51 protein-coding genes (2 of these 51 only partly in view) are annotated in these 56,283 nt (G+C 68.6%); 34 read left to right on the top strand and 17 right to left on the bottom strand.

The window, feature by feature from the left end:
* Positions 1-344, bottom strand: partial view of a DNA polymerase I gene (polA, locus tag MKD38_RS08410; protein ID WP_252675782.1) — the 5' portion only. It extends 2,476 nt beyond the left edge of the window; only the first 344 of its 2,820 coding nucleotides appear in the window; it begins with the start codon at positions 342-344; its stop codon lies beyond the left edge, outside the window.
* Between the two features lie 4 nt (positions 345-348).
* Here polA and MKD38_RS08405 point away from each other — a divergent pair, with 4 nt between their 5' ends.
* The 4 genes from MKD38_RS08405 to MKD38_RS08390 all read left to right on the top strand — a co-directional run bounded on the left by MKD38_RS08405 (position 349) and on the right by MKD38_RS08390 (position 3,907).
* The gene (locus tag MKD38_RS08405) at positions 349-1,296 is read left to right on the top strand and encodes an LOG family protein (RefSeq protein ID WP_252675780.1); all 948 of its coding nucleotides are present in this window, start codon (positions 349-351) and stop codon (positions 1,294-1,296) included.
* Between the two features lie 230 nt (positions 1,297-1,526).
* Entirely contained in the window at positions 1,527-1,961 is a 435-nt protein-coding gene (locus MKD38_RS08400) for a hypothetical protein (protein ID WP_252675778.1), read from the top strand.
* 129 nt (positions 1,962-2,090) lie between these two features.
* Entirely contained in the window at positions 2,091-3,095 is a 1,005-nt protein-coding gene (locus tag MKD38_RS08395) for a homoserine kinase (RefSeq protein ID WP_252675776.1), read from the top strand.
* Between the two features lie 5 nt (positions 3,096-3,100).
* Entirely contained in the window at positions 3,101-3,907 is an 807-nt protein-coding gene (locus tag MKD38_RS08390; protein ID WP_252675774.1) for a BPSS1780 family membrane protein, read from the top strand.
* Between the two features lie 73 nt (positions 3,908-3,980).
* Here the strand turns inward: MKD38_RS08390 and MKD38_RS08385 are convergent, their stop codons facing one another.
* Positions 3,981-4,739, bottom strand: a complete 759-nt coding sequence (locus MKD38_RS08385; protein WP_252675772.1) for an IclR family transcriptional regulator — start codon at positions 4,737-4,739, stop codon at positions 3,981-3,983.
* Positions 4,740-4,918: 179 nt separating this feature from the next.
* Between MKD38_RS08385 and sauS the strand changes: the two genes are divergently transcribed.
* From sauS to MKD38_RS08370, 3 genes are all read left to right on the top strand, one after another.
* On the top strand, positions 4,919-6,364 hold the full coding sequence (sauS, locus tag MKD38_RS08380; RefSeq protein ID WP_252675770.1) for an acylating sulfoacetaldehyde dehydrogenase: 1,446 nt from the start codon (positions 4,919-4,921) through the stop codon (positions 6,362-6,364).
* Entirely contained in the window at positions 6,361-7,890 is a 1,530-nt protein-coding gene (locus MKD38_RS08375; protein WP_252675768.1) for an acyl--CoA ligase, read from the top strand. The genes sauS and MKD38_RS08375 overlap by 4 nt, the downstream gene beginning before the upstream one ends.
* Positions 7,891-8,108: 218 nt before the next feature.
* On the top strand, positions 8,109-9,401 hold the full coding sequence (locus MKD38_RS08370; protein WP_252675766.1) for an MFS transporter: 1,293 nt from the start codon (positions 8,109-8,111) through the stop codon (positions 9,399-9,401).
* Between the two features lie 42 nt (positions 9,402-9,443).
* On the opposite strand, the gene MKD38_RS08365 is transcribed toward MKD38_RS08370, so the two are convergent.
* A complete protein-coding gene (locus tag MKD38_RS08365) occupies positions 9,444-11,792 on the bottom strand; it encodes a UvrD-helicase domain-containing protein (RefSeq protein ID WP_252675764.1) in 2,349 nt (782 codons plus the stop codon).
* Between the two features lie 256 nt (positions 11,793-12,048).
* Here MKD38_RS08365 and MKD38_RS08360 point away from each other — a divergent pair, with 256 nt between their 5' ends.
* Complete coding sequence (locus tag MKD38_RS08360) at positions 12,049-14,916, top strand: valine--tRNA ligase (RefSeq protein ID WP_252675761.1); 2,868 nt, start codon at positions 12,049-12,051, stop codon at positions 14,914-14,916.
* A gap of 139 nt (positions 14,917-15,055) precedes the next feature.
* Complete coding sequence (gene galU, locus MKD38_RS08355) at positions 15,056-15,946, top strand: UTP--glucose-1-phosphate uridylyltransferase GalU (RefSeq protein ID WP_252675752.1); 891 nt, start codon at positions 15,056-15,058, stop codon at positions 15,944-15,946.
* 86 nt (positions 15,947-16,032) lie between these two features.
* Here galU and MKD38_RS08350 read toward each other — a convergent pair whose 3' ends face one another.
* The 6 genes from MKD38_RS08350 to MKD38_RS08325 form a co-directional block, all read right to left on the bottom strand.
* Positions 16,033-16,260 carry a sulfurtransferase TusA family protein gene (locus MKD38_RS08350; RefSeq protein ID WP_010813669.1) on the bottom strand — a complete coding sequence of 76 codons (228 nt, stop codon included), beginning with the start codon at positions 16,258-16,260 and terminating at the stop codon, positions 16,033-16,035.
* A 51-nt stretch (positions 16,261-16,311) separates the two neighbouring features.
* Complete coding sequence (locus tag MKD38_RS08345; RefSeq protein WP_252675750.1) at positions 16,312-16,896, bottom strand: NUDIX domain-containing protein; 585 nt, start codon at positions 16,894-16,896, stop codon at positions 16,312-16,314.
* 55 nt (positions 16,897-16,951) lie between these two features.
* Entirely contained in the window at positions 16,952-17,983 is a 1,032-nt protein-coding gene (locus tag MKD38_RS08340) for a threonine aldolase family protein (RefSeq protein WP_252675749.1), read from the bottom strand.
* A gap of 28 nt (positions 17,984-18,011) precedes the next feature.
* The gene (locus MKD38_RS08335; RefSeq protein WP_252675747.1) at positions 18,012-18,200 is read right to left on the bottom strand and encodes a 4-oxalocrotonate tautomerase; all 189 of its coding nucleotides are present in this window, start codon (positions 18,198-18,200) and stop codon (positions 18,012-18,014) included.
* Between the two features lie 55 nt (positions 18,201-18,255).
* Positions 18,256-19,029 (bottom strand): class II aldolase/adducin family protein, encoded by a 774-nt coding sequence (locus MKD38_RS08330; RefSeq protein WP_252675745.1) that lies wholly within the window; start codon positions 19,027-19,029, stop codon positions 18,256-18,258.
* Between the two features lie 132 nt (positions 19,030-19,161).
* Entirely contained in the window at positions 19,162-20,439 is a 1,278-nt protein-coding gene (locus tag MKD38_RS08325; protein WP_252675744.1) for a YbfB/YjiJ family MFS transporter, read from the bottom strand.
* A 130-nt stretch (positions 20,440-20,569) separates the two neighbouring features.
* On the opposite strand from MKD38_RS08325, the gene MKD38_RS08320 reads away from it, so the two are divergent.
* From MKD38_RS08320 to MKD38_RS08310, 3 genes are all read left to right on the top strand, one after another.
* Positions 20,570-21,469 carry a LysR substrate-binding domain-containing protein gene (locus MKD38_RS08320; protein WP_252675742.1) on the top strand — a complete coding sequence of 300 codons (900 nt, stop codon included), beginning with the start codon at positions 20,570-20,572 and terminating at the stop codon, positions 21,467-21,469.
* A gap of 93 nt (positions 21,470-21,562) precedes the next feature.
* Positions 21,563-23,011: an NfeD family protein gene (locus tag MKD38_RS08315; RefSeq protein ID WP_252675740.1), complete on the top strand. Its 1,449-nt coding sequence runs from the start codon at positions 21,563-21,565 to the stop codon at positions 23,009-23,011.
* A 2-nt stretch (positions 23,012-23,013) separates the two neighbouring features.
* On the top strand, positions 23,014-23,778 hold the full coding sequence (locus MKD38_RS08310; protein ID WP_252675738.1) for a slipin family protein: 765 nt from the start codon (positions 23,014-23,016) through the stop codon (positions 23,776-23,778).
* 59 nt (positions 23,779-23,837) lie between these two features.
* On the opposite strand, the gene alaS is transcribed toward MKD38_RS08310, so the two are convergent.
* Positions 23,838-26,462, bottom strand: a complete 2,625-nt coding sequence (alaS, locus tag MKD38_RS08305; RefSeq protein WP_252675736.1) for an alanine--tRNA ligase — start codon at positions 26,460-26,462, stop codon at positions 23,838-23,840.
* A gap of 295 nt (positions 26,463-26,757) precedes the next feature.
* On the opposite strand from alaS, the gene MKD38_RS08300 reads away from it, so the two are divergent.
* The 3 genes from MKD38_RS08300 to MKD38_RS08290 all read left to right on the top strand — a co-directional run bounded on the left by MKD38_RS08300 (position 26,758) and on the right by MKD38_RS08290 (position 29,582).
* A complete protein-coding gene (locus MKD38_RS08300; RefSeq protein WP_252675735.1) occupies positions 26,758-27,978 on the top strand; it encodes a CaiB/BaiF CoA transferase family protein in 1,221 nt (406 codons plus the stop codon).
* A gap of 123 nt (positions 27,979-28,101) precedes the next feature.
* Complete coding sequence (locus MKD38_RS08295; protein ID WP_252675733.1) at positions 28,102-28,557, top strand: DUF2214 family protein; 456 nt, start codon at positions 28,102-28,104, stop codon at positions 28,555-28,557.
* Between the two features lie 29 nt (positions 28,558-28,586).
* Complete coding sequence (locus tag MKD38_RS08290) at positions 28,587-29,582, top strand: tripartite tricarboxylate transporter substrate binding protein (protein ID WP_252675731.1); 996 nt, start codon at positions 28,587-28,589, stop codon at positions 29,580-29,582.
* A gap of 27 nt (positions 29,583-29,609) precedes the next feature.
* On the opposite strand, the gene MKD38_RS08285 is transcribed toward MKD38_RS08290, so the two are convergent.
* The gene (locus tag MKD38_RS08285) at positions 29,610-31,391 is read right to left on the bottom strand and encodes a potassium/proton antiporter (protein WP_252675729.1); all 1,782 of its coding nucleotides are present in this window, start codon (positions 31,389-31,391) and stop codon (positions 29,610-29,612) included.
* Positions 31,392-31,794: 403 nt separating this feature from the next.
* Here MKD38_RS08285 and MKD38_RS08280 point away from each other — a divergent pair, with 403 nt between their 5' ends.
* On the top strand, positions 31,795-32,256 hold the full coding sequence (locus MKD38_RS08280) for a tripartite tricarboxylate transporter TctB family protein (RefSeq protein ID WP_062801349.1): 462 nt from the start codon (positions 31,795-31,797) through the stop codon (positions 32,254-32,256).
* A 13-nt stretch (positions 32,257-32,269) separates the two neighbouring features.
* Entirely contained in the window at positions 32,270-33,772 is a 1,503-nt protein-coding gene (locus MKD38_RS08275; protein ID WP_062801350.1) for a tripartite tricarboxylate transporter permease, read from the top strand.
* A 95-nt stretch (positions 33,773-33,867) separates the two neighbouring features.
* Here the strand turns inward: MKD38_RS08275 and MKD38_RS08270 are convergent, their stop codons facing one another.
* A complete protein-coding gene (locus MKD38_RS08270) occupies positions 33,868-34,752 on the bottom strand; it encodes a LysR substrate-binding domain-containing protein (protein WP_062801351.1) in 885 nt (294 codons plus the stop codon).
* A 160-nt stretch (positions 34,753-34,912) separates the two neighbouring features.
* On the opposite strand from MKD38_RS08270, the gene MKD38_RS08265 reads away from it, so the two are divergent.
* The 3 genes from MKD38_RS08265 to MKD38_RS08255 all read left to right on the top strand — a co-directional run bounded on the left by MKD38_RS08265 (position 34,913) and on the right by MKD38_RS08255 (position 38,466).
* Entirely contained in the window at positions 34,913-35,890 is a 978-nt protein-coding gene (locus MKD38_RS08265) for a Bug family tripartite tricarboxylate transporter substrate binding protein (protein WP_252675727.1), read from the top strand.
* 47 nt (positions 35,891-35,937) lie between these two features.
* Entirely contained in the window at positions 35,938-37,563 is a 1,626-nt protein-coding gene (gene ggt, locus MKD38_RS08260; protein WP_252675725.1) for a gamma-glutamyltransferase, read from the top strand.
* Between the two features lie 285 nt (positions 37,564-37,848).
* Complete coding sequence (locus MKD38_RS08255) at positions 37,849-38,466, top strand: pyridoxamine 5'-phosphate oxidase family protein (protein WP_252675723.1); 618 nt, start codon at positions 37,849-37,851, stop codon at positions 38,464-38,466.
* Here MKD38_RS08255 and MKD38_RS08250 read toward each other — a convergent pair.
* Positions 38,463-39,899: a CoA transferase gene (locus MKD38_RS08250; protein WP_252675721.1), complete on the bottom strand. Its 1,437-nt coding sequence runs from the start codon at positions 39,897-39,899 to the stop codon at positions 38,463-38,465. The genes MKD38_RS08255 and MKD38_RS08250 overlap by 4 nt on opposite strands.
* A 259-nt stretch (positions 39,900-40,158) precedes the next feature.
* Here MKD38_RS08250 and MKD38_RS08245 point away from each other — a divergent pair, with 259 nt between their 5' ends.
* The 7 genes from MKD38_RS08245 (at position 40,159) to MKD38_RS08215 (ending at position 44,676) form a co-directional block, all read left to right on the top strand.
* The gene (locus MKD38_RS08245) at positions 40,159-41,916 is read left to right on the top strand and encodes a glutamine--tRNA ligase/YqeY domain fusion protein (protein ID WP_252675719.1); all 1,758 of its coding nucleotides are present in this window, start codon (positions 40,159-40,161) and stop codon (positions 41,914-41,916) included.
* On the top strand, positions 41,916-42,158 hold the full coding sequence (locus MKD38_RS08240) for an RNA-binding S4 domain-containing protein (RefSeq protein ID WP_018008200.1): 243 nt from the start codon (positions 41,916-41,918) through the stop codon (positions 42,156-42,158). Before MKD38_RS08245 ends, MKD38_RS08240 begins: the two co-directional genes overlap by 1 nt.
* Positions 42,159-42,224: 66 nt before the next feature.
* Positions 42,225-42,608: an MAPEG family protein gene (locus MKD38_RS08235; RefSeq protein ID WP_252675717.1), complete on the top strand. Its 384-nt coding sequence runs from the start codon at positions 42,225-42,227 to the stop codon at positions 42,606-42,608.
* Between the two features lie 5 nt (positions 42,609-42,613).
* Entirely contained in the window at positions 42,614-43,201 is a 588-nt protein-coding gene (locus tag MKD38_RS08230; protein ID WP_252675715.1) for a YceI family protein, read from the top strand.
* Positions 43,202-43,313: 112 nt separating this feature from the next.
* The gene (locus MKD38_RS08225; RefSeq protein WP_252675713.1) at positions 43,314-43,622 is read left to right on the top strand and encodes a hypothetical protein; all 309 of its coding nucleotides are present in this window, start codon (positions 43,314-43,316) and stop codon (positions 43,620-43,622) included.
* Positions 43,623-43,719: 97 nt separating this feature from the next.
* A complete protein-coding gene (locus tag MKD38_RS08220) occupies positions 43,720-44,268 on the top strand; it encodes a YaeQ family protein (RefSeq protein ID WP_012353517.1) in 549 nt (182 codons plus the stop codon).
* Between the two features lie 60 nt (positions 44,269-44,328).
* Entirely contained in the window at positions 44,329-44,676 is a 348-nt protein-coding gene (locus MKD38_RS08215; RefSeq protein WP_018008195.1) for an FKBP-type peptidyl-prolyl cis-trans isomerase, read from the top strand.
* A 94-nt stretch (positions 44,677-44,770) separates the two neighbouring features.
* On the opposite strand, the gene MKD38_RS08210 is transcribed toward MKD38_RS08215, so the two are convergent.
* A complete protein-coding gene (locus MKD38_RS08210; RefSeq protein WP_062801360.1) occupies positions 44,771-45,091 on the bottom strand; it encodes a hypothetical protein in 321 nt (106 codons plus the stop codon).
* 256 nt (positions 45,092-45,347) lie between these two features.
* Between MKD38_RS08210 and MKD38_RS08205 the strand changes: the two genes are divergently transcribed.
* Both MKD38_RS08205 and MKD38_RS08200 read left to right on the top strand, forming a co-directional pair.
* On the top strand, positions 45,348-46,100 hold the full coding sequence (locus MKD38_RS08205; RefSeq protein WP_252675711.1) for a gamma-glutamylcyclotransferase: 753 nt from the start codon (positions 45,348-45,350) through the stop codon (positions 46,098-46,100).
* Positions 46,101-46,117: 17 nt separating this feature from the next.
* The gene (locus tag MKD38_RS08200) at positions 46,118-46,918 is read left to right on the top strand and encodes an ankyrin repeat domain-containing protein (protein WP_252675709.1); all 801 of its coding nucleotides are present in this window, start codon (positions 46,118-46,120) and stop codon (positions 46,916-46,918) included.
* Between the two features lie 72 nt (positions 46,919-46,990).
* On the opposite strand, the gene MKD38_RS08195 is transcribed toward MKD38_RS08200, so the two are convergent.
* Positions 46,991-48,706 carry a long-chain fatty acid--CoA ligase gene (locus MKD38_RS08195; RefSeq protein WP_252675707.1) on the bottom strand — a complete coding sequence of 572 codons (1,716 nt, stop codon included), beginning with the start codon at positions 48,704-48,706 and terminating at the stop codon, positions 46,991-46,993.
* A gap of 195 nt (positions 48,707-48,901) precedes the next feature.
* Here MKD38_RS08195 and trxA point away from each other — a divergent pair, with 195 nt between their 5' ends.
* Together trxA and MKD38_RS08185 are read left to right on the top strand one after the other, a co-directional pair.
* The gene (gene trxA, locus MKD38_RS08190) at positions 48,902-49,747 is read left to right on the top strand and encodes a thioredoxin (protein ID WP_252675705.1); all 846 of its coding nucleotides are present in this window, start codon (positions 48,902-48,904) and stop codon (positions 49,745-49,747) included.
* Between the two features lie 71 nt (positions 49,748-49,818).
* Complete coding sequence (locus MKD38_RS08185; protein WP_252675703.1) at positions 49,819-50,196, top strand: cupin domain-containing protein; 378 nt, start codon at positions 49,819-49,821, stop codon at positions 50,194-50,196.
* 31 nt (positions 50,197-50,227) lie between these two features.
* On the opposite strand, the gene MKD38_RS08180 is transcribed toward MKD38_RS08185, so the two are convergent.
* On the bottom strand, positions 50,228-50,668 hold the full coding sequence (locus tag MKD38_RS08180) for a bacteriohemerythrin (RefSeq protein ID WP_252675701.1): 441 nt from the start codon (positions 50,666-50,668) through the stop codon (positions 50,228-50,230).
* 132 nt (positions 50,669-50,800) lie between these two features.
* On the opposite strand from MKD38_RS08180, the gene MKD38_RS08175 reads away from it, so the two are divergent.
* Positions 50,801-51,379 (top strand): P-loop nucleotide/nucleoside kinase family protein, encoded by a 579-nt coding sequence (locus MKD38_RS08175; RefSeq protein WP_252675700.1) that lies wholly within the window; start codon positions 50,801-50,803, stop codon positions 51,377-51,379.
* Positions 51,380-51,400: 21 nt separating this feature from the next.
* Here MKD38_RS08175 and tcdA read toward each other — a convergent pair whose 3' ends face one another.
* Positions 51,401-52,270 (bottom strand): tRNA cyclic N6-threonylcarbamoyladenosine(37) synthase TcdA, encoded by an 870-nt coding sequence (gene tcdA / locus MKD38_RS08170; RefSeq protein WP_252675698.1) that lies wholly within the window; start codon positions 52,268-52,270, stop codon positions 51,401-51,403.
* Between the two features lie 209 nt (positions 52,271-52,479).
* On the opposite strand from tcdA, the gene MKD38_RS08165 reads away from it, so the two are divergent.
* Both MKD38_RS08165 and MKD38_RS08160 read left to right on the top strand, forming a co-directional pair.
* The gene (locus MKD38_RS08165; RefSeq protein WP_252675695.1) at positions 52,480-54,870 is read left to right on the top strand and encodes an AsmA family protein; all 2,391 of its coding nucleotides are present in this window, start codon (positions 52,480-52,482) and stop codon (positions 54,868-54,870) included.
* 309 nt (positions 54,871-55,179) lie between these two features.
* Positions 55,180-56,283: the 5' portion of an MFS transporter gene (locus MKD38_RS08160; RefSeq protein WP_252675694.1), read on the top strand. The gene runs 108 nt beyond the window's last position; only the first 1,104 of its 1,212 coding nucleotides appear in the window; it begins with the start codon at positions 55,180-55,182; the stop codon falls past the right edge of the window.

The raw sequence follows: 56,283 nt of genomic DNA, 5'->3' as shown, positions 1-56,283 counted from the left end.
TCGTCGGCCTCGACGCCGTCGACCACCACGATCGGCCAGCCCAGCGCGCGCACGGCCTCGTGGATCGGCTCGATCTGGCGCGCCAGGTCTTCCGGCATCGACGGGCGGTGCTCCTTGTAGGCCGGGTACAGGTCGTCGCGGAAGGTCTTGCCCTTCGCGTCGAACACGCAAGCGGTATACTCTGCCGGGTAGTCGTTGCGCAACTTGCGCAGCATGTTGATCATGCCGTAGATTGCCCCTGTGGGCAGACCCTCCCCATTCCTCAGGTCCGGCAAAGCGTGATAAGCGCGATACAGATAGCTCGATCCATCGACGAGCAAGAGTGTTTTTGGACTATCCGACATTCCCATGGACTCAAAATTGACTGGTGCCGCTGCAGGCGGTGCCTCGACCGCCCCCCTTGCTGACCCGGATGTTGCTGATATCTCCGGCGATACCGTACAACCCCCGCCGGAGGCTGCCGCCGAGCACGCCGCGGCCATTGCCGCTGCGGCCGATGCGGCCGCCGCGGGCAATCCACCAGAAGTTGCTGCGGAAAAGGCTGCGGCGGCGGCGGCGCGCGCCAATCCGCGCAAGATGATCCCCAGCCTGCGTGCGCTGGCCGACGAAGACCGCGCGACCGCAAAGAAGGCGCGCGCCTCGTGGCAAATGTTCACGATTATGGCAGAGTTCATCGAGGCCACCGAGTACCTGTCCGAGATCCGCCCGGCGGTGTCGATCTACGGCAGCGCGCGCCTGCGCGAGGACTCCCCCTACTACCAGCGCACCATCGAGATCGCGCGGCTGTTCTCCGACGCGGGCTTTGCCGTGATCTCCGGCGGCGGCCCCGGCATCATGGAAGCGGCCAACAAGGGCGCGCACGCCGGCAAGTCCGCCAGCGTCGGCCTGAACATCGAACTGCCGCACGAGCAGCAGGGCAATCCGTACCAGGACATTGCCATGCGCTTCCGCCACTTCTTCACCCGCAAGGTCACCTTCGTCAAGAACTCGGACGCCTTTATCGTGATGCCGGGCGGCTTCGGCACGCTCGACGAACTGGCCGAGGTGCTGACGCTGGTGCAGACCGGCAAGTCGCGCTCGGTGCCGGTGATCATGTTCGGCAGCCGCTTCTGGAAGGGCCTGCTGGACTGGTTCCGCTTCACGCTGCTGCCGATGGGCCTGATCGCCGAGCACGACCTGGACCTGATGAAGATCGTCGACGAGCCGCACGAAGTGCTGGAAGCGGTCTACGACTATTACGAGCAGCGCGGCGGCGACAAGCCGATCCCGCCGAAGGAAGAAATGTTCTACCTGTAAGGCCGGGTTCTCCGCGGACGCGGGCTCGCCGGAGCGCCGCGGCCACGCATGCGCCACCCGGCGCCGTGGCGCAGGTGCCCCGCGGGGCACGGCGGCGGCCTCTGCGGGACAGGAATTGCTAGAATGGAACCTGTCCGTCTGCCAAGCCCGGCGCCGCCGGGTTGCAGTCCAACCGCCGCATGCCGCGGCGCTGCGTGCCGCTTGCGCCGCAGCCCGCACAGGAGCACCTGATGACCTCCCCTTGTCCCGTCCGCCCGGTCCGGTCCACGCGCGCAGCCGCCGCGGCCGGCGAGCCTGAATCGCCTGCCAGGCGGCCCGTGTCCGGCCGGGCCGCGGCAGTGGCCGCGGCACTGGCGCTGGCGTCCGGCTGGGCCGTGGCGCAGGAAAGCAATGCGCTGACCCAGCAGGAACTGAACCAGATCAACAACCAGCCGATCGCCCCGGCCGCCAGGTCGCAGCTGAACCAGCCGCGCGAGCCGAGCTTCCAGCTGAACGAACGCGATGGCACCCAGGTGCGCGAGTACCGCGACAAGGGACGCGCCACCGACATCCAGGTCCGGTCGGGCTTCGGCACCAGGTACGAGATGAGCAAGCCGGAAGACAGCTCGCCCAAGATCCGCGAGCACGACGTCAACCGCGTGCCTTCGGTCAACCTGAAGTTCTGAACCCGCTTGCCCACGGCCTGGCCTGAACGCCAGGCCGCGCCGGCCCTCCGGCAGTCATGCCGCGGCGGCGGGCCGGACTTTGTCCGGAACCGGCGCCCGCCACTTTCCGATTCGCATCACACAACGAGTATGGCCGTATTCACCACGGTCTCGCAGGACGAGATCGCACGCTGGCTGCTGGATTTCGACCTTGGCGAAGTGCGCGACCTGCGCGGCATCGCCTCGGGCATCGAGAACAGCAATTTCTTCCTCACCATGGAGCACGAGGGCCAGACGCGCCAGTACGTGCTGACCATCTTCGAGCGGCTGTCATTCGCGCAGCTGCCCTATTACCTGCACCTGATGGCGCATCTGGCCGAGCGCGGCATCCGCGTGCCCGCGCCGATCCCGGCGCGCGACGGCGAGATCCTGCGCCCGCTCAAGGGCAAGCCCGCCACCATCGTCACGCGCCTGCCCGGCGCGTCGCAACTGGCGCCCGACGCGCAGCACTGCGCCGAGGTCGGCGACATGCTGGCGCGCATGCACCTGGCCGGCGCCGACTACCCGCGCCGCCAGCCCAACCTGCGCAGCCTGCCGTGGTGGCAGCAGACCGAGCGCGAGATTTTGCCCTTCCTCGATGCCGGCCAGCGCACGCTGCTGCAGCGGGAAATCGCCCACCAGGCGGCGTTCTTCGCCAGCGCGGCGTACGCCAGCCTGGGCGAAGGCCCGTGCCACTGCGACCTGTTCCGCGACAACGCGCTGTTCGAGGAAGACGCCAGCGGCCGCCACCGGCTGGGCGGCTTCTTCGATTTCTACTTCGCCGGCAACGACAAGTGGCTGTTCGACCTGGCGGTCACCGTCAACGACTGGTGCATCGACCTGGCCACCGGCGAACTAGACCCCGCGCGCGCGCAGGCCCTGCTGCGGGCTTATCATTCGGTCAGGCCGCTGACCGAGACCGAGGCCGCGCACTGGCAGGACATGCTGCGCGCGGGCGCGCTGCGCTTCTGGGTGTCGCGACTGTGGGACTTCTACCTGCCGCGCGAGGCCGACATGCTCCAGCCGCACGATCCGACCCATTTCGAACGCATCCTGCGCCGGCGCCTGGACGCACAACCCGCGAACCCCGAGAGCGCCCCGCTCCCCTGGATCTGACCCGTATGCAACTACTGGAAGTCCCTGCCAAGGAAGGCTACACCTGGTTCCGCCAGGGCATCTGGCTGTTCCGCAAGAACCCGCTGACCTTCCTGATGCTGCTGTTCGTCTACCTGATCGCCGCGCAGCTGGCCATCGTGGTGCCGCTGATCGGCATCATCGCGCTGCTGGTGGTCACGCCCGGCCTGTCGGTCGGCGTGATGACCGCGTGCCGCGACGTGATCCAGAACAAGCGGGTGCTGCCCACCGTGCTGCTGGCGGGCTTCCGCGCCAACGGCAAGGAAGCCACGCGCAACCTGCTGGTGCTGGGCGGCATCTACGCCGGGCTGGTGTTCATACTCGGGCTGATCGCTGGCGCGGTGGTCGACATGAGCGCGCTGGTGCCGATCGTGCTGAAGGAAGAAGCGCCGACCGCCGAGGCGGTGCGCCAGCTGTACTACGCCATGCTGATCGGCGCGCTGCTGTACACGCCGATCGCAATGATGTTCTGGTTCGCGCCGCTGCTGGCGGCGTGGCACGGCGTGCCGCCGGTCAAGGCGCTGTTCTTCAGCTGGACCGCATGCTGGCGCAACCGCGGCGCGTTCTTCACCTACGCGGTGCTGTTCGCAATGCTGCTGGTGGCGATCCCGTTCTTCCTGGAGGCGGTGTTCAGCGTCTTCGGCGCCGAGACGGTGCTGTCGTTCCTGGTCACGCCGTATTCGCTGCTGATGCTGGCGATCCTGTATTGCTCGTTCTATGCGACGTACCGCGGCTGCTTCAACGTGACCCCGCCGGGGGTCGAGCCGGCGGCGCCGGCTGCGCCGGGCGCCTGATTACAGGCGTTTCGCTACCCGATGCTCCGCTCTCCCGCAAACGGGAGAGCGGAGCAAATGACCGAAGCCCAAACTACTCCCCGAACGTCTTCACCATCGCCTCCGCCGCCAGGCGCAGGTCGGGCACGAATCCCATCAGTCGGTCCATCGTCATCCGCGCCAGCGGTGCCTGTACCGCGATCGCAGCGCACGCACGGCTGCGATTGCGCATCACCGGCACCGCCACCGCAATCATCCCCTCAAGGTTTTCCTGGTTGTTGATGCCCAGGCGCCGCTGCCGCGTCTGGGCCAGCTCCGCATGCAGCGCCATGGCGTCGGTAATGGTGTTCGCCGAATGCGCGCGCAGCGGCAGGTTCGCGACCAGACGCTCGCGCTGCGCGCATGGCAGGAATGCCAGCAGCAGCTTGCCGCTGGCGGTGCAATGCAGCGGCACGCGCGAGCCCGGCTGCAGGTGCATGCGCAGCGGCCATTGGGTTTCCACCCGATCCAGATAGACCACGTCATCCCCCGACAGCATGGTCAGGTTGCAGGTTTCGCCAACCTTGTCGACCAGTTGCTGCAGGATCGCATGGCGCGCCGCGGCCGGCCCCGCCTGCATCAGCACATTGACCGCTAGCTGGCGCACGCGTGACGAACACTCATAGCCAGCACTGCCCACCGTGCGCGACACCAGCCAGGTGCTCTCCAGCTGCTTGAGGATGCGGTGCACGGTCTGCTTGGGCAGCCCGATCTGCTGCACGATGGCCGACAACGGCATGGGCCCGTCGGCTGCGGACAGGATCTCCAGGATGCGGAAGGCGCGCACCGCGGCGGCGTTGGAGTGATTGCTCATGGATGCAATTTAGCGGATTCCGGGACGCCTTTGCGTCCCGAAAACTGCATTACCGGTTGCAGCCCGCAACCGTGCCCGAGAATGCGCACAAATTGGGACGGCATGCCCTCCCGGGTTCACTAGATTCGATCCGGGGCCGCCGCAACGGACCCGCCTGAACCAAACCCCGGAGCCGATCCATGAGTGTGCAGATACTGCAGCGCCAGCAGTCCCATTCCACCGATGTCCCCGTGCAGGAAGACCAGGTCGCTACGATCGTGGCGCGCGCGCGGCAGGCGCAGGGCGCGTTCGCACGTGCCGGCCAGGCGACTGTCGACACGGCGGCCGCCGCGGCCGCGTGGGCGATCATGGAGCCTGCGCGCAACCGGGAACTGGCCGAGCGTGCCGTCGCCGATACCGGCCTGGGCAATGTCGACGACAAGATTCGCAAGAACCACCGCAAGACCCTGGGCCTGCTGCGCGACCTGCACGGCTGCAAGACGGTGGGCGTGATCGCGCAGGATGCGGCCTCAGGCATTACCGAGATCGCCCGGCCGGTGGGCGTGGTCGCGGCGATTACGCCGTCGACCAATCCCGCGGCGACGCCCGCCAACCAGATCATCAACGCCCTCAAGTGCGGCAACAGCGTGATCGTCGCGCCATCGCCGAAAGGCCACGACACGTGCGCGCTGCTGCTGTCGTTCATCCACGCCGAGTTCGCCCGCGCCGGACTGCCGACGGACCTGGTGCAGATGCTGCCCGCACCGGTCTCGAAAGCCGCCACCGCGGCACTGATGCAGCAGGCCGACCTGGTGGTCGCGACCGGTTCGCAAGCCAACGTGCGCATGGCCTATACCTGCGGCACGCCGGCCTTCGGCGTCGGCGCCGGCAACGTCGCCTCGATCATCGACACCAGCGCCGCGCTGGATGACGCGGCGGCAAAGGTGGCGCGCTCCAAGACCTTCGACAACGCCACCAGTTGCTCGTCGGAGAACAGCCTGGTGGTGCTGGATGCGGTCTACGCAGCCATGCTCGACGCCCTGGCCCGGGTTGGCGGCGTGTTGCTTACGGCTGCGGAGAAGGCGCGGCTGCAGGCACTGATGTGGCGCAACGGCAAGCTCGCCGGCACGTTCACGGGACAGAGCGCGACGCGCATCGCCGAACTCGCCGGGCTGGAACGCGTGCGCGCGCTACGCCCCGCCATGCTGCTGGTGGAGGAAACGGGCGTCGGCGGCGACTACCCGTTCTCCGGTGAAAAGCTCTCGCCCGTGCTGACGCTCTACCGCGAAGCCGACTTCGCCGCGGCGGTCGCGCGCGTGGCGCGCCTGTACGACTACATGGGCGCCGGGCATTCGGTAGGCCTGCACTCGTCCGATCCGCGCCATGCGCTGCAACTCGGGCTGGAACTGCCGGTGGCGCGCGTAATCGTGAACCAGGCGCACTGCTTCGCCACCGGTGGCAATTTCGACAACGGCCTGCCGTTCTCGCTTTCCATGGGTTGCGGCACCTGGGGCGGCAACAACTTCTCGGACAACCTCGGCTGGCGGCAATACCTGAACCTTACCCGCATTGCCCTGCCCATCGCCGAGCACGTGCCCGATGAAGCGGAGCTGCTGGGCGATTACTTCGGGAGGGTCGGAAAATGAACGCGCGCACGGAAGCCGAAATGTTCGACACCCTCGCCGCGCTGGTGGCCGTGCGCGCCGCGCAGTGGCCCGACCAACCCTACCTGGTGTCGCCGGACAGCGGCAATGCGCTGACCTTCGGTACGCTGGCGGCCGACGTCGCGACGCTGGCCTGCCGCTATGCGGCAGCCGGACTGGAGACCGGGCAAACCGTGTCGGTGTACCTGCCCAATGGAGAGCAGACCGCGCGGCTGCTGCTGGGCACCATGGCGTGCGGGCTGGTGGTCAACCCGATCAACCTGCTGTGCCAGCCCGCGCAGCTGCGCTACATCCTCGCGCATTCGGATACGCGGCTGGTCTTCACCTGGCCTGGCGGCGAAGCCGCCATCCGCGCGGCGCTGCGCGAGGCCGGCCTGGACCTGCCGGTGATCGTCACCGCGCCCGACGCCGGCAGCCTGCCGGCGCTGCCCGCGGCGCGCGGCGTCGCGCCGCCGCTGCCACCGCCGCAGGCGGGTGCGACCGCGCTGCTCATGTACACGTCCGGCACCACGGGCACCCCCAAGGGCGTGCTGTTGACGCAGCGCAACCTGATCGCCAACGGCGCCAACGTCAGTCGCGAGCACGGTCTCGGACCAGCGGACCGGGTGCTGGCAACGCTGCCGCTGTACCACATCAATGGCCTGGTCGTGACCGCCATCGCGCCGCTGGTGCACGGCGGCTCGGTGGTGATGCCGATGCGCTTTTCGGCAAGTTCATTCTGGCAGGACAGCGCGCGCCACGGCTGCACCTGGCTGAATGTGGTACCGACCATCATCGCCTACCTGCTGAACGACCCGCACGGCCAGGCGCCGGCAGGTGTGCGCTTCTGCCGCTCGGCATCGGCTGCGCTGCCGCCCGAACATCACCGCGCCTTCGAAGCACGCTTCGGCATCGGCGTGATCGAGACCATGGGCATGACCGAGACCGCCGCACCGGCGTTCAGCAATCCGCTCGACCCGGCCCGGCGGCGCATCGGCAGCATCGGCCTGCCTTCGGGCACGCGCGCCCGCGTGCTCGGGCGCGACGGCAGGCCGATGTCCGACGGCGAGATCGGCGAGATCGTGCTGCAGGGCGAGAACGTGATGGCGGGCTACTACAAGGCGCCCGACCTCACGCGTGAAGCCTTTACCCGCGACGGCTGGCTGCGCACCGGCGATCTCGGCTACCGCGACGCCGACGGCTACTTCTACATTACCGGGCGCGCCAAGGAATTGATCATCAAGGGCGGCGAAAACATTGCACCGCGCGAGATCGACGAGGCGCTGCTGCGCCATCCCGCCGTGCTGGAAGCCGCCGCGGTCGGCGTGCCCGACCCGGCCTACGGGCAGGACATCGTTGCCTACGTGGTCATGCGCGAGGCGGCGCGCTGCGATGACGCTGCACTGCGCGCCCATTGCCTGCGCGAACTGGGCCGCTACAAGACGCCAAGAGAGTTCCGCTTTATCGCCGAGCTGCCGCGCGGCCCGTCCGGCAAGGTGCAGCGGCTCAAGCTGCTCGACCACGCCTGAGCCTCCCTTCCCGGCCATCCACCAACCCTCGCCAAGGAGCCTGCCCGACCCCCATCCGCAAGACCAGGAGACACCCGCAACACCACAGACAGATTGCTCAAGGACGGGGCAGCGCGGCCGGCGCCGCGCCCCGGCGCGCCGCATGCGCATGGCTACGGACCATGCGCCGGCCGCCGCCCGGTCAACGCCACGCGCACTCGTCGCGCATAGGAGGTGGTATGAAGCAACGCATCAAGACCCGGCACATGATCCTGGGCGTCATGTGCCTGATGTATTTCATCGCCTATATCGACCGCGTCAACATCTCGGTCGCCGCTCCGCTGATCCGCGAGGAAATGGGGCTGACGTCGTCTCAGCTGGGGCTGGTGTTCTCGGCCTTCGCCTATCCCTATGCCGCCATGCAGATCCTCGGCGGCTGGATGGCCGACAAGTTCGGGCCCAAGAAAGTGCTGATCGTGCTGTCGCTGATCTGGGGCGTGGCCACCGTGCTCACCGGTTTCGCCGGCAGCGTGCTGATGCTGGTGGTGCTGCGCTTTGCGCTGGGGATCGGCGAAGGCGGCGCATTCCCGACCGCGACGCGCGCCTTCACTTACTGGATGCCGGTGGCGGAGCGCGGCTTCGCGCAGGGCATCACGCACAGCTTTGCGCGGCTCGGCGGCGCGATCACGCCGCCGATCGTGCTGGCCATTGTCGCAACCGCCGGCTGGCGCGAAGCCTTCGTCGTGCTGGGTGCGGTCAGCCTGGGGTGGACCGTGCTCTATGCCCTCTATTTCAAGGATTCTCCCGACCAGCACCGGCGCGTGACCGCACAGGAGCTGCAGGAGATCGGCTACCGGCGCGGCGAGCGCCAGCAGGCCGCCAGGTCGGCCACGCCGTGGCGGCGCCTGTTCCGGCGCATGTGGCTGGTGACCTTCGTCGACTTCTGCTACGGCTGGTCGCTGTGGGTCTATCTGACCTGGTTGCCGTCCTACCTGAAGGAAGCGCGCGGCTTCGACCTGAAGCAACTGGCGCTGTTCACCGCGCTGCCGCTGATGGCCGGCGTGGTCGGCGATACGCTCGGCGGGGTGCTGTCGGACCGCATCTACCGGCGCACCGGCAACCTGCGCCTGGCGCGCGGCGCGATCCTGTTCGTCGGGCTGGCCGGCTCGCTGCTGTTCATCGCGCCGATGACCTTCACGGCCGATGCCATCAACGCGGTGATCCTGTTGTCGCTATCGTTCTTCTTCCTGGAGCTGACCAATGCGGTGCTGTGGAGCCTGCCGCTGGACATCGCCGGCAAGTACGCCGGCACCGCCGGCGGCATGATGAACACCGGCTTCGGCGTGGCCGGCATGGTGTCGCCGGTGGTGTTCGGCTACCTGATCGAGCGGACCGGCAGCTATGACCTGCCGTTCATGATCTCGGGCGCGTTGCTCGGCGTCGGCGCACTGGCCTCGCTGTTCATCAATCCGCTGCTGACGGTCGAAAGCCCGGACCAGAAAGCCGGCGAGGTCCGCCACGCCTTGCCCTGAGCCTTGCCTGGCGGCACGGCGGCCGGCGCAGCCGGACCTGGTTCAATCGATCGTGTCCAGCTTCGCCACCGCCAGCGCCAGCCACTTGGCGCCATGCCGCTTGAAGTTGATATTGGCGCGCGCATCGGCGCCCTCGCCTTCCAGCGCGGTGATCACGCCTTCGCCGAACTTGTTGTGGAACACCGACTGGCCGACGCGGAAGCCGGTGCCGGCCTCGCGCTTGGCATCGGCATAGCCGTTGCCGTTGTCCATGCCGCCGGTCGGTTTGGTGCCGGTATAGGGTACGTCCTCGGGCTTGCGGAACCAGTCGCGGCCCCAGGCATTGTCGCGCTCCTGGCGGCGCACGCCGCCGTAGCTCTGCGCCGGCGGGGTCAGCCATTTGAGCGAGGTCTCGGGCAATTCCTCGAAGAAGCGCGAGCGTACGTGGTAGCGGGTCTGGCCGTGCAGCATGCGGCTTTGCGCGAACGACATGTAGAGCCGCTTGCGCGCGCGCGTGATCGCCACGTACATCAGCCGGCGCTCTTCCTCCAGGCCGTCGGGGTCCATCATGCTGTTCTCGTGCGGGAACAGCCCTTCCTCCAGCCCGCTGATAAAGACCACGTCGAACTCCAGCCCCTTGGCCGCGTGCACGGTCATCATCTGCACCGCGTCCTGGCCGGCCTGGGCCTGGTTGTCGCCGGCCTCGAGCGAGGCGTGGGTCAGGAACGCGACCAGCGGCGTCATCACCACCGGCAACGCCTCTGGGTCGAGCAGCTGCTGTGACTGGTCCCCGTCGGCCAGCACCGGCGTGGCGGGGCCGCGGTCGGCCGGGATCACCGCGGCCAGCGCTTCCAGGCCGTAGCCCTCCTCGACCACGAAGGCCTGCGCCGCGGTCACCAGTTCCTGCAAGTTCTCGATGCGGTCCTGGCCCTCTTTCTCGCCCTGGTAATGCGTGATCAGGCCGCTGTGGTTGATCACGTATTCGACGGTCTCGGCCAGCGTCATGCGGCGCGTTTCTTCGCGCATCCTGTCGATCAGCCGCGCGAACGCGGCCAGCTTGCTGCCGGCCGCGCCGGGCACGTAGGCCACCGCCTCGGCCAGCGCGCAGTCGTACTGGCGCGCCATGTCCTGCAGCACTTCGAGCGAGCGCGCGCCGATGCCGCGTGCCGGGAAGTTGACCACGCGGCCGAAGGCGGCGTCGTTGCGCGGGTTCTCCAGCAGCTGCATGTAGGCCAGCGCGTGCTTGATTTCGGCGCGCTCGAAAAAGCGCAGGCCGCCATACACGCGGTACGGAATGCCGGCCGAGAACAGCGCGTGCTCGATCACGCGCGACTGCGCGTTGCTGCGGTACAGGATGGCGATCTCGGCACGGCTGGCGCCCTGCGCAATCTGGTCGCGGATCTCCTCGATGATCCAGGCGGCTTCCTGCCCGTCGGAGCCGCCCTGGAACACGCGCACCGGCTCGCCGTGGCCGGCGTCGGTGCGCAGGTTCTTGCCGAGGCGGCGCGCGTTGTGCGAGATCAGATGGTTGGCCGAATCCAGGATGTGCCCGTGCGAGCGGTAGTTCTGCTCCAGCTTGATCATCCGGCGCACGCGGAACTCGTGCTCGAAGTCGCGCATGTTGCCGACATTGGCACCGCGGAAGGCGTAGATGCTCTGGTCGTCGTCGCCCACGGCAAAGACCGCCGCCGGGTTCTGCGTGCCGTGGCCGGCCAGCAGCTTGAGCCACTGGTACTGCAGCACGTTGGTGTCCTGGAACTCGTCGACCAGCACATGGCGGAAGCGGTGCTGGTAGTGCTGGCGGATGGCGTCGTTGTAGCGCAGCAGCTCGTAGCAGCGCAGCAGCAGCTCGGCGAAGTCGACCACGCCCTCGCGCTGGCACTGCTGGTCATAGGCGGCGTAGAGGTCGACGAAGCGCTTGTTGAAGTCGTCGTTGGCCTCGACGTCGGCCGGGCGCAGGCCCTGCTCCTTGGCATTGTTGATGAAATACTGCAGGTTCTTGGCCGGGTACTTCTCGTCGTCGACGTTGAGCGACTTGAGCAGCCGCTTGAGCGCCGAGAGCTGGTCCTGGCTGTCGAGGATGGCAAAGGTCTGGGGCAGGCCCGCGTCGCGGAAATGCGCGCGCAGCATGCGGTTGCACAGGCCGTGGAAGGTGCCGATCCACATGCCGCGGGTGTTGATCGGCAGCATCGACTGCAGCCGCGTCTGCATTTCCTTCGAGGCCTTGTTGGTGAAGGTCACCGCCAGGATGCCCGCCGGCGAGACCCGGCCGTTCTGCAGCAGCCACGCGATGCGCGTGGTCAGCACGCGGGTCTTGCCGCTGCCCGCGCCCGCCAGGATCAGCGCCGGTTCGTCGGGCAGGGTGACGGCGGCTAGTTGTTCGGCGTTCAAGTTGGCGAGCAGGGCGGACATCGGAAAGGCCTAGTGGAATCGCCAGCAATTATACCGGCGGGCCCTGTTCCATAAATCACATCCGGCCCGCCGACGATGGCGCGCGCACGGTCTGCGGGCCGGCCGCCTCCGGGCACCGAAATAGGCACCGGCGGCCCGCCCCCGTATAATTTGTGGTTTCACTGGCGCCAGGCCGGCCCCCGCAGGCCGCCAGCGACCGCCAGGCGCAGGGCAACGCACCTGCCACGCACCCAGACGCCAACCTCGACATCCCAGCATGACCGCCCAAGACCAATCGCTTGCCAAGAGCTTCGAACCCGCCGCCATCGAGGCGAAATGGGGCCCCGAGTGGGAGAAGCGCGGCATCGCCAAGCCCACCTTCGACCCCGCCCGCCCGGACTTCGCGATCCAGCTGCCGCCGCCCAATGTGACCGGCACGCTGCACATGGGCCACGCGTTCAACCAGACCATCATGGATGGCCTGGCACGCCATGCGCGCATGCTGGGCGCCAATACGCTGTGGGTGCCGGGCACCGACCACGCCGGCATCGCCACCCAGATCGTGGTGGAGCGCCAGCTCGAGGGCCAGGGCGTGTCGCGCCATGACCTCGGCCGCGAGAAGTTCACCGAGAAGGTGTGGGCCTGGAAGGAAGAGTCGGGCTCGACCATCACCCGCCAGGTGCGGCGCATGGGCGCGTCGATCGACTGGAGCCGCGAGTACTTCACGATGTCGCCGGAGATGTCGACGGCGGTCACCGAAGTCTTCGTGCGGCTGTACGAGCAGGGCCTGATCTACCGCGGCAAGCGCCTGGTCAACTGGGACCCGGTGCTGGGCACCGCGGTGTCGGACCTGGAAGTCGACAGCGTCGAGGAAGAAGGCTCGCTGTGGCATATCCGCTATCCGCTGGTCGAGGCTGACGCCCGCGGCGGCCTGAGCCACCTGACCGTGGCCACCACCCGTCCCGAAACCATGCTCGGCGACGTCGCCGTGATGGTGCATCCGGAAGACGAGCGCTACGCGCACCTGATCGGCAAGTCGGTGCACCTGCCGCTGACCGGCCGCCAGATCCCGGTGATCGCCGACGAATACGTCGACCGCGAGTTCGGCACCGGCGTGGTCAAGGTCACGCCGGGCCACGACTTCAACGACTATGCGGTGGGCCTGCGCCACAACCTGCCGCAGCTGTCGATCCTGACGCTGGACGCGAAGATCGTTGCCGACGCCCCCGCCGCCTACGCGGGCCTGGACCGCTTCGACGCGCGCAAGGCCATCGTCGACGACCTCGACAAGCAGGGCCTGCTGGAAGACGTCAAGAAGCACAGGCTGATGACCCCGCGCAGCGAGCGCACCGGCAGCGCGATCGAGCCGATGCTGACCGACCAGTGGTTCGTCGCCATGAGCAAGCCGGCGCCGGAAGGCACTTTCTACCCCGGCCGCTCGATCGCCGAAGTCGCGCTCGAGGCGGTGCAGAGCGGCGAGATCAAGCTGGTGCCGGAAAACTGGATCAGCACCTACAACCAGTGGCTGGGCAATATCCAGGACTGGTGCATCTCGCGCCAGCTGTGGTGGGGCCACCAGATCCCGGCGTGGTACGACGATGCCGGCAACTGCTTCGTCGGCCGCACCGAAGAGGAAGCGCTTGCCAAGGCAAAGGCCGCCGGCAGCACCGGCACGCTGCGCCGCGAGGAAGACGTGCTCGACACCTGGTTCTCGTCGGCGCTGGTGCCGTTCTCCTCGCTGGGCTGGCCCGCGGAAACGCCGGAGCTGAAGCACTTCCTGCCGTCGTCGGTGCTGGTGACCGGCTACGACATCATCTTCTTCTGGGTGGCGCGCATGGTCATGATGACCAAGCACTTCACCGGCAAGGTGCCCTTCCACACCGTCTACGTGCACGGCCTGGTGCGCGATTCGGAAGGCAAGAAGATGAGCAAGTCCGAGGGCAACACGCTCGACCCGGTCGACCTGATCGACGGCATCGACCTCGACACGCTGCTGAAGAAGCGCACCACCGGCCTGCGCCGGCCCAAGGACGCGCCCAAGATCGAGAAGAAGACGAAGAAGGAATTCCCCGAGGGCATTCCGGCGTTCGGCGCCGACGCGCTGCGCTTCACCTTTGCGTCGCTGGCCACGCTCGGCCGCAACATCAACTTCGATACCGGCCGCTGCGAGGGCTACCGCAACTTCTGCAACAAGCTGTGGAACGCCACCCGCTTCGTGCTGATGAACACCGAGGGCCATGACTGCGGCATGGGCCCGTGCAACCAGGACTGCGGCCCGGACGGCTACCTCGATTTCTCGCAGGCGGACCGCTGGATCGTGTCGCTGCTGCAGCGTGTGGAGGCCGAGGTCGAAAAGGGCTTTGCCGAATACCGCTTCGACAATATCGCCAACGCCATCTACAAGTTCGTCTGGGACGAGTACTGCGACTGGTACCTGGAACTGGCCAAGGTGCAGATCCAGAACGGCACGGAGGCCCAGCAGCGCGCCACCCGCCGCACCCTGCTGCGCGTACTCGAGACCGTGCTGCGCCTGGCGCATCCGGTGATCCCGTTCATCACCGAGGAACTGTGGCAGAAGGTGGCGCCGCTGGCCGGCCGCGCCAAGGGCGATGGTGCGGAAACGATCGCAACCCAGCCATATCCGCTGCCCGCGGTGGCCAAGATCGACGAGAATGCCGAGCAGTGGGTCGCGCGCCTGAAGGAAGTGATCGACGCCTGCCGGAACCTGCGTGGCGAAATGAACATCTCGCCGGCCCAGCGCATCCCGCTCTATGCGGAGGGCGACAGCGCCTTCCTGAAGGCGGCGAGTGCGCATATCCAGGCACTGGCGAAACTTTCCGAGGTGCGCGTCTTCGAAGATGAAGCTGCCCTGCAGGCCGAAGGTGCCGGTGCGCCGGTCGCCATTGCCGGGGGCAACCACCTGCTGCTGAAGATCGAGATCGATGTCGCCGCCGAGCGCGCGCGCCTGTCGAAGGAAGTCGAACGCATCGGTGGCGAAATCGGCAAGTGCCGCGCCAAGCTCTCGAACGAGAGCTTTGTCGCCAAGGCACCGCCCGCGGTGGTGGCGCAAGAGACGCAGCGCCTGTCCGATTTCGAGCAGACGCTGGCCAAGCTGCAGGGCCAGCTGCAGCGGCTGCCGGCCTGACCCGAGGGGTCAGCCGGGCGGCCTGCATCACGCCCCTGCCAGCCGGGGGTTCTGTGCGGCATCGTCGGACAGAACCGGACAGACGGCGCCCACGCTGGCTGGCAGGGTTATGGACTGGAATCTGAGAGGTACACCTGATATGGAAAATCGCGTCACCAAGGCTGTGTTCCCGGTTGCGGGCCTGGGCACCCGCTTCCTGCCAGCCACCAAGGCCAGCCCCAAGGAAATGCTTCCGGTGGTGGACAAGCCGCTGATCCAGTACGCCGTGGAAGAAGCCATGGCCGCCGGCATTACCGAGATGATCTTTGTGACTGGCCGCTCCAAGCGCGCGATCGAGGACCATTTCGACAAGGCCTTCGAACTGGAAGTGGAGCTCGAAGCCAAGAACAAGCAGGCGCTGCTGGACGTGGTGCGCTCGATCAAGCCGGCCAACGTCGAGTGCTACTACGTGCGCCAGCCCGAGGCGCTGGGCCTGGGCCACGCGGTGCTGTGCGCGGCCAAGCTGGTGGGCGACACCCCGTTCGCGGTGATGCTGGCCGATGACCTGATCGACGGCAACCCGCCGGTGATGAAGCAGATGGTGGATGCCTTCAACCACTACAACTGCTCGGTGCTGGGCGTCGAGGAAATCACGCCCGAGCAGAGCCGCTCCTACGGCGTGATCGATGGCCGCGAATGGGACGAGGACGTGATCAAGGTCTCGGGCATCGTCGAGAAGCCGGCGCCGGAAGACGCGCCGTCCAACCTCGGCGTGGTCGGGCGCTACATCCTGACGCCGCGCATCTTCGACCACCTGCGCGAACTCAGGCCCGGCGCCGGCGGCGAACTGCAGCTGACCGACGCGATCCAGTCGCTGCTGGGACAGGAGCAGGTGCTGGCGTACCGCTACCAGGGCCGCCGCTATGACTGCGGCAGCAAGCTCGGCTACCTCAAGGCCACCGTCGAGTTCGCGCTGAAGCACCCCGAAGTGGGCACCGAATTCAGCGCCTACCTGGAATCGCGCGAACACCTGAACGGCCTGGGCCGCTGAGCTCGCCGTCGCGGACACGAAGAAAAAGCCGCTTTCGAGCGGCTTTTTCCTTGTTGGCGCACCCCGGCGTGTGCGCGCGCAAGCCATCACCGCCGGCGCATGTAGAACACGAACACCTTGTCCACTTCCGAGTGCGACAGCAGCTCGTTGCCGGTCTGCTTGGCAAAGGCCTGGAAATCGCGCGTGGCACCGGGATCGGTGGCCAGCACCTTGAGCACGTCGCCGCTGGCCATGTCGGCCAGGGCCTTCTTGGTGCGCAGGATCGGCAGCGGGCAGTTCAGGCCGCGCGCGTCCACTTCTTTCTGGAACTCCATTCGTCTCTTCCTCTGATGCTTGGGGGCTGGAGGCCGGCTGAAAAACCGGCCTTACCAGCGGTATTGTAGCGAAGCCCCGACCTGGCTGAAGTCGTGGGGGCGGCGCGGGTCCGGAATGTCGGCGCCGCTCTGGCGGTCGAAGAAGCGCACCGGGTAGCCCCTGGCGGCAAGCCAGTCGGCCACCGCGAAGCCGGTTCCGGCCGACCACACGCGCACGTCCTCGGGCGCCACCAGCTTGTACTCGGCCAGTTCGTCGGACAATTCGACGGTACCCGTCGCCTTGACGTGATAGGCAATGATCAGCTCGTTCTTGCGCATGAACTCGTAGACACCGATCAGCGCGACCGACTCGGTATCGAGGTTGGTCTCTTCCTTCAGTTCGCGCGCCACGCCCAGCTCGGGCGGCTCGTCGCGCTCCAGGAAGCCGGTCACCAGCGCAAACATCTTCTCCGGCCACGCGGCGTTGCGCGCCAGCAGCAGCTTGTCCTGGTACTCCACCACCGCCGCCAGCACCGGCAGCGGATTGTTCCAGTGCACGAAGCCGCAGTCCTGCTGCACGCAGGCGTGGCGTTCGCGCCCGGACAGCGGCAGCACCTCGAGCGGCGCGCCGCACTGCGGGCAGAATCGGTATGACATGGGGGGCTCCTGAAGTCTCGTCGTTATCAGTATGAGTATGGCGGGATCTGGCCCGCTATGCGCCACATGCAGCGCGCATGTCGGCGACCAGCGCCTCCACGGTCTGCGGCTGCAAGTCCCAGGCGCACATGAAACGGCAGCCGCCCGCGCCGATAAAGGTGTAGAAGCGCCAGCCCTTGGCGCGCAGCGCCTCGATCGCCGGCAGCGGCAGCTCGGCGAAGACCGCATTGGATTGGGTCGGGAACATGATGCGCACGCCCGGGATCTCGCGGATGCGCTGCTGCAGCAGTTGCGCCATCGCATTCGCATGGCGCGCGTTGGCAAGCCACACGTCGTTCTCGAGCAGGCCCAGCCACGGCGCCGAGATAAAGCGCATCTTCGACGCCAGTTGCCCGGCCTGCTTGACGCGGTAGGCAAAGTCCTCGGCCAGGCGGCGGTCGAAGAACACCACTGCCTCGCCCACCGGCAGCCCGTTCTTGGTGCCGCCGAAGCACAGCACGTCGACGCCGGCGCGCCAGGTGATTTCGGAAGGATGCACGCCCAGCGACGCCACCGCGTTGGCAAAGCGCGCGCCGTCCATGTGCACGCGCAGCTGCCGGCGCTTGGCGATGGCGGCGATGGCGCGCACCTCTTCGACGCTGTAGACGGTACCGACTTCGGTCGACTGCGTCAGCGACACCACCTTGGGCTTGGGGTAATGGATGTCGGCGCGGCGCGTGACCAGCGCCTCGACCGCATCGGGAGTGAGCTTGCCGTGCTCGCCCGGCGCGGTCAGCAGCTTGGAGCCGTTGGAGAAGAATTCCGGCCCGCCGCATTCGTCGGTCTCGATATGCGCCAGCTCGTGGCAGATCACCGAGTGGTACGACTGGCACAGCGCCGACAGCGCCAGCGAGTTGGCCGCGGTGCCGTTGAACACGAAGAACACTTCGCAATCGGTCTGGAACAGGTCGCGGATCCGGTCGCAGACTTTCTGCGTCCAGCTGTCGTCGCCATAGGCCTGCTCATGGCCGCTGCCGTTGGCTTCCAGGAAATACTTGAGCGATTCCGGGCAGAAGCCGGCGTAGTTGTCGGAGGCGAAGTGCTGCATGGTGTTCAGTGTGGAGCGGCCTGGCGCCTTACTTCTTGTCGGCCCACAGCTCGCCGCCGGTGGACCAGTTCTCGCGCTTGATGTCGGTGATGATGATGTCGACCGCCGACGGCGAGCAGCCCAGCGTTTCGCAGCTGACGCGGGTCACTGCCTCGACAAACTTGCGCTTCTGCTCGATGGTGCGGCCTTCAAACATTTCGACGTGGAAAGTCGGCATACATGACTCCTGTGCTTGGTGATTGTTGTGGCCCGGACCGGGGAATCTCTCCCCTTCAGTCCCGGTAGGAAGGATCGATTCTATCCAGTTTGCGCAGCAGCGCGGGCCATTCCAGCACGCCCTCGACCGCGCCATCGTCATGGAGCTGCGCGGAGGTCTTGTCCGCCACGGCGGCGTCGGGCTGCACCAGCGCGCCGCCCGCCTGCGCCGCAATCTGGATTTCGCAGGCCTTGATCAGCGTCGCCATCAGCACATAGGCTTCGGCCACGGTGCGGCCCACCGTCAGCGTGCCGTGGTTGCGCAACAGCATGGCCGGATGCGGGCCCAGCGATGCGGTCAGCCGCGCGCCCTCGGCCGGGGTGAAGGCCAGGCCCTCGTAGTCGTGGTAGGCGATGCGGCCATGGAAACGCATGGCATGCTGCGACAGCGGCAGCAGCCCCGCCGCCTGCGCCGACACCGCGATGCCGGCGGTGTTATGCAGGTGCATCACGCACATCGCGTCGGCGCGCGCGGCATGCACTGCGGCGTGCAGCGCAAAGCCGGTCACGTTGACCGGATGCACGGTGTCGCCGACGACTTCGCCGCGGCCGTTGATCTTGACCAGGTCGCCGGCGCGGATCTCGTCGAAGGCGAAGCCAAAGGGGTTGATCAGGAAGTGATCCGGCTCGCCCGGCACCGTGGCCGAGATATGCGTATAGATCAGGTCATCCCAGCCCTCGCGCGCGGCCAGGCGATAGGCCGCGGCCAGGTCGACGCGCACGCGCTGCTCTTCGGCTGAGACAGGATGGGAAGCGCCCGCGGCACGCGCGGGCTGCAAGGCAAATGACATGGGGTCGCTCCTGCGCCGTCCGGCCTCGCGTGCCGGGTACGGCCCGGCCTTCTGTGCCGCGCCACGGGCCGCGATGCCGGCAGACCCGGCCGCAGCCCCTCGCGCGGCGCGCCGGACAGCAAAGGCAATACTTTAGCGCACCTTGGCGCCAGGGCTCAGGGTGGTCTCGCCAGCCGGCAGCGGCCACACGCGGCGCATCCACAGGAACACCAGCGCGCCCAGCGCCAGCGCCGCGGCGGCACACGCCAGCGAACCGGCGAAGCCGCCGCTGCGCGCCACCAGCGCCGTCGCCAGCGGCGGGCCGGCGATCTGGCCGAGTCCGTAGGATGCGGTCATCAGGCCCATCAGCCGCGGTGCCTGCGGCCCCCACAGCCGCCGCGCCTCGCGCATCGCGAACGCCACCAGCGCCGTGAACGGCAGGCCCGCCAGCACGCTGCTGAGGGCAAAACCGGCCACGCTCGGCAGCACCACCGCGATCGCCACGCCCAGCGCCTGCATGCCGTACAGCAGCGCCAGCAGCTTGCGGTTGTCGTGCGCCATGCCGACCCGCGTGGCCAGTAACGCGCCCACCGCCACGCCCGCGCCAAAGATCGGCCAGAACAGGTCGGCCCACACCGTGCCCGGCAGCGCCTGGCGCGCGATCACCGGCAGGAAGGTCGCGGTGATGATGTAGCCAAAGCCGGCCAGGCCGTAGGCCAGCGTCAGCATCCAGGCCTCGGCATCGAGCCGCGCGGTGCCGGTATCGATGTCGGTATCGGTCTCGGCGGCCCTCGCAGACGGCACCGCTGCCGGCGCGACGAAAATCCGCCAGACCGCCGCCACCAGCACCACCGCCAGCGCGGTGAAGGCGAGCCAGCCATGGTCCGCATGCCAGCCCGCACCGACCATGCCAGATACGCCCAGCCCTGTGACCACGATGCCCAGGCCCGGGCCGCAGAAGATCAGCCCGGCCAGCTCCGGCCTGCCCAGTTCGGCCAGCCGCTGCAGGCACCAGGCGGCGGTGTAGACCATCGCCAGGGCGCTGGCCACGCCCGCGGCGGCGCGCCACAGCGACCACGCCGGCATGCCGCCCGGCAGGGCCATGCCCAGCGTCAGCAGCACCGTGGCCACCAGGCCCCAGCGCACCATGCGCACCGCATCGGGCTGGATCAACATGCACACCGCGGCGCCAACGAAGTAACCGATGTAGTTCACCGTCGCCAGCCAGCCGCCCTGGTCCAGCGTGACCGTGCCGTCGTGCAACATCATCGGCAACAGCGGGGTGAAGGCGAAGCGGCCGATGCCCATCGCCACCGCCAGCGACACCAGCCCGGCCAGCGCCACCGCGAACGGGCCGGCTGCGCGCGCTGGCGCGGCGGCCTCCACGCGCGCGGCGGGGTGTTCGGGCTCGAGGGGGCGGGGGATCGGCATGAGCAATGGACGGTGGTGGCAGCGGTTGCGCTGCGATTTCTGTATGCTACGCTGGCGTAAGCATCTTGAAACATGAATTCTCGAGATGCCAACCATACTGAAATCTGATGGATAACTGGGGAGCCCTGCCATGGACCTTGCCGCGCTGGAGATCTTCCGCGCCGTCGTCGAGGCCGGCGGCGTCACCCGCGCGGCCGAGCGGCTGCACCGGGTGCAGTCCAATGTCACCACCCGCATCCGCCAGCTGGAGCAGTCGCTGGGCGTCGAGCTGTTCGTGCGCGACGGCCGCCGCATGGTGCTGACGCCGTCGGGCCAGACCCTGTTCGACTACGCCTGCCGCATCCTGACCCTGACCGAAGAGGCGCGCCACGCGGTGTTGCCGGCTCGGCCGCATGGCCGGCTGCGCATTGCCTCGATGGAAAGCACCGCCGCGAGCCGCCTGCCCCGGGTGCTGGCCGCGTATCACCAGGCCTGGCCCGAGGTACAGCTGGAACTGGTGACGCTGGCCACGCGGCAGGCGTTCGACGCGCTGGCGCGCTTCGAGGTCGACTGCGCCTTCGTCGCCGAGCCGCTGGCCGATCCGGCGCTGCGCGCGGTGCCGGTGTTCGAGGAAGAGCTGGTGGTGATCACGCGCGAGCACCATCGCCCGGTGCGCGGCGCGGCCGACCTGGAGGTGCCGACGCTGCTGGCGTTCGAGCCGGGCTGCAACTACCGCGCGCGGCTCGAGACCTGGTACGGCAGCGGCCCCGCGCCGACCCCGCGCGTGTTGCAGCTCAGCTCCTACCATGCCATCGTCGCCTGCGTCGCGGCCGGCATTGGCGCGGCGATCGTGCCGCGCTCCGTGCTGGGCCTGTACCGCGACCTGCCCGCCATCCAGCAGCACAGCCTGGGCGCGGCAGGCCGGGTGCGCACGCTGCTGGCGTGGCAGCCGTCGATGGCCAGCGCCGCGCTGCATGCGCTGGTCGAGGCCCTGCCCGAACTCACGCCCGCACCGCCCGGCTCGGCCGGGCCTGAACTCGCGGCGGCCTGAGCGCGCGGGCCTGCGGGGCCGCGTGCAAGATGTGCCCGGTGGCCTACACTTGAAGTGGCGTCACCACGGCACCTTGCCTGCCCTGCTCCTGCCATGAACCCTGCCACCGCGTTGCTGCGGGCCTTCCGGCTGCTGTCCAGCCTGGCGCTGGCATGCTGCGCGCTTGCCTTCGGCGGCAGCGGCGCCGCGGCCCCGCCGGCGGCCACGGCCACGGCCACCGCGCCGGTGTACGTGATCCCGCTGAAAGGCGCGGTCAGCCCGGCCAGCGCCAGCTTTATCCTGCGCGGCATGACGCGCGCCCGCGAAGCCGGCGCCCAGCTGGTGGTGCTGGAAATGGACACGCCCGGCGGGCTGGACGCGTCGATGCGCGACATCATCCAGGCGATCCTGGCCTCGCCGGTGCCGGTGGCCAGCTATGTCTCTCCCGGCGGCGCGCGCGCGGCCAGCGCCGGCACCTATATCCTCTATGCCAGCCATATCGCGGCGATGGCACCGGGCACCAACCTGGGCGCGGCGACCCCGGTGCAGGTGGGAATCGGCGGGCCCCAGAAGCCCGAGTCGCTGCCCGGTGCCAGCCCGGCCTCGGCCCCCGGCAGCGCACCCGCGGCGGGCGACACCATGGCGCGCAAGCAGATGCATGACGCCTCGGCCTATATCCGCGGTCTGGCGCAGCTGCGCGGGCGCAACGCCGAATGGGCCGAGCGCGCGGTGCGCGAATCGGTCAGCCTGTCGGCCGACGAGGCGCTGGCGCAGCGCGTGATCGATGTGGTCGCGGCCGACCTGCCCGGGCTGCTGCGCCAGCTCGACGGGCGCAAGCTGACCACCGCCGGCGGCAAGGCCAGCACGCTGCACACGCGCGACGCCCCTTCGGTGACGCTGGAGCCGGACTGGCGCAACCGCTTCCTGGCCGTGATCACCGAGCCCAGCGTGGCGCTGCTGCTGCTGATGATCGGCATCTACGCGCTGATCTTCGAGTTCTCCACGCCGGGCATGGTGGTGCCCGGCATCGTCGGCGCGATCTGCCTGCTGCTGGCGCTGTTCGCGCTGCACATGCTGCCGGTCAACTATGCCGGGCTGGCGCTGGTGGCGCTGGGCATCGGCTGCATGGTGGCGGAGCTGTTCCTGCCCACCTTCGGCGCGCTGGGGATCGGCGGCATCATCGCCTTCGCCTTCGGCGCGGTGATGCTGATCGACACCGACGTGCCGGGCTTCGGCGTGCCGCTGCCGATGGTGGCGGCGATGTCGGCGCTATCGGCGGTGTTCGTGTTCGGCATGTCGGCGATGCTGGTGCGCTCGCGCAAGCGGCCGGTGGTCAGCGGTGCCGACACGCTGCTCGGCGCCCGCGGCGAACTGGTCGACGACCTGCGCGAAGAAGGCTGGGCCACGGTGCGCGGCGAGACCTGGCGCGTGCGCAGCGCCACCCCGCTGGCACGCGGCACGCCCGTGCTGGTCACGGGACGCAATGGCCTGGTGCTCGAAGTGATCGCCGCCGGCAGCGCGCCGCGCCCCTCTTCCCAACCGAGCCCGAACAAGGGAGCCTGACCATGGCCTACGGATTCAGCTTCGGCGGTGTGATTTTCCTGTTGGCACTGCTGATCATCATGGCGTTCCGCGTGCTGCGCGAATACGAACGCGGCGTGGTGTTCATGCTCGGGCGCTTCTGGAAGGTCAAGGGCCCGGGACTGGTGCTGCTGATCCCGGCGGTGCAGCAGATGGTCCGGGTCGACCTGCGCACGGTGGTGATGGACGTGCCGCCGCAAGACGTGATCTCGCGCGACAACGTCTCGGTCAAGGTCAATGCGGTGGTGTACTTCCGCGTGGTCGATCCCGAACTGGCCATCATCCAGGTGGCTAATTTCCTTGAGGCCACCAGCCAGCTGGCGCAGACCACGCTGCGCTCGGTGCTGGGCAAGCACGAGCTCGACGAGATGCTGGCCGAGCGCGAAAAGCTCAACCTCGACATCCAGCAGGCGCTGGACGCGCAGACCGACGGCTGGGGCATCAAGGTCTCCAACGTCGAGATCAAGCACGTCGACCTGAACGAGACCATGATCCGCGCCATCGCCCGCCAGGCCGAAGCCGAACGCGAACGGCGCGCCAAGGTGATCCACGCCGAAGGTGAGCTGCAGGCCTCGGAAAAGCTGCTGGAAGCGGCGCAGATGCTGGCGCGGCAGCCGCAGGCGATGCAGCTGCGCTACATGCAGACGCTGACGCAGATCGCGGGGGACAAGAGTTCGACCATCGTGTTTCCGTTGCCGATCGATCTGCTGGCGACGCTGCGGAGCGCCACGGGGAATACTGAGAAGTAGGAAAGCAGAAGGGGCGCCACCGGCGCCCCTTCTGGCACGGCTTCACCAAGCTTGGCGCATCAAACCTTGCCAGCCACCCACTCGCTGACACCCGCCAGCGCCTGCGGCAGCTTGGCCGGCTCGGTGCCGCCGGCCTGCGCCATGTCCGGGCGGCCGCCGCCCTTGCCGCCCACCTGCTGGGCGACAAAGTTGACCAGCTCGCCGGCCTTGACCTTGCCGGTGGCATCGGCGGTGACGCCGGCGATCAGGCTGACCTTGCCGTCGGCGACCGCGCCCAGCACGATGGCGGCGCTCTGCAGCTTGTCCTTGAGCTTGTCCATGGTCTCGCGCAGGGTCTTGACGTCGGCGCCGTCCAGCTGCGCGGCCAGCACCTTCAGGCCCTTGACGTCGACCGCCTGCGCCGCCAGCTCGTCGCCCTGCGACGCGGCCAGCTTGCTCTTCAGGCGCTCCAGCTCCTTCTCCAGCGCGCGCACCTGCTCCTGCACCTGGCCGATGCGCGGCACCAGCTCCGACGGTTGCGCCTTCAGCACGGCGGCGGCCTCATTCAGCCTGGCGTCCAGGCCCTGCAGGTAGTGCAGCGCATTGTCGCCGGTGATGGCTTCGACGCGGCGGATGCCGGCGGCCACGCCGCCTTCCATCACGATCTTGAACAGGCCGATATCGCCGGTGCGGTGCACGTGGGTGCCGCCGCACAGTTCCTTCGAGGTGCCGATCGACAGCACGCGCACGTCGTCGGCGTACTTCTCGCCGAACAGCGCCATCGCGCCGCTCTTGACCGCGTCGTCGAACGGCATGATCTCGGCGTGCGTGTCTTCGTTGCGAAGGATCTCGGCGTTGACGATCTCTTCGACCTGGCGGATCTGCGCATCGGTCAGCGCGGCATTGTGCGAGAAGTCGAAGCGGGTCTTGTCCGCATCGACCAGCGAGCCCTTCTGCTGCACGTGGCTGCCCAGCACTTCGCGCAGGGCCTTGTGCATCAGGTGGGTGGCGGAGTGGTTGCGCACGGTGCGCGCGCGGCGCAGCGCGTCGACCTGCGCCGACACGGCATCGCCCACCTTGAGCGCGCCGCCTGCCAGCGTGCCCTGGTGGCCGAACACGTCGGCCTGGATCTTGGTGGTGTCGGCCACGGCGAAGGTGGCCGCGCCTGCCTGCAGCACGCCCTGGTCGCCGGCCTGGCCGCCCGACTCGGCGTAGAACGGCGTGTTGTCGAGCACCACCACGCCGGTCTGGCCGGGCTGCATGCTGTCGACCGAGGCGCCATCCACATACAGCGCGGTGACCCTGGCCTGCGGCAGTTCCAGTTTTTCGTAGCCGTGGAACACGGTCTTGTCGCCGGTGTACTCCAGGCCGGCGGCCATCTTGAACTTGCCGGCGGCGCGCGCCTGCTCGCGCTGGCGGTTCATGGCGGCGTCGAAGGCGGCCTCGTCCACGCCGATTTCCTGCTCGCGGCACACGTCCTGGGTCAGGTCCAGCGGGAAGCCGAAGGTGTCGTGCAGCTTGAAGGCGAGTTCGCCATCCAGCGTCTTGCCGCCCTTGAGCTTCAGGTCGGCAAGCGCGGCGTCAAGGATCGCCATGCCGTTCTCGATGGTCTCGAAGAAGCGCTCTTCCTCGGCCTTCAGCACTTCGGTCACGCGCGACTGCGCCTCGGCCAGCTCCGGATAGGCCTGGCCCATCTGCTCGACCAGGTCCGGCACCAGCTTGTGGAAGAACGGGGTCTTCTGGCCCAGCTTGTAGCCATGGCGGATGGCGCGGCGGATGATCCGGCGCAGCACGTAGCCGCGGCCTTCGTTGCCCGGGATCACGCCGTCGACGATCAGGAACGCGCACGCGCGGATATGGTCGGCGATGACCTTCAGCGAGTTCTGGTTCAGGTTGTCGATATGGGTCTCGCGCGCGGCGGCCTTGATCAGCGCCTGGAACAGGTCGATCTCGTAGTTGCTGTGCACGTGCTGCAGCACCGCGGCAATGCGCTCCAGGCCCATGCCGGTGTCGACGCACGGCTTGGGCAGCGGCGTCATGTTGCCCTGCTCGTCGCGGTTGAACTGCATGAACACCAGGTTCCACACCTCGATGTAGCGGTCGCCGTCTTCCTCGGGCGATCCCGGCGGGCCGCCCCACACGTCCGGGCCGTGGTCATAGAAGATTTCCGAGCACGGGCCGCACGGGCCGGTGTCGGCCATCTGCCAGAAATTGTCCGAGGCGTAGCGCGCGCCCTTGTTGTCGCCGATGCGCACGATGCGCTCGGCCGGCACGCCGACTTCCTTGGCCCAGATGTCGTAGGCCTCGTCGTCTTCGGCATAGACCGTCACCCACAGCTTTTCGGCCGGCAGCTGGTAGGTCTTGGTCAGCAGTTCCCATGCGTACTGGATCGCTTCGCGCTTGAAGTAGTCGCCAAACGAGAAGTTGCCCAGCATCTCGAAGAACGTATGGTGGCGGGCGGTGTAGCCCACGTTCTCGAGGTCGTTGTGCTTGCCGCCGGCGCGCACCGAGCGCTGCGACGAGGTGGCGCGGCTGTACGGGCGCTTGTCGGTGCCGAGGAACACGTCCTTGAACTGCACCATGCCGGAATTGGTGAACAGCAGCGTCGGGTCGTTCGCCGGCACCAGGCTGGACGAGCGGACCACGGTATGGCCCTTCGATTCGAAGAACTGCAGGAACTTGCTGCGAATGTCTGAGACTTTCATGGGATGGCGGACGCTTGCCCCGGTGTGGCCGGGCGCGACGAATCAGTATGGGATTTGCAAACCGTTGATTATACGGGCAAGGCAGGCCGTCGGGCAGGCCAGCCACGGCGTCCGGGAAGCGGCCGGCTATCGCCCTGAATCCCGTTGTCATGAGGGATGCATACGTCACTTATGAGGGCGCTGGCAGTTTGCCGGTGGTACAGTGCAGCGAACCCGCGCCGCCCCCTTTCCGGGGCGCGCGACCGCCCCGCATTCCGGACCCGATCCCCGCCTTACCTCTGCCTCGAATACCGCCATGGGAGCCTTAAGCCATCTCCGCGTCCTCGACCTGACCCGCGTCCTCGCCGGGCCGTGGTGCGCCCAGAACCTTGCCGACTTCGGCGCCGACGTGATCAAGATCGAGCGCCCCGGCGCCGGCGACGACACCCGCACCTGGGGCCCGCCCTGGCTCCAGGACCAAGACGGCCGCGACACCGCCGAGGCCGCCTACTACCTGGCCGCCAACCGCAACAAGCGCTCGGTCACGTGCGACATCAGCACCCCGGAAGGCCAGCAGATCGTGCGCGACCTGGCCGCGCAGAGCGACGTGGTGCTGGAGAACTACAAGGTCGGCCAGCTGAAGAAATATGGCCTGGACTACGACTCGCTGAAGCAGGTCAAGCCGGACCTGGTCTATTGCTCGGTCACCGGCTTCGGCCAGACCGGCCCCTACGCCGCGCGCCCGGGCTACGACTTCATCATCCAGGGCATGGGTGGCTTCATGAGCCTGACCGGCGAGCGCGACGACCTGCCCGGCGGTGGCCCGCAGAAGGCGGGCGTGGCGATTTCCGACCTGATGACCGGCCAGTACGCCACCATCGCCGTGCTGGCGGCACTGGCGCACCGCGACCGCACCGGCGAGGGCCAGTACATCGACATGGCGCTGCTCGACGTGCAGGTGGCGATGCTGGCCAACATGAACACCAACTACCTGGCCAGCGGCGAGGCGCCGCGCCGCTGGGGCAACGCGCATCCGAACATCGTGCCCTACCAGACCTTCCAGGCCGCCGACGGCTGGATCATCGTCGCGGTCGGCAACGACGGGCAGTTCCGCAAGTTCGTCACCGACGGCGGCAAGCCCGAACTGGCCGACGACCCGCGCTTTGCCACCAACCCGCAGCGCGTGGCCAACCGCGACGTGCTGGTGCCGATCCTGGCCGAGATGGTGCGCCCGCGCACCCGCGCGCAATGGATCCGCGACCTCGAAGCCGCGGGCGTGCCGTGCGGCCCCATCAACACGCTCGACGACGTGTTCGAGGACGACCAGGTCAAGGCGCGCGGGCTGCGCGTGGACCTGCCGCACCCGAGCGCGGGCGAGGTCAAGCTGGTCGGCAGCCCGATCAAGATGAGCGCGACGCCGCCGCAGGCGCTGCGCCACCCGCCGCTGCTTGGTGAGCACACCGACACGGTGCTGGCTCAGACCCTGGGCTACAGCGCCGCGCAGATCGAGGCACTTCGTGCAAAAGGGGTGCTGTAAGATTCTCCTCCTGCCCGCGGCGGGCCAGCCGGCCGCGGGTGCTTTCCGGAAGTCCAGTCCCCACTGAAGTACTTTCCCCGGCCCGCGCCTTTGCGCGCGCCCGTGCAAAGCGAAGGAGAACCCATGCTGACCGACGCCATCCTGGCCTTCCTGCATTTCCTGGCGATCTTCGTCCTGATCACGCTGATGGCCGCCGAAGCCGTGGCGCTGCGCCCGGACCTGACCCCGGCCACCGTGCGGCGTCTGTCGCTGTACGACCTGTTCTATTTCCTGTCGGCGATGCTGGCGCTGGCCACCGGCCTGCTGCGCCTGTTCTACGGCGCCAAGGGCGCGGACTTCTACCTGCACAACCCGTGGTTCCACGCCAAGATGAGCGTGTTCGTGCTGATCGCGCTGTGCTCGCTGCCGCCGACCTTCGCCATCGCGCGCTGGCGCAAGCAGGCGCGCCGGCTGCCCGATTACGTGCCGCCGCCGTCCGAGATCAAGGCGGCGCGGCGCTGGGTCATGATCGAATCGCATCTGGTGATCCTGCTGCCGCTGTGCGCCGTGATGATGGCGCGCGGCATCGGGGCCCGCTGAGAATCCCTATCCCTCCTGTCCTCCGCAACATGCTGAAGAAACTGCTTGCCGCCGCGCTGACCGCGGCCCTGGTGCCGGCCGCCGCCGTTGCCGCCACCAATGCCTACCCGACCAAGCCGGTCCGTTTCGTCGTGCCCTACCCGGCGGGCGGCCCGCTCGACACCGTGGCGCGCGCCATCGGCGACAAGCTGCGCGACAGCCTGGGCCAGCCCGTGATCGTGGAAAACAAGCCGGGCGCCGGCGGCAACCTGGGCGCGGACTACGTCGCCAAGCAGCCCGCCGACGGATACACCATTGTCATGGGCGCGGTGGCCACGCACGCGATCAACCCGACGCTGTTCAGCAAGATGCCGTATGACCCGGTCAAGGATTTCGCACCGATCACGCTGGTTGCCGACGTGCCCAACGTGCTGGTGATGCACCCGGGCAAGGCCGCCGAACTGCAGATCAACAACGTGCGCGACCTGGTCGCCTACGCGCGCAAGAACCCCGGCAAGCTGGATTACGCCTCGGGCGGCAACGGCAGCGCCGGCCACCTGTCGGGCGAGCTGTTCAAGAGCATGGCCAGGGTCAGCATGGTCCATATTCCCTACAACGGCGCGGCGCCGGCGCAGCTGTCGGTGCTGTCGGGCCAGACCGACCTGATCTTCGACAACCTGGCCTCGGCCTCGGCCAATATCAAGGCGGGCAAGCTCAAGGCCTTCGCCGTCACCACCGCCGGCCGCGCCGCGTCCTTCCCGGAGCTGCAGACCATTGCCGAGGCCGGCAAGGGGCTGGGGCTGGAAGGCTTCGACATCTCGACCTGGTTCGGCGTGTTCGCGCCGGCCAATACGCCGCGCGAGATCGTCGAACGGCTCAACCACGACATCGTGGCAATCCTGAAGACCGACGACATGAAGGCGCGCCTGGCCCGCATCGGCGCCCAGCCGGCACCGACCACGCCGGAGCAGTTCGCGGTGTTGATCCAGAAGGAACTGAAGAAGTATGCGCAGATCGTGAAGGTGTCGGGCGCGAAGGTGGACTGACCTCCGCCATCAAGCGGGAGCGCGCGATCACGCGCGCTCTCTGCTCCGCTCCCCCGTGCGCCGCCGCGCCCACAGCTTCCCGCCCGAATCCCCCTCCAGCCGCGGCAGCAGCAATCCCACCTGCACGATCTGCGCGCCCTCCATGCGCGTCACCGTCAGCGGCAGCCCGGCGATCTCGACGCTGTCGCCTTCCACCGGCGGCGACGTGAACGCGCGCTGCATCGCGCTTTCCAGCGTCAGCGGCTCTTCTTCCGGCGTCAGGTCGCGCGTGCCGTAGAGCGCGGCCACGTCGCGCAGCGGCGCGTCGCCCGACAGCAGGAAATCGTGCGAGACCTGTTCCCAGGTGGGCGCGCGGCCCGGCGTCTGGAACAGCGCCGACAGCAGCGGCAACGAGACCGTCGGCCCCAGCACGCAGACCGCGTCGCCGGCGCGCAATACCGTCTGGGCCGGGTCGGCGAGCGCATCGTCGCGGGCCACGGTCAGCAGCCGGCAGCGCGGCGGCAGCTCCAGCTGGTCGGCGCGCACGTTCTCGACCGGCGCGTTGGGCCCGACCTCGAACTGCATCACTTCCAGGATCGGCGCGCGCGTGCCGCGCAGGCGCGAGCGCGCCAGCGGCTCGGGGTAGCCGGGGCGCAGCACGCGCGCCAGCCGCGCCGCCACCGCCACGGTGGTGCCCTGGAACAGCAGGCTGGCCAGCACCACCGCAAAGGCAATGCGGAACAGCAGGCCCGACTGCGGCACCTCGCGCAACAGCGGGAACAGCGCGAGCACGATCGGCACCGCGCCGCGCAAGCCCATCCAGGCGATAAAGCCGGTCTCGCGCGCGTTGAAGCGGAATGGCAGCAGCGCCAGCCAGACCGCCACCGGCCGCGCCACCAGCATCAGGAAGGCCGCCACCGCCACCGCGGGGCCGGCGACTTCCCAGATCCGGTGCGGCGTCACCAGCAGGCCCAGCAGCAGGAACATGGCCGACTGCGCCAGCCACGCCATGCCGTCCATGGCGCGCATGGTGTCGGCGGTGACGGCACGCTCGCGGTTGCCGATCAGCATGCCGGTCAGATACACCGCCAGGAAACCGCTGCCGCCGGCGCTCTGCACGATGGCAAAGACCATCGCGCCGCCCGAGCACAGCAGGATCGACTGCAACCCTTCGGCCACGCGCGTGCGCTCCAGCACATTGGCCAGGCAGTAGCCAAGCCCAAGCCCCAGCACGCCGCCCACGCCGAACTGCACCAGCAGGCGCAGCACCAGTCCCAGCGGCGTCAGGGCCTCGGGCGCGGTCAGCCATTCGATCAGCGTCAGTGTCAGGAAGATCGCCATCGGGTCGTTGATGCCAGACTCGATCTCCAGCACGTTCGCGACCCGGTCCTTGAGCCGGATGCCGCTGCTGTTGAGCGTCGAGAACACCGCCGCGGCATCGGTCGAGCCGACGATGGCGCCCAGCAGCAGCCCCAGCCGCCAGTCGATGCCGAGCAGCCAGGCGGCGAAGATCCCTACCAGCGCGGCAGTCACCAGCACCCCGACCGTGGCCAGCGACAGCGACGGCCTGAGCGCCACGCGGAAGGTGGCAAGGCGCGTGCGCAGCCCGCCGTCCAGCAGGATGATGGCCAGCGCCAGGTTGCCAACCAGAAAGCTGAGCCAGGTATCGGAGAAGCGGATGCCGCCGGGGCCGTCGACCCCGGCCAGCATGCCCACGGCCAGAAACACCAGCAGGAACGGCACGCCGAAGCGCGCCGAGAACGCGCCCAGCACGATGCCCAGCGACATCACGACGGCGCCGAGCAGGATGACATGGTCGATGCTTTCCAAAACGCTCCTTGTGTTGCCTGGGATTCGCCTGCGTCAGCCGGCAGGACCTTTCCGAACCTTTCCGAACCTTTCCGAAGCTTTCAGAACCTTTCAGAACCTTCCGCGGCAGCAGGCCGCCGCGGCACGCAAGACCGTTCCGGATGATAGCGCAGCGGCCCCGGCTGCTACCCGCCAACCCGCCTGCAGCTTGGCGCAGCGGCACTTTTAAGCGTGCTCTCACTAGGGGATACCCGAACCATGACCCCATTTGCAGACATCTGAAAGGTAGCTGAAAGGTCGCCCCCTTACCTTCCACCCTGCCCGCCGGAAGGCCTCCGGAATTCGCTGCATTGATGCAATGCAGCAAAGGCAACGCACAGAGGCCCGCCGAAGATTTCAAGCAGTCTTATCGAGGAGATTCACTTTGCGCATACGTAGCCAAAAGGACTTTGCCTCCGGCCTGATGTTCATCCTGGTCGGATTCGGCTTTTCCTGGGTCGCGCGCGGTTATTCCATGGGAACCGCCGCAAAAATGGGACCGGGATACTTCCCGTTCTGGCTCGGCATCGTGCTCGCCCTGCTGGGCGCGCTGGTGCTGTTCGGCTCGCTGTCGTCCAAGTCGGAAGAAGACAGCCTGGCCCGCTGGGACATCAAGACGCTGTTGTGGATTCTCGGTTCGGTGGTGCTGTTCGGCCTGCTGCTGAAGCCGCTGGGCATGGTGCTGTCGGTGCTGGTGCTGGTGCTGGTGTCGTCGATGGCCAGCCACGAGTTCAGCTGGAAGGGCGCCATCCTGAACGCGGTCATCCTGGTGCTGATCAGCCTGGGCGCGTTCGTGTACGGCATCAACCTGCAGATGCCGGTGTGGCCGGCTTTCCTGGCAAGCTAAGGAGGCCGCCAACATGGAACTACTCACCAACCTGAGTCTGGGCTTCTCCACCGCCCTGACCTTCCAGAACCTCGCGTACGCTTTCCTGGGCTGCGTGCTGGGTACCCTGATCGGCGTGCTGCCGGGCCTGGGGCCGCTGGCCACCATCGCCATGCTGCTGCCGGTGACCTACACGCTGCCGCCGGTGGCCGCGCTGATCATGCTGGCCGGCATCTACTACGGCGCCCAGTACGGCGGTTCGACCACCGCCATCCTGGTGAACCTGCCCGGTGAATCGTCGTCGGTGGTGACCACCATCGACGGTTACCAGATGGCGAGACGAGGGCGAGCGGGGGTGGCGCTGGCGACAGCGGGCCTGGGCTCGTTCTTCGCCGGCTGCGTCGCCACCATGATCCTGGCCGCGTTTGCCGCGCCGCTGTCTGAACTGGCGTTCAAGTTCGGCCCGGCCGAGTACTTCTCGCTGATGGTGCTGGGCCTGATCGGCGCCGTGGTGCTGGCCTCGGGTTCGCTGGTCAAGGCCATCGCCATGATCGTGCTGGGCCTGCTGCTGGGCCTGGTCGGTACCGACGTCAACTCGGGCGCCGCGCGCTTCTCGTTCGACGTGCCGGAACTGACCGACGGCCTGAACTTCGTCTCGGTGGCAATGGGTATCTTCGGCTTTGCCGAAATCATCGCCAACCTGGAGCAGAAGGAGCACCGCGAAACCTTCACCGACCACATCACCAACCTGTTCCCGACCAAGGACGACTTCAAGCGCATGATCCCGGCCGTGCTGCGCGGCACCGCGCTGGGCTCGGCACTGGGCATCCTGCCGGGCGGCGGCGCCTCGCTGGCCTCGTTCGCGGCGTATTCGCTGGAGAAGAAGACCTCCAAGCACCCGCAGGAATTCGGCAAGGGCGCGATCGAAGGCGTGGCGGGTCCGGAATCGGCCAACAACGCGGCTTCGCAGACCTCGTTCATCCCGCTGCTGACGCTGGGCATTCCGCCCAACGCGGTGATGGCGCTGATGGTGGGGGCGATGACCATCCACAACATCCAGCCCGGCCCGCAGGTGATGACCAGCAACCCGGCGCTGTTCTGGGGCCTGATCGCCTCGATGTGGATCGGCAACCTGATGCTGATCGTGCTGAACCTGCCGCTGATCGGCATCTGGGTGAAGCTGCTGAAGGTGCCCTACCGCTACCTGTACCCGGCCATCCTGACGTTCTGCTGCATCGGCGTGTACTCGGTCCAGAACACCACCTTCGACGTGTTCCAGACCGCCGCCTTCGGCGTGGTGGGCTACCTGTTCATCAAGCTGCGCTGCGAACCGGCACCGCTGCTGCTCGGCTTCGTGCTGGGGCCGATGATGGAAGAAAACTTCCGCCGCTCGCTGCTGCTGTCGCGTGGTGACTTCAGCGTGTTCGTGACGCGCCCGCTGTCGCTGGGCCTGCTGATCGCCGCCGCGGTGCTGGTGGTGATCGTGGCGCTGCCGTCGATCAAGGCCAAGCGCGAAGAAGCGTTCCAGGAAGAATAAGCAGGGAATATCGCCGGCCTGGCGCCGGCGGCAACAAAGCTGAAGGGCACCGCGAGGTGCCCTTTTTTTCGTCCGCCGCCCGTCGCCGGTGGCCGCTAGGCCCCGAACAGTTCGCTGCAGGCCGCCCGCACTGCCGCCGTGACCTGCCCGCGGCCGTGGTCGCGCCGCTCCAGCATGCCGATCTGGCGCATCACCGGCTCGCCGTTGACCAGCAGCGGCAGCACGCGCAAAGCATCGTCGTCGCGCCAGCGCGCGCGCCGCAGCAGCGGCACCACGGTCACCCCCACCTCCTGCCGCACCAGCTCGACCAGCGCCTCGATCGCGTTCAGCTCCAGGAATTCATTGACCTTCAGGTGGGCGCGGCGCAGCGCGCGCTCCACCAGCACGCCGGTGCGCTGGCTGCGGTCGAAGCGCAGGTAGGGGTTGGCCGCCAGCGCCTCGCGCGCGTCGCGGCCCGGGCTGCCGCGCGCGGCGATGGCCACCAGCGGCTCCTGGTACAGCGGCGTCCAGCGCAGCGTGCCCGGCACGCGCGCCGCGCCCTCCACCAGGATGGCGGCGTCGAGTTCGCCGGCCTCCACCTGCGCCGCCAGCTCGATCGACTTGGCGCCGACCAGGCGCACGTCCAGCGCCGGATAGGTGCGTTTCATGCGCGCCACCGCGTGCGACAGGCCGCCCATCACCGACACCACCGCGCCCACCGCGACCGCGCCCGCCATGGCTTCGGCCGACGCCAGCGGCAACCGCATCTCGTCATACAGCGCCAGCAGCTTGCGCGCCTGCGGCAGCAGCGCGCGGCCATCCGCATTGAGCACCGCCACGCGGCCGTTGCGGTCGAACAGCTCGCGGCGCAGCTCGGTCTCCAGCGCGCGCATCTGCAGGCTGACCGCGGCCTGGGTCAGCGCCACCTGCGCCGCGGCGGCGGCGAACGAGCCGTGCTCGGCCACGGCGACGAAGGTGCGAAGGAATCGGACAGTGCTCATGATGCACACCAGTGGAGGAACGCCCCCGTCGCCCTGGCGTTCGATACTTAAAAAAATCTTGCGACATTGGAAAGAAATATTAGCTTTCTTTGTGACCGGCGGCGCGGAATAATGAAGGCCGATCATCAATCCGCCCTGCGCCTGATTCTCGGAGACACCCATGACATCCTGGCTGCGCCGCCTCGGCACCGGCCTCGGCATCGGCCTGTGCCTGGCCGCCACCCCGGCCTTGGCCGATACCTACCCGAGCAAGCCGATCCGGCTGCTCGTGCCTTTTCCCGCCAGCGGCGCGACCGACCTGCTGGCCCGCGCCATCGCGCAGAAGGTGGGCAGCAACATGGGCCAGCAGATCGTGGTCGACAACCGTCCCGGCGCCGGCGGCGCGATCGGCTCCGACATGGCTGCCAAGGCCGCGCCGGACGGCTATACGCTGCTGATCGCCACCACCAGCACGCATTCGATCGGGCCGCATATCAATCCCCGCCTGCCGTACCAGACCGAGACCGACTTCACGCCGGTGGGCCAGGTCGCGATCGCCACCAACGTGCTGGTGGTGCCCAACAGCCTGCCGGTGAAGAACGTGCGCGAACTGGTCGACTACGCCAAGAAGCATCCCGGCGAGCTGAACTACGCCTCGAGCGGCAACGGCACCGTGGTGCACCTGACCACCGAGGCGTTCAAGACGCAGGCGGGCGTGTTCATCACCCACATTCCCTACCGCGGCACCGCGCTGGCCGTGCCTGACCTGATCTCGGGCAAGGTGCAGGTGCTGTTCGACAGCATCGTGTCGGGCCTGCCGCACGTGAAGGACGGCAAGCTCAAGGCGCTGGCAGTGACCAGCGCGAAACGCTCGCCGCTGGCGCCGGAAATCCCCACCGTCAGCGAATCGGGCCTGCCGGGCTTCGTCTCCGATACCTGGTTCGGCATCTATGGCCCCAAGGGCATGCCGGCCGATATCGTCAACCGCCTCAATGCCGAGTTCAACAAGGCCATCCAGTCGCCCGAGGTGAAGGAACGGCTGGCCAAGCTGGGCGCCGAACCGGGCGGCGGCACGCCCGCCCAGTTCGCCGCCATGGTGAAGCAGGACAGCGCGCGCTGGGGCAAGCTGATCAGGGATCGCAAGATCACGGCAGAATAAATACGCCACCGAGCGCCCCGGGCGCACCGAGCACAAAGGACTTACCCATGCAGAACTTCAACTGGACCAACCCCTACCCGTCCGTGCGCATTCCGCTGTTTGCGCGCAACGTGGTCTCGACCTCGCACCCGCTGGCCGCGCAGGCCGGCCTGCGCATGCTGCTCAAGGGCGGCAATGCGGTCGATGCCGCCATCGCCGCGGCCGCCGCCATCACCATCGTCGAGCCGGTATCGTGCGGCCTGGGCAGCGACGCCTTCGCCATCCTGTGGGATGGCAAGTCGCTGCACGGCCTGAACTCGTCGGGCGTGGCGCCGGCGGCATGGAGTCCGGAATACTTCAAGGCCAAATACGGCACCGACGCCAACGGCCTCGCCAACCGCCCGATCCGCGGCTGGGACTCGGTCACCGTCCCTGGCGTGGTCGCCGGCTGGGCCGCGCTGCACGAGCGCTTCGGCAAGCTGCCGTTTGCCGACCTGATGGAACCCGCGATCGAGATCGCCGAGCGCGGCTACGCCGTGCCGCCGGTGGTGGCGCACAAGTGGGCCGCCGCGGTGCCGGAACTGAAGGACCAGCCCGGCTACGCCGAGACCTTCATGCCCAACGGCCGCGCCCCGGCGGTGGGTGAGAAATTCACCATGAAGGACGCCGCCGAGACCCTGCGCCAGATCGGCGCGACCCGCGGCCGCGCCTACTACGAAGGCGCGATCGCCGAGAAGATCGCCGCCTTCAGCAAGCAGTGCGGCGGCGCGATGACGCTCGACGACCTGCGCAACTACCGGCCCGACTGGGTCAAGCCGATCAGCAAGTCCTATCGCGGCTACGAACTGCACGAGATCCCGCCCAATGGCCAGGGCATCGCCGCGCTGATCGCGCTGGGCATCCTCGACCAGTTCGACCTGGCCTCGATCCCGGTCGATTCGGTCGATTCGCAGCACCTGCAGATCGAGGCCATGAAGCTGGCCTTCGCCGACCTGTACCAGTACGTGGCCGATCCGCGCAGCATGGAAGTCACGCCCGAACAGATGCTGGACGACGCCTACCTGAAGTCGCGCGCCAAACTGATCGACATGCAGCGCGCCACGCATTTCAACTTCGGCATGCCCAAGGTCGGCGGCACCATCTACCTGACCGCGGCGGACGAGAACGGCATGATGATCTCGTTCATCCAGTCGAACTACATGGGCTTCGGCTCGGGCGTGGTGGTGCCGGGCACCGGCATCAGCCTGCAGAACCGCGGCGTCGGCTTCTCGATGGATCCCAGGTCCGCCAACGTGGTCGCGGGCGGCAAGCGTCCGTTCCACACCATCATCCCGGCCTTCCTGACCAAGAACGGCCAGCCGGTGATGAGCTTCGGCGTGATGGGCGGCGACATGCAGCCGCAGGGCCACGTGCAGACCGTGGTGCGCATGCTCGACTACAACCAGCAGCCGCAGGCGGCCTGCTGCGCGCCGCGCTGGAAGGTCAACCGCGACTTCACGCTGGACGTCGAAGGCACCATGGACCCGGCCACGGTCGAGGGTCTGAAGGCGCGCGGCCACCAGCTCAAGTCGGTGGACGATCCGTACATGGACTTCGGCTCGGGTCAGTTTATCTGGCGAATGTCGGACGACGCCGAGCACGGCTACGTCGCCGCCAGCGACAGCCGGCGCGACGGGCAGGCGGTGGGGTTCTAAAGCAAAAAAAGGAGCGCGGTTTTGGGTGCGCCAACGCCGCCCGAACTCACCTAAGCAAGGTGTTCCCCCTCTCCCCTCATGGGGAGAGGGCCCGGGGTGAGGGGTGGGCTAGCAACGAGCCCCATCAAGCGAAGCCTTCGGTTCTCACCCACGGGCGTCAGCCTTTGACGCTCCCGCCCTCTCCCCCGCCCCTCTCCCGCAAGCGGGCGAGGGGCGCTCGCTGCGAGCGGCAGCGCGAGAATTGTGCGTTACATTGACGCTTTCGCCCACACTGTCCAGCCTGCCATGACCCCGCACGCCATCACCACGCTGGCCGAACTGGAAGCGCTCTACGCGCAACCGGCGGCGCCCTCGCTGTCCAAGCAAGTCGATTACCTGCACCCGCACTACCAGGCCTTTATCGAGGCGGCGCCGTTCTGCCTGCTGTCGACGGTGGGCCAGGACTGGGCCGAATGCTCGCCGCGCGGCGACGCGCCCGGCTTCGTCCAGGTGCTGGACCAGCGCACCCTGCTGCTGCCGGACCGGCGCGGCAACAACCGCATCGACAGCCTGTGCAATATCGTTGCCGATCCGCGCGTGGGCCTGCTGTTCGTGATCCCCGGCATCAACGAGACCATCCGCGTCAACGGCACCGCGCAGATCAGCGTCGATCCGGCCCTGATCGCGCGCTGCGTGGTCGACGGCAAGGCGCCGACCACGGTGCTGGTGATCACGGTGCAGGCGGTGTTCTTCCAGTGCGCCCGCGCGCTGATCCGCTCGCGCCTGTGGGCCGCGCAGTCGCAGGTCGCGCGCCAGTCCCTGCCGAGCAACGGCGAGATCCTGTCCACGCTGAGCGGCAACGCCATCGACGGCGCCGCCTATGACCGCGAGCTGCCCGAGCGGCAGCGCACCACGCTCTACTAGCGCGGCAGCCACTCCGGCGCATGCGTGCCGAGCGGCTCGGACGGCAGCGCCCAGCGCGCCGGCGTCCCGGACAGCTGCGCGGCGTGGCGCACCACCGTCAGCATGCCGAAGCCGGACGGCACCGCTTCGAGCAGGTCGGCGACGTCGTCGATCTTCTGCTCGGGCGCCTTGAGCCCGTCTGGCACGCGCCCCAGCCCGCGCAGCCACTGCCCCACCTGCGCCAGCGACACGCGCACATGCCAGCTGCCTCCCTCCACCGCGCGCCGGTGCAGCGCGGCCATCGCGCCGAAGGCCAGCAGGTAGCCCGCGGCGTGGTCCAGCACCTGGGCCGGCAACGGCCGCGGCGCGTCGCTGCCGGCGGCTTCCGCCTCGGCGTGGTTGAAGCCGGTAGCGGTCTGCACCAGCGAATCGAAGCCGCGCTTGTGCGCCCACGGCCCGACGTGGCCATACGCGCTCAGCGACACATAGACGATGCCGGGACGGGCGCGCGCCGCAGCCTCCGGACCGACGCCCAGTTCAGCCAGGCCGCCGGGCCGGTAGCCCTGCACCAGCACGTCGGCGCCGTGCAGCAGCTTGTGCAGCGTGCGCTTGTCGTCGGCATCGCGCAGGTCCAGCTGGCAGCTGCGCTTGCCGCGGCCGGTGTCGATCACCAGCGGGGCGATCGACGGCAGGTGCGGCGCGGTCACCAGCAGCACGTCGGCGCCATGCGCGGCCAGCGTGCGGCCCGCCACCGGCCCGGCGATGATGCGGGTGAAGTCGAGCACGCGCACGCCAGACAGCGGCTGCGCGTCCGCCGACCCCGGAGCCGGCAGCGGCTGCGGCGCGGCGTCGCCGATCCGCTCCAGCGTGACCGGCGGCAGGCCGCGCAGCGCCGCGGCCTGCGGATGGCGGTCCCATTCGTCGAAGCTGCGCAGCGCGGCGACCACCAGGCCGGCGTCGGACGCGGCGGTTTCGAAGGCCTCGGCCTCCCACTTTTCCAGCGCCGCCTGCACCGCGGCCTTGTCATAGGCGCAGCCCAGCAGCCGCAGCACGCCGTCGCGGTGATGCGGGAAATTGGTGTGCAGGCGGACCCAGCGGCCGTCGCCGCAACGGTAGATGCCGGCGATCTGGTCCCACAGCTCCGGCGCCGGGCCGCCATCGACGCGCAGGTAGCGCTCGCTGCGGAACTCGGTGATGGCGTGGCGCATGTCGACGCCGACCTGCTGCCACTGGCCGCTGCGGCCTTGCCACAGCGTGGCGGCGGCCAGCGCCGACGCGGCCAGGCTGGCCTGCGCCGCGGTCCCCACAGCAAAGCTGGAAGGCAGTACCGGCTCGGCGCCGTCCAGGCGCAGGTGGGCCAGCGCTTCGGCGGGCAGGCCGGCATCGCGCCACAGCGCGCCGACGACATCGAGGGGCATGGGCGGCACTTGTGCCGCAGCGGTGGGGGCGTTCATGGGCGTTCCTGCTGCGATGGATGACTGTCGGCCGTGGCCGGCCGGCACGGGTCTCCATGCTACTCCGACACATCACTTCCGGTGCGCGCAACTTGTGCCGGCAACGGACAAGACCACAAATGAGCCGATGCTCACGGCGTGCGGCGCCGCCGGCACGGTAAAATCCCGCTATTGGCATTCCGCCACGCAATCCGAAGACCCGGCCCCACGCCTTGCAGGCGCCCCTGCAGGCGCTTGCGGCCGGCCAACCGGCGCCATCATGAGCCACGACAACAAGCCTACCGACAGCACACCAGCCGCCTCCAACTTCCTGCGCAGCATCATCGACCAGGACCTCGCCGGCGGCACCTACGCCGGCCGCCAGGACAAGCAAGGCGAGCCGCTGCCGACCGTCATCACCCGCTTCCCGCCGGAGCCCAATGGCTACCTGCATATCGGCCACGCCAAGAGCATCTGCCTGAACTTCGGGCTGGCGCGCGACTACGGCGGCCGCTGCCACCTGCGCTTCGACGACACCAACCCGGTCAAGGAAGACACCGAATACGTCGATTCCATCATCGACGCCGTGCACTGGCTGGGCTTCTCCTGGGACAGCACCGGCAAGGACGGCGCCGCGCAACCCCACCTGTACTACGCCAGCGACTACTTCGACCAGCTCTACGCCTTTGCCGAGACGCTGATCGAGCGCGGCGCCGCCTATGTGGACAGCCAGTCGGCCGAGCAGATCGCCGCCAGCCGCGGCAATTTCTCCGAGCCGGGCAAGCCCTCGCCCTTCCGCGACCGCAGCGTCGAGGAAAACCTGCAGCTGTTCCGCGACATGCGCGCCGGCAAGTACGCCGACGGCGAGCACGTGCTGCGCGCGAAGATCGACATGACCGCGCCCAACATCGTCATGCGCGACCCGGTGCTCTATCGCATCCGCCACGCGCATCACCACCGCACCGGCGACAAGTGGTGCATCTATCCGATGTACGACTTCACGCACTGCATCTCGGACGCGCTGGAGAACATCACCCACTCGCTGTGCACGCTGGAGTTCGAGAACAACCGCCCGCTGTACGACTGGGTGCTGGAGCACCTGCGCGACAGCGGCGTGTTCCGCGACCCGCTGCCGCACCAGTATGAGTTCGCGCGGCTGAACCTGACCTACGCCATCACCAGCAAGCGCAAGCTCAAGCAACTGGTCGACGAGAAGCGCGTCGACGGCTGGGACGATCCGCGCATGCCCACGCTGGTGGGCGTGCGCCGCCGCGGCTACACCCCGGAATCGATCCAGCTGTTCTGCGACCGCGTCGGCGTGGCCAAGGCCGACAGCTGGATCGACATGAGCACGCTCGAAGGCTCGGTGCGCGACGACCTCGACGGCCGCGCCGCGCGCGGCGTTGCCGTGCTCGATCCGCTGCGGCTGGTGATCGACAACTACCCGGAAGGCCAGAGCGAGGAATGCTCGGCACCGGTCCACCCCAAGAAGCCGGAACTGGGCAAGCGGGTGTTCCCGCTGTCGCGCGAGCTGTGGATCGAGCGCGAGGACTTCAACGAGACCCCGCCCAAGGGCTACTTCCGCCTGTTCCCCGGCAACAAGGTGCGCCTGAAGTACGGCTATGTGATCGAGTGCACCGGCGTGGACAAGGACGCCGACGGCAACGTCGTGGCGGTGCACGCCAACTACCTGCCCGACACCAAGAGCGGCACACCGGGCGCCGACAGCGTCAAGGTCAAGGGCGTGATCCACTGGGTCAGCGCGGCGCATGCGTATGAAGCCGAGGTGCGCCTGTACGACCGCCTGTTCAGCGATCCCAATCCGGATGCCGGCGGCAAGAACTTCCTCGATGCGCTCAACCCGGATTCCAAGCAGGTGATCACCGCCTACCTGGAGCCCGGCCTGCGCGAGGCGCAGCCGGAAGACCGCTTCCAGTTCGAGCGCCACGGCTACTTCGTCGCCGACCGCAGCGATTCGACGCCGGGCAAGCCGGTGTTCAACCGCATCGTCGGCCTCAAAGACAGCTGGGGCAAGTGATGGCCAGACCTGGCAAGGCAACGGTGCAGACCATCACCTTCCCGCTCGAGGGCGAATTCATCGCCCTCAATGACCTGCTCAAGCTGGCGGGCGTGTGCGACAGCGGCGGCGCCGGCAAGGCGCTGGTCGCGGCCGGTGAAGTCTCGGTGGACGGCGCGCCCGAATCGCGCAAGACTGCCAAGATCCGCGCCGGGCAGGTGGTGGGCCTGGCGGGCATCGAGATCCGCGTGGTCGCCGCCTGAGCGCGCGGACCGGCCGGCGCGCCGCCACGTGCGGCGGGCGCCGGCACAGCAACCGAAAGGATGACTATGCCGATCGCTTTCTGGTGCGTGCTGCTGGCCGGCGTGCTGCCGCTGGCGACGGTGGCCATCGCCAAGGCCAGCGCGCCGGGCTATGACAACCATGACCCGCGCGGCTGGCTGGACCGGCAATCCGGCCGCGCACGCCGCGCCGACCTGGCGCACCGCAACCATTTCGAGGCCTTCCCCTTCTTTGCCGCGGCGGTGCTGAGCGCCACCTACCTGCAGGCGCCACAGGCCCGCGTCGACGAACTGGCGATGGCCTTTATCGCGGTGCGCGTGCTCTACACCCTGTGCTACATCACCGACCGCGCCACCCTGCGCACGCTGTGCTGGACCATCGGCTACCTGACCGTGGTGGGGATCTTCCTGCTGCCGGTCTTTGTTTACTGACGCCCATGGCCCTGCGCGCGCTGCTGCTTATGGCCGCCATCGGCATCACCGCCGCCCACGCGGCGCCGGTCGAGTACACCCTGGATCCGGCCCATACCACCGTCTATTTCTCGGCCAGCCATTTCGAGCGCAGCTCGGTGCGCGGGCGCTTCGGCAAGATCGACGGGCGCCTGGTCTATGACGCGGACAGCGGCGCCGGCGCAATCGACGTGACGGTTGACCTTAGCTCGGTCGATACCGGCAACCGCACGCTGGACGGCGTGCTGCGCTCGGCGCAGTTCTTCGATATTGCCGAGCACCCGGTGGCGCGGCTGCGCGCGGACAGGTTCCTGACCGAAGCCGGCCGCCTCGCCGCCGTGGAAGGCGAACTGACGCTGCATGGCGTGACCCGGCCCGTGCGCCTGCTGGCCGAGCGCTTCCGCTGCGGCGAGGTCACGCTGTTCGGCGTGAGCCGGCAGGTCTGCGGCGGCGACTTCCGCGCCGAAGTGCCGCGCAGTGCCTTCGGCATGACCCGCTTCCTGCCCGAAGTCGGTGACATCGTGACGCTGCAAGTGGCGGTCGAGGCATCGCCCGCGGCCAGCGTTCCGCGCTGACCCCGCGCTTACCCTACTCGTCACCTGCGCCACAAATTTCTCTTGTAGAATCAGCGCTTTGCAAAATCCCTGCCACGCCCGTCCGCGTGTGCGGCGACGCGAGACAGAGACCATGTTCGAGATTCATTCCGGCGACATCGTGGCCGCCGCGCTGGCGGCTGCCGGGGCCTGCCTGGCCTGCAGCATTCCGGGCGACTTCCTGCGCCGCTTCCCGCTATGGGCGGTGCGCACCTACGGGCGCGGCGCGCTGCTGATGCCGTTCCTGGCGATGATGGTTGGCACCTGGCTGTTCCGCCTCGGCCTGGCCGGCCAGCTCGACACCCCGCCGGGCCAGGCACTGCTGGTGGCGGCGGCCTTCCTCGGCACCCTGCTGGCGTCGGCGCTGCTGCGCTTTTATCTGAAGGAATACCGCAAGCGCTGAGGCGCCGGCTTTGAATCGACGGGGTTGAATCGCGTATGATGCGGCCTTTTGCGTCGTACGCACCCCAGCCCGGGGCGCCTGCCGCTTACCTCACCTCATGGCGCTCAAATCCACTATCTTCAAGGCCGAACTGTCCGTGTCGGACATGGACCGGCCCTACTACGGCAGCCACAGCCTGACAATCGCCCAGCACCCGTCCGAGAACGACGCGCGCATGATGGTGCGCCTGCTCGCCTTTGCCTGCGAAGCCAGCGAAACCCTGGCCTTTACCCGCGGCCTCGACGAACCCGACGAGCCCGATCTGTGGGACAAGCGGCTGACCGGCGACATCGCCCATTGGGTCGAACTGGGCCAGCCCGACGAAGCCCGCCTGAAACGCGCCGCGGCCCGTGCCGAGCGCGTGACCGTCTACACCTACAACGCCGCGAGCGCGCGCGAATGGTGGAAGGGCATGGCGGGCAAGGCCGGCAAGCTGCGCAACGTCACCGTCTACAATGTCCCGGCGGAGGCCGTCGACGCGCTGGCCGCGCTGGCGCAGCGGGCCATGCGCCTGTCGGTGACGATCCAGGACGGCGATATCTGGGTGGCCGACGACGACCGCAACGTACAACTGACGCTGGAAGTGCTCCAGCGCGCCCAAGCCTGAGCGCAGCGGCGCTGCGCTCATCTTCCTGTCCACGTCTTTCCCATCGCAAGGAATAACGCCATGCAAACCACGCCCTCTGGCCTGCAATACGAAGACACCACCGTCGGCTCCGGCGCCGAAGCCACCGCCGGCAAGCACGTCACCGTGCACTACACCGGCTGGCTGTACGAGAACGGCCAGGCCGGCCGCAAGTTCGATTCGAGCAAGGACCGCAACGACCCGTTCGTGTTCCCGCTGGGTGCCGGCCATGTGATCCGCGGCTGGGACGAGGGCGTGCAGGGCATGAAGGTTGGCGGCGTGCGCCGCCTGGTGATCCCGGCCGACCTGGGCTACGGCGCACGCGGCGCCGGCGGCGTGATTCCGCCGAACGCGACGCTGCTGTTTGAAGTGGAACTGCTGGCGGTTTAAGCCGACGGTTTAAGCTCGGCGCCACGCCGCTCCCGCGCCAGCAGGAGTGGCGTCCGGCCGAAGTCTTCAGCCCGGGCGCCCTGCCCGGGCGCTCTCAGAAACCGATGGCGGCATTGCCGACATCGACGCGGACCTTGTCCCGGTCCAGCAACCGCGCCGCATGGCGCGCATAGTCCTGCGCCCAGGCAGCATCGCCGGAGAAGCGCGCTTCCCCCGAGAACTTGGCGACATTGAGGATCTTGTCGATCACCAGCACCTTGCCCACCGGGCTCGATGCCTGGCAGTCCAGCTCGGTGTATTCCCGGTCGAACCAGCGCCAGGCGGCATCCTCGGTGACCGCGGCCAGCTCGTCCGTGCCGATCGTGAAGTCATATTCCTTGCCGCTGCCGAACACCACCGTAAGCGTACGTGCCATCGCAGGTTCCCCCTGGGTTGCATTGAGGCCCCATTGTAAGGACTCGGCGGCGCCAGCGGCGCGCAATTCGCGCCGTCCTGACCACCGACAAGGATGGGTGGCGCACGGCCATGGCGACTGGCAGCGGCACCACGCGGCCCGGACCGTTGTCTGGCACCCACACCCGGACCGCTGACTCGGACAATTCCGAACAAAAGTGCCACTTGTGGCATTTCTCCGGCCCGCCCGGGACGCCGCTTTGATTTATGCTTGCAGCATGGGCATCACGCGACAGGACCTCGAATCCGACCGGCTGCGCACCTCGCTGTGCAGCACTCCGGTTGCGTCCTCGCTGTTGCCCGAGGCCGCGCTGGAGCAATCGCTGGCCGATACGCTGGCGCGCCGCCCCGACGATCCCGCGCTGGGCGGCGATGTCTGGGTATTCGGCTACGGTTCGCTGATCTGGAATCCGATGGTGGTGCACACCGAGCGCCAGCGTGCCACGGTGCACGGCTACCACCGCGGCTTCTACCTCTATTCCCGCATCAACCGCGGCACCTGGGACAATCCCGGACTGGTGCTCGGGCTCGACCGTGGCGGCTGCTGCCACGGCATGGTGTTCCGCGTGCCCAGCCATGTGGTCGAGCAGGAGTTTCGCGTGCTGTGGCGCCGCGAGATGCTGACCGGCGCCTACCATCCGCGCTGGCTGCGCATCCGCGTCGGCGCCGCCGACGCGCCGGAGCAGCGCGCGCTGGCCTTCGTCATGAACCGCTCCCACGAGGCCTACGCCGGCCGGCTGCCCGACGCCAGCGTGGTGGCACGGCTGCGCCACGCCGCCGGCCTGTACGGACCGGCCCGCGAATACCTGCAGCAAACCCTGCTGGGCCTGGCCACCAACGGTGTCGACGATCCCTACCTCGGACGGCTCTGGCGCCAGCTGCAGGCAGGCGATGCGGCCGAACCTGACACCCAGGCGGGCCAGGCGCCGGACCACCTCCCGCTGCCGGCCAGCCCTCACGAAACCGTCTGAGCCCAGGAGCTGCCGCCATGACGCGCCCCGCCGCCCGCACCCGCAGACAGGCACTCAATGAGTTGCTGGGGCTGGCGGGTCTGCTGATGGGCGGCGGCCTGCTGGCGGCGCAGGGCAGCCAGACCCTGGCGGCGCGGCCGGCCGGCGGCGCCGCCAACGCGCCCGCGGCACGCCCGCCGCGCAGCCCCGCGACGCCGGCGCCGGCACGCCGCGACGCCATCGGCACGCTCGACCGCAACCTGATCACCGCCGCGAGCGGCGGCGACCAGGCCCTGGTGGCGCGCCTGCTGGCCGCCGGGGCCTCGGCCCGCGCCGCCGACGAACGTGGCCACAGCGCGCTGCTGGCGGCCGTGCAGAACCGCCACCTCGAGGTCGCGCGCACGCTGATGCTGGCCGGCGCCGACGTCAACCTGAAGGATGCCGATGCCAACAGCCCGTTCCTGCTGGCCGCCGCCACCGGCCAGGCCGACATGGTGCGGCTGGCGCTGGCGCACGGCGCCGACCTCGCCAGCACCGACCGCTACCGTGGCACCGCGCTGATCGTGGCCAGCCAGCAGGGCCATGTGGAAGTGGTGAAGCTGCTGCTGAAGGCCGGCATTGCCGTCGACCACGTCAACGACCTGGGCTGGACCGCGCTGCTCGAGGCGGTGATCCTGGGCGACGGCAGCGCGCGCTACGAGGATACGGTGCAACTGCTGCTCGATGCGGGCGCGGACGCCAACCTGGCCGACCGCGAAGGCGTCACGCCCACGCGCCATGCGCGCCAGCGCGGCTACAAGACCATGGTGAAGATGCTGATGCGGGTTCGCGGGCATTGAGCCCGGGACGCGCACAAAAAGAACAAAGGCTGGTCGCCGGACCAGCCTTTTTCATGCCACGGCTTCGCGGACTCAGGCCGCCGGCGCCGTGCCTGCGGCAGGATTGCGCGCGTTCTCGCTTTCCTGCAGCTGCCGCCACATCACCTTGCCGGTGCCCGACTTCGGCAGCGCCTCGACGAACTCCACCACGCGCGGGTACTTGTAGGCGGCCATGTTGTCCTTGGCCCAGTCGATGATCTGCTCCGGCGTGGTCTTGCCCCTGGCATGGGCGCGCAGCACCACCACCGCCTTGACGGTCTCGCCGCGGTACGGGTCACGGGTGCCGATGATGCAGGCCTCCTGCACGTCCGGGTGCTTGTACAGCAGGTTCTCGACCTCGGCCGGCCACACCTTGAAGCCCGACGCATTGATCATGCGCTTGAGCCGGTCGGTGATGAAGTAATAGCCCTCCTCGTCCATGCGGCCCAGGTCGCCGGTGCGGAAGAAGGTCTTGCCCTCGAATTCGATGAAGGCCTCGCGCGTGGCATCCTCCTTGCCCCAGTAGCCCTTGAACACCTGCGGGCCGCTGACGATGATCTCGCCGATCTCGTCGGGCGGCAGCTCCTTGAGTGTGACCGGGTCGATCACGCGCGCGTCGGTGTTGAAGGTCGGCACGCCCAGGCACTGCAGCTTGGGCCGGTCCGACGGGTTGCTGTGGGTCGGCGCCATGGTCTCGGACAGGCCATAGCCTTCCAGGTAGTTCAGCCCGAACTGCTCGCGCAGGCGCTCGGCCACCGCCTGCGGCATGGCCGCGCCGCCGCCGCCGATATAGCGCAGGCTCGACAGGTCGAACCCGGCCAGGTTGGGGCTGGCCAGGAAGTCGATCACCATGGTCGGGATATTGGTCCAGTGCGTGACCTGGTAGCGCGAGATCAGGCGCCCCGCCACTTCGCGGTCCCAGCGTGGCAGCATCACCACGGTGGCGCCGCTGTAGATCGGGCCGTTCATGCCGTATTGCATGCCGGTGACGTGGAACAGCGGCAGCACCGACAGCACCACCGACTCCGCGCCCGAGCCCGACCAGGTCGCACCGCCGACGATGTTGTGCATCACCGAGCGGTGGGTATGAATGCAGCCCTTGGGGAAGCCGGTGGTGCCCGAGGTGTACGGCATCACCGCCATGTCGTCCGGGCCGGCGGTATGCGGCCCCGGCTGCAGGCCCGCGCCGAGCGCCGCGGCCCACGGGGTCGCGCCGGCGGGCAACGGATGCGGCGTGGTCAGCCAGGCCGGCGGTGCGTCCTCCGGATGTTCGTGGGCCGGCGGCAGCGCGTCGGCGTATTGCGTCACCAGCAGGTGCTGCAGGCGCTGCGCCGGTTCCAGCTCGGCCTGCGCCTGCTCGACGCCGGCGGCGAGGTCGGCGGTGAAGATCGCCACGCGCGCCCGGGCGTCGGTGACGTAGTGCTTGAACTCCTCGGCGCGGTTCATCGGGTTGACCGGCACCACCACCGCGTCGGCGCGCAGGATGGCGTAGTAGCTGACGATGAACTGCGGACAGTTCTGCATGTACAGCAGCACCCGGTCGCCCTTCTTCACACCCGCCTTCTGCTGCAGCCAGCCGGCCAGCGCGGTGGCCTGGTCCTGCAGCTCACGGAAGCTGATGGCGTTGCCGAAATAGCGGATCGCGGCCTTGTCGGCATAGCGCAGCGCCGAGACCTCCAGGTTGGCCCACAGCGACGTTTCCGGCAGCACGATGGCGGGCGGCAGGCGCTTTGGCCAGAACTGGAAATGCGGGCGGGCAGGGGTCGGCATGAAGAGTCTCCTGTGCGGTCTCGCGGACCGGGTCTGTCGTATGGCCAAGGACTATAACCGAACGATCGTTCTATTTTCAACCGGTGACTTCCCGCACGGCGCAGGTCCGACGGCGGCCGCGGGCGTTGCATTCGGCGCCTTCGCCCTCACAATAAGGGGTATCGATTCCCCCTTCTCTCCCGACCAGGATTCCCCATGAGCGACGTCACCCTGCAGAATTTCGAAACCGAAGTGATCGACGCTTCGCGCCAGATGCCGGTGCTGGTCGATTTCTGGGCCCCGTGGTGCGGCCCGTGCCGCACGCTGGGCCCGATGCTCGAACGCCTGGAAGCCGAGGCTGACGGCCAGTGGAAGCTGGCCAAGGTCAATGTTGACGAGAACCAGGAGCTGGCCGCGCACTTCGGCGTGCGCAGCATTCCGCATGTGGTGGCGATTGCCGACGGGCAGGCGGTGGACCAGTTCACCGGCGTGCTGCCGGAATCGGGCCTGCGCGAGTTCCTGGGCCGGCTGGCGCCAGGCCAGGCCAGGTCGCCGCTGGCCGATGCGCTGGCGCTGGCCGCCTCGGGCAACCGCGACGGCGCCGAGACCCTGTTCGCCGATGCAATCGCAGCGGATCCGGAGTCCGATGCCGCACGCCTGGCCTATGTCGGCTTCCTGCTGGACGGCAACGCCATCGACCGGGCCCGGGCCGAATTCGCGGCGCTGTCGCCGCGCGCGGAACAGGAAGATGGCTACGGCGCGCTGCGCACGCGCATCGAGACCATGGAGAACGCCGCCGGCCTGCCCGATGCAGCCACCCTGGCCGGCCGCATCGACGCCGATCCGCGCGACCTCGCCGCGCGCCTGGACCTGGCGCGGCTGATGATCGCGCAGCAGCAGTACGAGCCGGCGCTGGAACAGCTGCTGGCGATCGTGCGCGCCGACCGCGGCTTCGAGGACGATATCGGCCGCCGCACCATGCTGTCGGTATTCGAGATGCTGGCCGACCGGCCCGAGGTGGTGTCGCGCTGGCGCCGCCAGCTGAGCACTTCGCTGAACTGACGGTGACGCGGGCCCGGCGCGGTAAACTGGCGGCTTCTCAGTTCCGCCGCCTCCGCGATTCACCCGCTGCCATGACCGCGCCCCGCCTGATCGACTTCAAGACCGAACCCGCTCCCAGCCACGACCGGCCGCGCCCCGACCGGCTGGTGGCCGGCAATCCGGACCGCACCACCTGGACGCACTACAGCGCGCAGCATGGCGATTTCGATTGCGGTATCTGGGCGTGCGAGCCGGGTGCCTGGCGCATCGCCTTCCCGGTGGGCAAGGAAGAGTTCTTCCACGTTATCAGCGGCCGCATCCGCATCAGCGACGACAGCGGCCATGCCAGCGAATTCGGCCCCGGCGATGCCTGCGTGATCCCGGGCGGCTTTAGCGGTGTGTTCCAGGTGCTGGACCCGGTGCGCAAATACTTCGTGGTGATCGACCGCGACGCGGCGCGCCAGGGCTGAACGCCAGGCTTGAGCGCCACCTCCGCGGCAATCAGGCCGCCGTGGCCGGGCCCTCGATCAGCGTGAAGCCGTTCGCGCGCATATGCTCGACCATCATCGCGTCCATCGACTTGACGTGATGGTCGAACCAGCCTGACAGCTCGGCCACCAGCCGGCGGCCAAGCTGGAACTCGGCATCGCTGTGCACCTTGTCGCGCACCGCGACGGCCACCGCCAGCACCTGCTGGTGCTCGCCCGCGTGGCAATGGCGCGGGCCGAAGCCCATGGCTTCCATCCACTGCTCTTCCTGCGCGAAATGATGGCGGGTGTGGTCGATCCATGCGTCCATCGCCGCCAGGAAGGCGTCGTCGTCGGCGCTGGCGACCGCCGCCAGAAGCTGCACGAACTCGGCGTGGGTGGCGTCGGTGACCGGTTCGCCCAGGTGCAGGTGGTCCGGCAGGCCGGCGGAGGAAAGCTGGTCTTTGGCGTCCATGGGGAGGGGCGGCAAGCGTGGAGAAAAACGGCAAGGATACCGAATCGGCGCGACCCGGGCCTGATCTGGCGCAAGCGAGCGGGTATGCTGTGGGTAATGCGGCCGGTCCGTCACCCCTACCGTCTTTCGCTCATGCCCCGACTGATTTTCTTCTGCGGCCATGCCGGCACCGGCAAGACCACCCTCGCCCACCGCCTGATCGGCCCGTTGATGCAGGCCACCGGCGAGCCGTTCTGCCTGCTCGACAAGGACACGCTGTACGGCCGCTACAGCGCCGCGGCCATGGCCGCCATCACTGGCGACCCCAACGACCGCGACAGCCCGGCCTACCTGGAGCACCTGCGCGACCCCGAATACCAGGGCCTGCTCGACACCGCGCGCGAGAACCTCGCGCTGGGCATCAGCGCGATCGTGATCGGCCCGCTGTCGCGCGAGGTCCGCGCCCACCTGCTGAACGACCCGGACTGGCTGCACGTACCCGCCGGCACCACGGTGCGCACGGTCTGGGTCCACCTGCCCGAGGACGAGGCCCACGCGCGCATCATCCGGCGCGGCAACCCCAACGACGCCTACAAGCTGGCGCACTGGGACGCGTACCGGACCCGGCGCTTCATGCCGGCGCCCGCCGACTATCCGGAACTGATCTTTTTCGACAACCAGGCACCAGGGCAGGCCGACATCGACGCGCTGCGGCGCGCGCTGAGCGCCTGAACGGCGCGGCGGCGCAAGGCCTCAGCCGCGCGCGATCGCGCCGATCGCCGCCGACGCCGCGACAAAGCCGAACACCGCCGTCACCGCCACCGACGAGCCGAAGCCGGCGCACGCCAGTCCTTGCGGCCCGCGCGCGGCGGCCTGGCCGGACGGCTCCTCCGGCGGCGGTGCCTCGTCGAGCTCGCAGGCCTGCTGCTCGGGCTCGGGGTATCGCAGCGGCTCGTCGGAATAGACCGCGGCGATGCCGAACTTCTTCTTCGGGTCGCGGGTAAAGCCCCACTGCTTGCGCAGGCTGGCGCGCACCTTGGACAGCAGCGGATCCTGGATCGTGCGCGCGAGGTCGTCGATGCGCACGCGCGTAGGGTCGAGCTGGCCGCCGGCGCCGCCACAGGTGATCACCGGCACGCCCTGGCGCCTGGCCCAGCCCAGCATGGCGGTCTTCACGCGCACCGCGTCGATGGCGTCGATCACGTAGTCATAGCCGTCGCCAAGCAGGTCCGGCACGTTGTCGGCGGTAACGAACTCGTCGACCTGGGTCACGCGGCAACGCGGGTTGATGGCGGCGATGCGCTCGGCCATGGCCTCGACCTTGGCACGCCCGTAGGCGTCGCCCAGCGCATGGATCTGGCGGTTGGTGTTGGACAGCGCGATATGGTCCAGGTCGATCAGCGTGATGCGGCCGACCGCGTTGCGTGCCAGCGCCTCGGCCGCCCAGCTGCCGACCCCGCCGATGCCGACCACGCACACGCTCGCCGCCTCCAGCCGGGCCAGCCCGGCGGCGCCGTACAGCCGCGCCACGCCACCGAAGCGTCGATGGTAGTCGTCGTCGGCCGGGCTTTCGTGGGTCAGCGGCTCCGGCAGGCCAGCCAGTTCGTGTGCGGCATCGTTCATACAGGAGGGAGCGGATTTCGGGACGCGGGCTACGCCGGGCATGGCAATACCGGGGCAAAAAATCCGGCATTTTCCGGCGGCGATGTCAGCCAGTCCCCGACAAGGACGGGAAGCGCGCAACTATACAATAGACCTGCAGTGGTCCGTTCGCCGCGCCGCCTCGCGCGGGTTCCGCGGGCCCTCGCCCCCGCCAGCCAGGAGCCCGCCTCATGCCCGTGCGCCGCAAGGTCGTTCTGTGGAGTGTCCTGACTCCGGTCGCGCTGGTCGCGCTGCTGGTGGTCGTGATCCTGACCTTCGACTGGAACCGGATCAAGCCCTGGCTCAACGACCGCGTTTCCGAAGCCATCGGCCGCCCCTTTGCCATCAATGGCGACCTGACCGTGACCTGGCGCCGCGGCGAGGGCGAGCAAGGCTGGCGCACGCTGGTGCCGTGGCCGCGGCTGTCGGCGCGCGACATCACCGTCGGCAACCCGGACTGGGCCGCGCAGCCCCATATGGCGACCGTGCGCGAGCTGATCTTCGTGCTGCGCCCGCTGCCGCTGCTGGCCAACGAGATCGCGGTGCCGACCATCGTCATCGACAGCCCGGCGGTATGGCTGGAGCGCCTGGCCGACAGCCGCAACAACTGGACCTTCGACACCGGCCCGAAAAAAAATGGCACCTCGAAATGGCAGCTGGATGTCGGCGAGGTGGTGCTGGCGCGCGGCAACCTGGCGCTGACCGACCAGCTCAAGAAGATCTCGCTGCAGGCCGAACTCGACACCATCGGCAGCGCCCCGCTCTATGACAAGGCGCGCGACGGCGCGCTGGTCGAGCCGCAGGCCTCGGCCGTGCCACCCGGGCCGCCGGGCAGCGCCGCGCAAGCGGCCTCGGCGCCGCGCGCCGGCGGCCCGGCCTCCGCGGCGCCCGCCAACGGCGGCCCGGCCTCCGCGGCGCCCGCCAACGGCGGCGACGGCCGCTATGGCGTGCGCTGGAAGGCGACCGGACGCTACAACGAGGCCACCATCAACGCCAGCGGCAAGGCCGGCACGGTGCTGAGCCTGCGCAATACCGACGTGCCGTTCCCGATCCAGGCCGATGTGCGCGTGGGCACCACGCGCGCCCAGATCGAAGGCACCGTCACCAACCCGGCGCACCTGGCGGCGCTGGACATGCACCTGACCCTGGCCGGCGACAGCATGGCCAAGCTCTACGCGCTCACCGGCGTGGTGCTGCCGTCGACGCCGCCGTACCAGACCCGGGGCCGGCTGATGGCGACGCTGCGCAAGGAGGGCTCGATCTACGAGTACCAGAAGTTCACCGGCCGCGTCGGCGGCAGCGACCTGTCCGGCACGCTCACCTTCACCAAGCGCGACCCGCGCCCGCTGCTGGCCGGCAACCTTGTGTCGAACCAGTTGCGCTTCGTCGACCTGGCCCCGCTGATCGGCGCCGACGCCAAGCCCGGCCGCCCGGCCAAGGACAGCCCGGTGGCCCAGCCGGCGGACAAGGCGCTGCCGGTGGCGCCGTTCCGCACCGAGCGCTGGGACGAGATCGACGCCGACGTGCACTTCACCGGCAAGCGCATCATCCGCGACGCCGAGCTGCCGATCACCGACCTGGTCACGCACCTGAAGCTGCAGGACGGCGTGCTGCTGCTCGACCCGCTCAACTTCGGCGTCGCCGGCGGCAACCTGGTGTCGACCGTGCGGCTCGACGGCAAGCGCGAGCCCATGGGCGCGATGGTCGACCTGAAGGCGCGGCGCATGAAGCTCAAGCAGCTGTTCCCGACCATCGACCTGATGCGCGCCAGCATCGGCGAACTCAACGGCAGCGCCAAGCTGTCGGCCACCGGCAATTCGGTGGCGGCGCTGCTGGGCTCGTCCAACGGCGAGGCGCGGCTGCTGGTCGAGAACGGCACCGTCAGCAAGTTCCTGCTCGAGGCGATCGGCCTGAATGTCGGCAGCCTGGTGGTGTCGAAGCTGTTCGGCGACAAGCCGGTGCAGATCAACTGCGGCGTCAGCGACTTCGCCATGACCGACGGCGTGGCGCGCGCGCGCACTTTCGTGCTCGACACCCAGGACGCGGTGATCGAGACCACCGGCGGCATCGACCTGCGCAGCGAACGGCTGGCGCTGACCATCCACCCCGACTCCAAGGGCCTGCGCGTCTTCTCGCTGCGCTCGCCGCTGTATGTCGGCGGCACCATGAAGAACCCGCGCGTCAGCCCCGATATCGGCGTGCTGGCGCTGCGTGCCGGCGGTGCGCTGTCGCTGGCGCTGCTGGCGCCGGTCGCCACCGCGGTGCTGCCGCTGCTCGACCTCTCGCCGGGCGGCGACGACACGCAGTGCGCCAGGCTGCTGGCCGAACTGCGCAAGCGCCCCACCGCGCCGCCGCCCGGCAAGACCTACAAGGACCCGAAGGCTGCCGCGGCGCCCGCCGACGCTGCCGCGGCAACGGGCCGCTCGGGGTCGGTCGCCACCAGCCGCTCCGAAGCGCCGGCCACCGCGGCGGCGCGTCCCGGCAAGCCCGCCGCCACCGCCCCGCGCGAGCCGCCCCGGCCGGCCGGCCAGCGCCCGCCGCAGCGTCCGGCCAACGACAGGTCGTTCTACCAGGGCGGCTGAATCCGACCGCCACTCCGCGCCCTCGCGATTTAAACAAAATCGCAACACATCGCGCCGATGCGTCACGTTGACGCACGTTGTCGTTGTGCCGCGCCGCGCTCAGGCGCATAATTAAACGGCCATTTACAAGAAGCTCAAGCATGGCAAGCATCGGCTGAGACGCGGGCTCGCCCGTGTGGCATCCTTGAAGGTGCGGCTGCGGCCGCCCTTTGTTTTTGCTGCCTGTCTTGCGGCCATTTTCCGATTCACCGCTCTGGTACGGCACCCAGCCGGCACCAGACGCGCTTCACGTACGCTTCGCCCCGCCCCATGACGCTGACGCATGCCGCCGTCCCGCCGATCACCTGGCTGATCGCACTGACGGTGTGCAACCACGTGGCCTTCAATGCCAGCCGCGTGGTGGTGTCGCTGTTCGCGATTTCCCTCAAGGCTTCCACCGTCACGCTGGGCGTGCTGATGTCGCTGTACGCGCTGCTGCCGATGCTGCTGGCGATCCGCGCCGGCAAGCGCATCGACCAGATCGGCCCGCGCAAGCCGATGATGGCGGGTTCGCTGATGGTGGTGGCGGGCACGCTGCTGCCAGCGCTGTGGCACGAGCTGGATGCGCTGTACCTGTCGTGCGCGCTGATCGGCGTCGGCTTCATGCTGGTCCAGGTGGCGATGCAGCTGCTGATCGGACAGGTCTCGACCGATGCCACCCGGCTGCGCAACTACACCTGGCATGCGCTCGGGCTGTCGGTGTCGGGCACGCTCGGGCCGGTGGCGATGGGCTACGTGATCGAGCATGCGGGCTTCCGCCCCGCGTTCGCGGTGCTGGTGGCGGTGGCGCTGGCCGGCCAGGCCGGCCTGCAATGGGTGCGGCCGCGGCTGCCCGCGCGCGGCGGCAACGCCGGGCGCATCGCCATCGCGGACGGCAGCCGCCATTCCACGCTCGACCTGCTGCAGCATCCCGAACTGCGCGCAGTCTTCGTCGCCAGCGCGGTGCTGTCGGCCGCGTGGGACCTGCACGCGTTCCTGATCCCGATCCAGGGCTCGCGCATCGGGCTGTCGCCGTCGTCGATCGGGTGGGTGCTGGGCGCTTTCGCCATCGCCACCTTTGCCATCCGGGTGGCGATGCCGGCGGTGTCGCGCCGGCTGTCGGAATGGAAAATCATCCGCGCCGCCCTGCTGGTGGGCGCGCTGGCCTATCTGGCCTATCCCTTCGTCGCGCACTTCTGGCTGATGTGCGCACTGGCCTTCGTGCTGGGCCTGGCGCTGGGCAGCGCGCAGCCCAATGTCATGAACATCCTGCACACCGCGTCGCCGCACGGCCGCGCGGGCGAAGCGCTGGGCCTGCGCTCGGCGGTGCTGAACACCAGCCAGGTGGTGTGGCCGCTCACCTTCGGCGTAGTCGGCACGGCCCTGGGCATGCTG

Source organism: Cupriavidus sp. WGlv3, assembly GCF_023952475.1.
Lineage (GTDB): Bacteria > Pseudomonadota > Gammaproteobacteria > Burkholderiales > Burkholderiaceae > Cupriavidus > Cupriavidus phytorum.
This window is presented reverse-complemented; position numbering and strand designations above follow the sequence as displayed.

Excerpts from the sequence above, each read along its gene's own strand:
- MKD38_RS08245 (WP_252675719.1), top strand. The coding sequence starts at position 40,159 with ATGAGCCACGACAACAAGCCTACCGACAGCACACCAGCCGCCTCCAAC.
- MKD38_RS08235 (WP_252675717.1), top strand. The coding sequence starts at position 42,225 with ATGCCGATCGCTTTCTGGTGCGTGCTGCTGGCCGGCGTGCTGCCGCTG.
- MKD38_RS08175 (WP_252675700.1), top strand. The coding sequence starts at position 50,801 with ATGCCCCGACTGATTTTCTTCTGCGGCCATGCCGGCACCGGCAAGACC.
- sauS (WP_252675770.1), top strand. The coding sequence starts at position 4,919 with ATGAGTGTGCAGATACTGCAGCGCCAGCAGTCCCATTCCACCGATGTC.
- MKD38_RS08275 (WP_062801350.1), top strand. The coding sequence starts at position 32,270 with ATGGAACTACTCACCAACCTGAGTCTGGGCTTCTCCACCGCCCTGACC.
- MKD38_RS08250 (WP_252675721.1), bottom strand. The coding sequence starts at position 39,899 with ATGAACGCCCCCACCGCTGCGGCACAAGTGCCGCCCATGCCCCTCGAT.
- MKD38_RS08290 (WP_252675731.1), top strand. The coding sequence starts at position 28,587 with ATGCTGAAGAAACTGCTTGCCGCCGCGCTGACCGCGGCCCTGGTGCCG.
- MKD38_RS08265 (WP_252675727.1), top strand. The coding sequence starts at position 34,913 with ATGACATCCTGGCTGCGCCGCCTCGGCACCGGCCTCGGCATCGGCCTG.
- MKD38_RS08350 (WP_010813669.1), bottom strand. The coding sequence starts at position 16,260 with ATGGAGTTCCAGAAAGAAGTGGACGCGCGCGGCCTGAACTGCCCGCTG.
- MKD38_RS08395 (WP_252675776.1), top strand. The coding sequence starts at position 2,091 with ATGGCCGTATTCACCACGGTCTCGCAGGACGAGATCGCACGCTGGCTG.
- MKD38_RS08310 (WP_252675738.1), top strand. The coding sequence starts at position 23,014 with ATGGCCTACGGATTCAGCTTCGGCGGTGTGATTTTCCTGTTGGCACTG.
- MKD38_RS08385 (WP_252675772.1), bottom strand. The coding sequence starts at position 4,739 with ATGAGCAATCACTCCAACGCCGCCGCGGTGCGCGCCTTCCGCATCCTG.
- MKD38_RS08340 (WP_252675749.1), bottom strand. The coding sequence starts at position 17,983 with ATGCAGCACTTCGCCTCCGACAACTACGCCGGCTTCTGCCCGGAATCG.
- MKD38_RS08270 (WP_062801351.1), bottom strand. The coding sequence starts at position 34,752 with ATGAGCACTGTCCGATTCCTTCGCACCTTCGTCGCCGTGGCCGAGCAC.
- MKD38_RS08370 (WP_252675766.1), top strand. The coding sequence starts at position 8,109 with ATGAAGCAACGCATCAAGACCCGGCACATGATCCTGGGCGTCATGTGC.
- trxA (WP_252675705.1), top strand. The coding sequence starts at position 48,902 with ATGAGCGACGTCACCCTGCAGAATTTCGAAACCGAAGTGATCGACGCT.
- tcdA (WP_252675698.1), bottom strand. The coding sequence starts at position 52,270 with ATGAACGATGCCGCACACGAACTGGCTGGCCTGCCGGAGCCGCTGACC.
- MKD38_RS08215 (WP_018008195.1), top strand. The coding sequence starts at position 44,329 with ATGCAAACCACGCCCTCTGGCCTGCAATACGAAGACACCACCGTCGGC.
- MKD38_RS08320 (WP_252675742.1), top strand. The coding sequence starts at position 20,570 with ATGGACCTTGCCGCGCTGGAGATCTTCCGCGCCGTCGTCGAGGCCGGC.
- MKD38_RS08165 (WP_252675695.1), top strand. The coding sequence starts at position 52,480 with ATGCCCGTGCGCCGCAAGGTCGTTCTGTGGAGTGTCCTGACTCCGGTC.
- MKD38_RS08225 (WP_252675713.1), top strand. The coding sequence starts at position 43,314 with ATGTTCGAGATTCATTCCGGCGACATCGTGGCCGCCGCGCTGGCGGCT.
- ggt (WP_252675725.1), top strand. The coding sequence starts at position 35,938 with ATGCAGAACTTCAACTGGACCAACCCCTACCCGTCCGTGCGCATTCCG.
- MKD38_RS08375 (WP_252675768.1), top strand. The coding sequence starts at position 6,361 with ATGAACGCGCGCACGGAAGCCGAAATGTTCGACACCCTCGCCGCGCTG.
- MKD38_RS08335 (WP_252675747.1), bottom strand. The coding sequence starts at position 18,200 with ATGCCGACTTTCCACGTCGAAATGTTTGAAGGCCGCACCATCGAGCAG.
- MKD38_RS08230 (WP_252675715.1), top strand. The coding sequence starts at position 42,614 with ATGGCCCTGCGCGCGCTGCTGCTTATGGCCGCCATCGGCATCACCGCC.
- MKD38_RS08330 (WP_252675745.1), bottom strand. The coding sequence starts at position 19,029 with ATGTCATTTGCCTTGCAGCCCGCGCGTGCCGCGGGCGCTTCCCATCCT.
- MKD38_RS08345 (WP_252675750.1), bottom strand. The coding sequence starts at position 16,896 with ATGTCATACCGATTCTGCCCGCAGTGCGGCGCGCCGCTCGAGGTGCTG.
- MKD38_RS08365 (WP_252675764.1), bottom strand. The coding sequence starts at position 11,792 with ATGTCCGCCCTGCTCGCCAACTTGAACGCCGAACAACTAGCCGCCGTC.
- MKD38_RS08300 (WP_252675735.1), top strand. The coding sequence starts at position 26,758 with ATGGGAGCCTTAAGCCATCTCCGCGTCCTCGACCTGACCCGCGTCCTC.
- MKD38_RS08195 (WP_252675707.1), bottom strand. The coding sequence starts at position 48,706 with ATGCCGACCCCTGCCCGCCCGCATTTCCAGTTCTGGCCAAAGCGCCTG.
- MKD38_RS08255 (WP_252675723.1), top strand. The coding sequence starts at position 37,849 with ATGACCCCGCACGCCATCACCACGCTGGCCGAACTGGAAGCGCTCTAC.
- MKD38_RS08390 (WP_252675774.1), top strand. The coding sequence starts at position 3,101 with ATGCAACTACTGGAAGTCCCTGCCAAGGAAGGCTACACCTGGTTCCGC.
- MKD38_RS08295 (WP_252675733.1), top strand. The coding sequence starts at position 28,102 with ATGCTGACCGACGCCATCCTGGCCTTCCTGCATTTCCTGGCGATCTTC.
- MKD38_RS08180 (WP_252675701.1), bottom strand. The coding sequence starts at position 50,668 with ATGGACGCCAAAGACCAGCTTTCCTCCGCCGGCCTGCCGGACCACCTG.
- MKD38_RS08220 (WP_012353517.1), top strand. The coding sequence starts at position 43,720 with ATGGCGCTCAAATCCACTATCTTCAAGGCCGAACTGTCCGTGTCGGAC.
- MKD38_RS08210 (WP_062801360.1), bottom strand. The coding sequence starts at position 45,091 with ATGGCACGTACGCTTACGGTGGTGTTCGGCAGCGGCAAGGAATATGAC.
- MKD38_RS08405 (WP_252675780.1), top strand. The coding sequence starts at position 349 with ATGGACTCAAAATTGACTGGTGCCGCTGCAGGCGGTGCCTCGACCGCC.
- MKD38_RS08240 (WP_018008200.1), top strand. The coding sequence starts at position 41,916 with ATGGCCAGACCTGGCAAGGCAACGGTGCAGACCATCACCTTCCCGCTC.
- MKD38_RS08400 (WP_252675778.1), top strand. The coding sequence starts at position 1,527 with ATGACCTCCCCTTGTCCCGTCCGCCCGGTCCGGTCCACGCGCGCAGCC.
- MKD38_RS08185 (WP_252675703.1), top strand. The coding sequence starts at position 49,819 with ATGACCGCGCCCCGCCTGATCGACTTCAAGACCGAACCCGCTCCCAGC.
- MKD38_RS08315 (WP_252675740.1), top strand. The coding sequence starts at position 21,563 with ATGAACCCTGCCACCGCGTTGCTGCGGGCCTTCCGGCTGCTGTCCAGC.
- galU (WP_252675752.1), top strand. The coding sequence starts at position 15,056 with ATGGAAAATCGCGTCACCAAGGCTGTGTTCCCGGTTGCGGGCCTGGGC.
- MKD38_RS08205 (WP_252675711.1), top strand. The coding sequence starts at position 45,348 with ATGGGCATCACGCGACAGGACCTCGAATCCGACCGGCTGCGCACCTCG.
- MKD38_RS08360 (WP_252675761.1), top strand. The coding sequence starts at position 12,049 with ATGACCGCCCAAGACCAATCGCTTGCCAAGAGCTTCGAACCCGCCGCC.
- MKD38_RS08200 (WP_252675709.1), top strand. The coding sequence starts at position 46,118 with ATGACGCGCCCCGCCGCCCGCACCCGCAGACAGGCACTCAATGAGTTG.
- MKD38_RS08325 (WP_252675744.1), bottom strand. The coding sequence starts at position 20,439 with ATGCCGATCCCCCGCCCCCTCGAGCCCGAACACCCCGCCGCGCGCGTG.
- alaS (WP_252675736.1), bottom strand. The coding sequence starts at position 26,462 with ATGAAAGTCTCAGACATTCGCAGCAAGTTCCTGCAGTTCTTCGAATCG.